The following is a 41,092-nucleotide window of genomic DNA, read 5'->3' on the forward strand; positions in this document are numbered from 1 at the left end:
GCGTCTTCACCTTCTTCACCATCCTGACGAACGCCGCCATCGCGATCACCTTCGCCTGGTCCGCGCACCGCGCCACGACCGGCCGCCCGCCGCTGTCCCCGCGCATCACCGGCGCGGTCCTGCTCTGCATCGTGATCACCGGTCTCGTCTACCACCTCGTGCTGGCCAACGAGTCCAGCGGCTTCTCCGAGGCGGAGAACCTCGCCCAGCGCACCGGCGACCTGATCCTCTCCAACCAGCTGCTGCACACCGTGACACCCGTCACAGTCACCCTCGACTGGCTCCTCCTCACCACCCCGGCCCGCTTCCAGTGGCGCTACGCCTACCAGTGGCTCGCCCTCCCCCTCGCGTACGCCGCCTTCGCCCTCCTCCGCGGCCCCCTGATCGACCCCCCGAACCGCTACCCCTACCCCTTCCTCGACGTCGACCTGCACGGCTACCCCGCCGTCCTCCGCAACGCCGCCGTCCTCGCCCTCGCCTTCTCCGCCCTCGCCCTCCTCCTCATCACCCTCGACCGCACCCGCCCCCGCCTCCCCACCCAGGAAAACCGGATTTCGTCTCCGGCTTCCCGTCCGCTAAAGTAAATCTCGTTGCACCGGGGTGTGGCGCAGCTTGGTAGCGCGCTTCGTTCGGGACGAAGAGGCCGTGGGTTCAAATCCCGCCACCCCGACTGGTGACATTGCAGTTCAGGGCCCTGATCATCATTGATGATCAGGGCTCTGACTCGTTTCCGGGGGCGGAAAAGGCCGGGCTCTTCGGTGATCTCTCACCTACAGTCGCTGCGGCGGGGGCAGCGGGATCGGTGCAGGGAGATTCTTGTGGGCAGGGTCGAGACGATCGCGGGAGCCATGGCGGCCGCGGTGGGGCATCTTGGGGTGCAGCGGGATCAGACGCGGTTCCGGGTGGGGCTGGTGGACGGCTGGGGGATTCCCGCCGGGGCCTCGGTGCTGGAAGTCGGGTGCGGGCAGGGGGACATGACCGCGGTGCTCGCGGACGCGGTCGGGCCCGGCGGGCGGGTGGTCGGGGTGGACATCGCGGAGCCTTCGTACGGCAGTCCGGTCACGCTGGGCGAGTCGGCGGCGTTCCTGGCGGCCGGGCCGCTCGGGTCGCGGATCGACATCCGGTTCGGCGTCGATGTCCTCGACGAGGCGGTCTCGTTCCCGGACGACGCGTTCGACCACGTCGTGCTGTCGCACTGCTCCTGGTACTTCGCTTCCCTCGACCAGCTGCTCAGGACGCTGACGCGCGTCCGGCCGTGGGCGCGGCGGCTGTGTTTCTCGGAGTGGGATCTGCGTCCGCGGGGTGTGGAGCAGCTGCCGCATCTGCTCGCCGTGCTCGTGCAGGGCCATGTCGAGGCGGTCGGGGCGCGGGGCGAGGGGAACGTGCGGACGCCGTTCTCGCACGAGGCGCTGCTGCGGATTCTCGCGGAGGCCGGGTGGCGGGTGGCGTCCGAGCAGGACGTGGACACGACGGGTCTGCAGGACGCCGACTGGGAGGTGGACGCCGCGCGGCGGATGGCCGGCTCCGACGAGCGGTTCGCGGATCTGTCGCCGCTGGCGCGGGAGTTCCTCACCAGCCAGCTCGATGTGCTCGGCTCCCTCGCGAAGAGCAAGGGCAACGAGCCGCTGCCGTCGTACGCCCTCACCGCGGATCGCGCCTGACGGGCTCTCGCCCCCCCGGGCTCCGGTGAGGGGTGCTCGGGGGCATGGCCTTCATCTTCCTCATGACGCTGCCGGGTCTGGTGGTCCGCTGACGGTCGCCGCGTTCGTCGATCAGGCGATGCTGCGGGCCAGGCGGGCCGGGCGGGCCGGGATGCTGCCGTGGCGGGGGCCGGACGGCAGGGCCAGGTGGCGTCGACGGGGTTCGAGCTGTTGCACGCGACACTGTCGGCGGGCAAGCAGGAGGAGCTCAAGCAGCGCAGGACGTCGCCGGCGCTGCGCGACGAGGAGGGGGACGGGGCACCGCCCCCGGTCGCGGATCGATCCGGACGGCGGGACGGCCGTCCTCCGGATCCCGCCGGGCTAGGGCTGGGGCAGGTCCGGCGCGCGGGAAGCCCGCAGCGAGTACATCAGTGGCACGCGCGGGGTGCCCGGCGGATGCCGGTAGAAGCCGTCGCCCCTCCCGGAGGATCCCTGCCCGTCGCGTTCGAGCGTCCCGAAGCGCTGGAAGAGCGTCGCGTCATGCTCGTGCAGGAACTCCAGCCGGAGCCCGGTGGCGGCGATCGCGGTGACGACGTCGCCGAGGGTGTGCGCCCACTCCACCGTGCGGTTGTTCACCGTCGGGGCGTCGAAGTCCGCGTAGGTGCCCGGGGCTTCGTCGACCCAGGCGTCGCGAGTGAAGTAGTCGTGGGCGATCCGGGAGCCCGATTCGTCGTCGAGGGCGTCCGTCAGCGGGTGGAACTCGGCGAGGTACAGGAAGCCGCCCGGCGCGACGAGGGACGCGGCGGTCTCGGCCCAGCGGACGATGTCGGGGAGCCGGCACAGGGCGCCGGTGCCGGTGTAGACGATGTCGTAGGAGGAGTCGGGGACGGCCTCGGCCGCGTCGTACACGTCGGCGGCGACGAAGGACGCCCGGTCGGGCGGGAGCCCCAGGTCGGCGGCCAGCTCGCGGGCGGCGTCGACGGCGGGCTCGGAGAAGTCCAGGCCGACGACCCGGGAGGCGCCGCGGAGCGCCCAGGAGAGGGTGTCGAGGCCGAGGCGGCACTGCAGGTGCAGCAGCGACTTCCCGGTGACCGATCCCACCTCCGCCGCCTCGAAGGGGCGGATCACGTCCTGGCCGGCCCGGAAGGTGTCCGGATCGTAGGACTCGCTCGCCGTGTGGATCGGAACGCTTCCCCTACCTCCGGCTGGGGAGACCCCAACGTCCCACCTGGCGCGATCGGTCTCCCGCCGGTCCGCCGGGGTCCTCGTGTACATGGGGAGTGACGATAGTCGGGGTGAAGGCGGCCGGCCATCGGGTTTGATGGAGGCATGAGTGATGTCACGGCTGCCATGCCGGAATGGGAAAAGCGGTTCCGGGCGCCTCGGGTGGGGCTGCCCGAGTGGGCGGAGGACGCGCCGCAGCGCTGCCTCTTCGTGTCGAACGCCACCGGCACGTACGAGCTGTACGCCTGGGACCGGACCACCGGCGAACGCCGCCAGGCCACGGACCGGCCGAACGGGACGACGGAGGGCACGCTGTCCCGCGACGGCGAGTGGGTGTGGTGGTTCTCGGACACCGACGGGGACGAGTTCGGGGTGTGGATGCGCCAGCCGTTCGGCGGCGGCGAGGACGAGCCGGCCACGCCGGGACTCGACGCCTCGTACCCGGCCGGGCTGGCGCTCGGCGCGGACGGCACCGTCGTGATCGGCCGGTCGACGGACGACGAGGGCACGTCCGTCCACGTCGTGCGGCCGGGCGCCGCACCGGTCGAGATCTACCGGCACGCGGAGTCGGCCGGCGTCGGCGACCTGTCGGAGGACGGCACGCTGCTCGTCATCGAGCACACCGAGCACGGCGACGCGATGCACGGCGCGCTGCGCGTGGTGCGGCTCGACGGCTCGACCGTCGCCGAGCTGGACGACTCCCGCGGCGGCACCGAGGAACTCGGTCTCGACTGCCTGGGCTTCGCTCCCGTGGCCGGGGACACCCGGCTGCTCGTCAGGCACCAGCGCGCCGGGCGCTGGCTGCCGATGGTGTGGGACGTGACGACCGGCGAGGAGACCGCGCTGGCGATCGACCTGCCGGGCGATGTCTCCGCCGAGTGGTATCCGGACGGTTCGGCGCTGCTCGTCGTGCACTCGTACCAGGCGCGCAGCGAGATGTTCCGCTACGACCTGGCCGCCGGTGCGCTGCTCCGGCTGGAGACCCCGCAGGGAACGGTGAGCAACGCCACCGCGCGCCCCGACGGGTCCGTGGAGTACCTGTGGTCGTCGGCGCAGCTGCCGCCGGTCGTGCGGTCCACGACGGGCGGGATCGTGCTGGAGGCGCCGGGGCTGAAGGCCCCGGACTCCGTGCCGGTCGAGGACGTGTGGGTGGACGGCCCCGGCGGGCCGGTGCACGCCCTCGTCCAGAAGCCCGAGGGCGACGGGCCCTTCCCGACGGTCTTCGAGGTGCACGGCGGCCCCGCCTGGCACGACTCCGACGCCTTCGCGGCCGGGCCCGCGGCCTGGGTCGACCACGGCTTCGCCGTCGTACGGCTCAACTACCGCGGCTCCACCGGCTACGGGCGCGAGTGGACGGACGCGCTCAAGCACCGCGTCGGGCTGATCGAGCTGGAGGACGTCGCGGCGGTCCGCGAGTGGGCCGTCGGCTCGGGGCTGGCCGATCCGGCGAAGCTGGTGCTCTCCGGCGGCTCGTGGGGCGGCTATCTGACGCTGCTGGGGCTCGGCACCCAGCCCACCGCCTGGACGGCGGGGCTCGCGGCGGTCCCGGTGGCCGACTACGTCGCCTCGTACACCGACGAGATGGAGGCGCTGAAGTCCCTGGACCGCACGCTCTTCGGCGGCTCGCCCGCCGAGGTTCCTGAGCGGTACGAGGCCTCGTCGCCGATCACGTACGTCGAGCGGGTGACCGCGCCGGTGTACCTCTCGGCGGGCATGAACGACCCGCGGTGCCCGATCCGGCAGATCGACAACTATGTCGAGCGGCTGGTGTCGCTGGGGAAGGTGCACGAGGTGTACCGGTACGACGCGGGGCACGGTTCGCTCGTCGTCGAGGAGCGGATCAAGCAGGTCCGCCTGGAGCTGGCCTTCGCGATGAAGCACGCGCTCTGACCGGGTGGGTCCTCAGTCGCCGGGCAGGGCTTCTTCCAGCTTGCCCGGCGCCGCCGCGTTCTCAGCATTCTCAGGGTTCTCAGCGGCCGGGTCCTGGTCCGGGATGAGGCCCAGCGCGGTGTCCTCGCGGAGTTCCGCCTCGCGGCGGACCAGCCGGAACCACATGAAGACCACGAAGCCGGCGAAGACGAACCACTCGCCGGTGTAGCCCAGGTTCTGGAAGGCCTTGAGGTCGAGCCCGGTGTTGCTGGGGGCCGCCGGGGGCACCGGCTCGAGCGGGGCGGTGGCGTCGGTGACCGTGATCCAACCGCTGTAGACCTCGTACGGCAGCACGTTGACGAGCGACGCGGCACTGATCATCCCGAGCTGGCCCTGCGGCAGTCCGCCGGCGGACTGGACGCCCTGGGTGCCGGTGTTCTCGGGGGGCTGCAGGGCGCCGGAGACGGTGATGTCGCCCGCGGGCGCCGCCGGGATGGCGGCGGGCGTCGCGGACGAGGCCTCGCCGGGCAGCCAGCCGCGGACGACGGGCAGCGCCGCGCCGCCCGCCGTACGCAGCGGGGTGAGCACGTAGTAGCCGGTGCGGTCGCCGAGGTCACGGCCGGGGACCAGGAGCTGGTGGCCGGTGTCGTAGCGGCCGGTCGCGGTGACCGTGCGGCCGGTGGTGTCCTGGGTGACCTGCGCCTTGGTGTCCGGGAGGACGGTGGCCAGCGGGACCGGGGCGGCGGACGCGGCGGCCTTCGGGGCCTGCTCGGCCACGTGGTGGCTGTTCATCCGGTCCTCGAAGCGGCTCAGCTGCCAACTGCCCATGAAGACGCAGAACGGCACGGCGAGCACGACGAAGAGGTGGACTCCCAGCCAGCGCGGGGTCAGCAGAAACCGGTACACGCCTCAACGGTACGGGGAGCGGGGCCGGCCGACGCCACCGGGCCCGCGGCCCGGCACTCCGCGGCCCTCCCGCGCCACGCCTCGCCTACTGAGGTGTGAGGGCCGTCGTCTTGTAGATCGTCCCGGCGCACGCGTCGGGGATCGTCGTGTCGGCCACGGCCGGCGCCCCCGCCTCCGGGGTGTGGCTGACCTCGACGCTCGCCGGGCCGGGCGTCGGCGGTACATCGGCCGCTGCCGGGGTGTTGTTCGAGGCACTGGTGCCGTTGTTGCCGCTGCTGGTGCTGCCGCCGGTGGTCGGGGTGGGCGTCGGAGTGGGCGGCGCCGGGCAGCCGTTGGGACCTGCCGCGTCCGGCACCCAGGCGAACCGGACCTCGTACGTGTCGCCCGGCTGGAGGAGCAGCGGGGCGGCCGCCACATCCGGCAGTCCGGTGGCCGGATCGCCCGGCGTGTGGTCCAGCACCTGGATCTTCGACGCGTCGGCGCTGCCCTGGGCGATCACGGTGACGGCGCCGCCGCCCTTGACCGTGCAGCCCTGCGCGGAGACGTTCGCGACCCGGAACCAGCCGTACACGTTGCCCTTGGCGTCCGGGGCACCGGTCTTGCTCGCGCCGCTGCCGAGCTGGGAGCGGTCGCAGGCCGGGGCGGTGCGGCCGGCCGAGCCGGTGGGCGTCGGGGCGACCGTGGCACCGTGCTCGTTCGTGGGTGTGGGGGTCGGCGACGGTGTCACCGACGGGGCGGGCTCGCTGCCGGCGCTGGTCCCGGTGTCGGCCGGACCGCCCGAGTCGTCCTGGCTGCTCTCCCCCGTGCCACCGGTGTCCTGCCGCGGCTCGTTGGGGCTGGAGGCGCCGGCCGCGGTGGTGTCCTGCTGGTCCGCGGTGTTCGCGACATGCAGCAGGGCCGGCACGGCGGTACACGCCAGCAGGAACGCGGCGGCGGCGCCGGCCACGGCCTGGCGGCGGCGCGTCCGGCGGGCCGGTACGGCGTGCCGCAGGTGGTCGAGCGCGTCGGGTGCGGGCTTGAGGCCCTTCACCGCGTCCTGCATCAGCCGGCGCAGCGCCAGCTCGTCGAAGCTCGCCCCTGCACCAGGCGGAGTCGCTCCGGACCCGGGCGGAGTCGCCCCGGCCCCAGGCGGAGTCGCCCCGGCCCCAGGCGCAGTTGTCCCGGCCCCAGGCGCAGTTGTCCCGGCCCCGGGCAAGGTCATCCCGCCTTCAGCAGGGCTGGTTCTCGCTCCCAAGGGGCTTGATCCCGCCCCCTGAGGGCCGGTTCCGGTGGGCGCTGCGTTGCGCTCGTCGTTCAGTTCTTCGGGAAATTCGCGGTTCTCTGGATCCATGCCACGTGAGTCGTAGGGGGTGGTCATACGGTCGCCTCCATCGCGATGCGAAGCGCCGCGAGGCCACGGGAACCGTATGCCTTCACCGAGCCCAGGGAAATTCCGAGCGTTTCGGCGACCTGTGCCTCGGTCATGTCGGCAAAGTAGCGCAGCACGAGGACTTCGCGCTGACGGCGCTGGAGGGACCGCATGGCGGTCTTGAGCTGGTCGCGCTCCAGGATCTCGTAGGCGCCCTCTTCCGCACTCGCCATGTCGGGCATGGGCTTGGAGAGGAGCTTGAGGCCCAGGATGCGCCGCCGGAGCGCCGACCGGGAGAGATTGACCACCGTCTGCCGCAGGTAGGCGAGGGTCTTCTCGGGGTCACGGACGCGGCTGCGCGCGGAGTGGACGCGGATGAAGGCCTCCTGGACGACGTCCTCGCAGGAGGCCGTGTCGTCCAGCAGCAGCGCGGCGAGGCCGAGCAGCGACCGGTAGTGGGCACTGTAGGTCTCGGTCAGGTGGTCGACCGTGGTGCCGACGGTCATCGTGGCGTCAGCACCCAGCTCGGACGGCACGCGCACGATCGGCCAGGGCGCTATCACGGGCATCCCGCCGGGAGTGCGTGCCCTGCCGGACGTACGGCCGGGCGTACGCGGGCGCGGCACGCGTGTCGGAGCGCCGCCCCGCCCAAGTGCCGTCTCGATACCCAGTGCCTCTGCCACGACTGTTGGACACGCGTCCCCCCGTCAGGGTTGTACGCGCAAGGCGTCGCCTTTGATGTGGCGCCGAATATCCCCATGCGTACCAACCTCTTCCCCAATGCGCCCATTTGCCCAGGCACGAACTGTGCCTGCCCAATACCCCCCGGCACGCAGCACATTAGGGCAGTGCGCTGACACAAAGACGCTCCCCGTCTACTGCCGGTTGCAGCGGTCAGGGAGCGAATTGTCCATTGGTGCGCGACCCACTTCAAGTGGTCCAGACCAAGGAGTGGATCACATCATGCGTGCGAAGCGACGAACTCGGCCGCCACGACTTCGGCAATTTGTGCAGTGTTCAGGGCGGCGCCCTTGCGCAGGTTGTCCCCGCACACGAAGAGTTCGAGCGCGTTCGGATCGTCCATGGAGCGGCGTACCCGGCCGACCCAGGTCGGGTCGGTGCCCACCACATCGGCAGGGGTCGGGAACTCGCCCTCGGCGGGATTGTCGGTCACGACGACCCCGGGAGCGCTCCGCAGGATCTCGTGCGCCTTCTCCACGGTCACCTCGTTCTCGAACCGCGCGTGCACCGACAGCGAGTGCGTCGTGATGACCGGCACCCGTACGCAGGTCGCGGTGACCCGCAGCTCCGGCAGGCCCAGGATCTTCCGTGACTCGTCCCGGACCTTGAGCTCCTCCGAGGACCAGCCGTCCTCCCGCAGCGAGCCGGCCCACGGCACCACGTTGAGCGCGAGCGGCGCCGGGAAGGGACCGAAGTCGCCGACCGTGCGCCGTACATCGCCCGGCTGGGTACCAAGGTGGGTGCCGGCGACCTTGGACAGCTGGTCGCGGAGGGTGTCCACGCCGGACTGGCCCGCGCCGGAAGCCGCCTGGTACGAGGAGATGATCAGCTCGCTGAGCCCGAACTCGGCGTGCAGCGCGCCGATCGCCACGATCATCGACAGCGTCGTGCAGTTGGGGTTGGCGATGATGCCGCGCGGGCGCATCCGCACCGCGTGCGCGTTCACCTCCGGCACCACCAGCGGGACATCGGGGTCCATCCGGAAGGCTCCGGAGTTGTCCACGACGACCGCGCCCTTGGCGGCGGCGACCGACGCCCACTGCGCGGACACCTCGTCCGGGACGTCGAACATCGCGACGTCGACGCCCTCGAACGCCTCCTCGCTGAGCACGACGACCTCGGTCTCCACACCGCGCACCACGAGGCGGCGGCCGGCCGACCGCGCGGACGCGACCAGCCGGATCTCGCCCCACACGTCCTGCCGGGTGGAGAGCAGCTCCAGCATCACCGTGCCGACCGCGCCCGTCGCACCGACGACGGCCAGGGTCGGCTTACGGTTCATCGGCCCGTACCGCCGTAGACGACAGCTTCATCACTTTCACTGTCGAGGCCGAACGCGGAGTGCACCGCCTGGACGGCCGGCTTCACGTCGTCGGCCCGGGTGACCACCGAGATGCGGATCTCCGACGTCGAGATCAGCTCGATGTTGACGCCGGCGTTCGACAGCGCCTCGAAGAAGGTCGCCGTGACGCCCGGGTTGGTCTTCATCCCCGCGCCGACCAGCGAGATCTTGCCGATCTGGTCGTCGTAGCGCAGCGAGTCGTACCCGATGCGGTCCTGCGACCTGGTGAGCGCGTCCATCGCCTTGCGGCCCTCGGTCTTGGGGAGGGTGAAGGAGATGTCGGTGAGGCCGGTGGCCGCCGCCGACACGTTCTGGACGACCATGTCGATGTTGACCTCGGCGTCCGCGATGGCACGGAAGATCGTCGCCGCCTCGCCCGGCTTGTCCGGCACCCCGACGACCGTGATCTTGGCCTCGGACGTGTCGTGCGAAACCCCGGAGATGATCGCCTGCTCCATCGGCTTGCCTCCTAGCGGTGCTTCGTTGCTCACCCAGGTCCCCGGCAGGCCGGAGAAGGACGAGCGGACGTGGATCGGAATGTTGTAACGACGGGCGTACTCGACACAGCGGTGCAGCAGCACCTTCGAACCGGAGCTGGCCAGTTCCAGCATGTCCTCGAAGGAGATCCAGTCCATCTTCTGGGCGCGCTTGACGACCCGCGGGTCGGCGGTGAAGACCCCGTCGACGTCCGTGTAGATCTCGCACACCTCGGCGGCGAGCGCGGCGGCCAGCGCCACCGCGGTCGTGTCGGAACCGCCGCGGCCCAGCGTGGTGATGTCCTTCTTGTCCTGGGACACGCCCTGGAAACCGGCCACGATCGCGATGTTGCCCTCGTCGAGCGCGGTCCGGATACGGCCCGGCGTCACGTCGATGATCCGTGCCTTGTTGTGGACGGAGTCGGTGATGACCCCGGCCTGGCTGCCGGTGAACGACTGCGCCTCATGACCGAGGTTCTTGATCGCCATCGCCAGCAGCGCCATGGAGATCCGCTCTCCGGCGGTCAGCAGCATGTCGAACTCCCGGCCGGCGGGAATCGGCGACACCTGCTCGGCGAGATCGATCAGCTCGTCCGTCGTATCGCCCATCGCCGACACCACGACAACGACCTGATGGCCGTTCTTCTTGGTGTCCACGATTCGCCGGGCGACGCGCTTGATGCCTTCAGCATCGGCGACGGAGGAGCCTCCGTACTTCTGCACGACAAGGCCCACGTGCGCTCCTCGGGAAGGTCTGGTACTGCGGTCGGCTCAGTCTAACGAGCGGGCCGGGGCGGCCTCCGCGATACCGGATATTGAGACAGGTGGCCCACTCGGTGGGCCACCTGCCCAGGACGGAACGGAATAACCCCAGATCAGGCGCTGGATGCGTGACCGGAGGAAGATCGTCCGGATATCCGACGGTGGGGGTAGCGGGTGCGCGGCTACGGCGTGTCAGCGAGTGACGGGTTGACCGGTTCAGCCGGTGGTGGGCCAGGGTTCGACGGGTGACGGGCCCGGGATCAGCCGGCGGCGGACCCGGGATCAGCCGGCGGCGGGCTGGGCGCGGACGCCCAGCGGGGTGCCGAGCTCGGCCGCCATGACCTTGCCGGCCTCCTCGGCCAGCCGCTCCTCGTCGTCCGCCGAATCGTCCGTGTCCAGGCCGTCCAGCTCGTCCAGCGGGCTGTCCAGCCGGACGTGAGCGACCAGGGACTGCAGCGCGCGCAGCGAGGCGCTGGCCGTCGGTCCCCAGTTCGACAGGTACGAGAACTGCCACCACCACAGCGCCTCGCTCACGCGGCCGGCGCGGAAGTGCGCGAGGCCGTGCGTGAGATCGGTCACCACGTCGGCCATATCGTCCGAAATCCGGCAGGCGACGGGCGTACTGCGCGGTACGTACGGGTCGAAGACCTCCGAGTAGACGTCGATCGGCTCCAGCAGCGCCGCGAGGTGCTGGCGCAGCTCGTCCGCGTCCGGCTCGGGGCCGATGTCCGGCTCGTAGCGCTCGTCCGGAACGATGTCCTCGTGCGCGCCGAGCCGGCCGCCGGCCAGCAGCAGCTGGGAGACCTCCAGCAGCAGGTACGGGACAGCGCTGTCCGGATCGTCGCCCTTGGCGACCTCGCGGACCGAGAGGATGAAACTCTCGATCTGATCGCAGATCTGGACGGCGAAGTCGTCGGGCTCCTGGACGTTCGGATCGCCGAGGTCGCGTTCCGGAGAGCCCGGTGCGCCCTTCGAGTCCTGTGTGGTTACCGCGGTGTCAGACATCGAGCAGTCGTCTCCCTTCGAAGGCACGACCCAGCGTGACCTCGTCGGCATACTCCAGGTCTCCCCCCACGGGCAGACCACTGGCCAGTCGCGTCACCTTCAGCCCCATGGGTTTCACCATGCGGGCCAGGTACGTAGCGGTCGCTTCACCTTCAAGGTTGGGATCCGTCGCCAGAATCAGCTCGGTGACGGTGCCGTCCGCGAGCCGCGTCAGCAGCTCCCGGATCCGTAGATCGTCCGGACCGACGCCCTCGATGGGGCTGATCGCGCCGCCCAGTACGTGGTACCTGCCGCGGAACTCACGGGTGCGCTCGACCGCGACGACATCCTTGGGCTCCTCGACCACGCAGATCACCGCGAGATCGCGGCGCGGGTCACGGCAGACCCTGCACTGGTCGTCCTGCGCGACGTTCCCGCAGATGTTGCAGAACCGCACTTTGGCCTTGACCTCGGCCAGTACGTGCGCGAGGCGCCGCACATCGGCCGGATCCGCCTGCAGGATGTGGAAGGCGATCCGCTGCGCGCTCTTGGGACCCACGCCGGGCAGCCTGCCCAGTTCGTCGATGAGGTCCTGAACCACGCCTTCGTACACGGGGCGCCTTCTTTACGCTAGAACGGCAGGCCGGGCATGCCGCCCAGCCCCTGGGCGAGCGGACCGAGCTTCTGCTGCTGAAGCTCCTGCGCGGTCGCGTTCGCGTTGTGCACGGCGGCGACGACCAGATCGGCCAGCGTCTCCGTGTCCTCAGGATCGACCGCCTTGGGGTCGATGACCAGCCCCCGGAGCTCACCGGCACCGGTCACCGTGGCTGTCACGAGACCGCCGCCCGCAGAACCCTCGACCTCGGCCTCGGCCAGCTCCTGCTGGGCAGCGGCAAGGTCCTGCTGCATCTTCTGGGCCTGCTGGAGCAGCTGCTGCATATTGGGCTGACCACCGGGGATCACGGGTTCACTCCTGCCTCACGACAACGTTGCGCGGTAGGGCGAGCCTACGTGCTCGGACGGCCCTGCGCCCTACGCCGTACGGAGGATCGGACGACGTGACGCGGAACATCGGGCGACATCAGTCGTTCGGGATCTCCTCGATCACCGTGGCACCCATTTCGCGCACGAAAAGCTCGTATCCGGACAGCGGGGACTCGACCAGATCCACGTCGTCGTCCTCCGGAATGTCGTCCTCCAGGGGCGGCGGCGTCTCGTCCGACATCAGTGGCGGCGGCGCGCCCCCGGGCCGTCCGGCGGCCGTCTGAGGCGCGGCATGGGCCGCCTGGGCGGGCCCGCCCTGCGGGGCGGAGGGCCCGGACGAGGCGGAGTGTGCGGACTGTGCGGACGGGGCGGAGGATGCCGATGGGGCGTATGAGGCGGACGGTGCGGGTGGGGCGGCCGGGCCGGACGGACGGGACCCGCCGCCGCTTCCACCGCTGCCTCCGCCGCCGAAACCGCCACCCGGGCCACCGGAGCCGCCGGGACCTCCGGAGCCGCCGCCGGCCGTTCCCCCGCCGCCCGACGGGTCCACGATGGCCTCGATCCGCCACTCCACCCCGAGGGCGTCGCTGATCGCCTGCTTGAGCACCTCTTCGCTGCCGCTGTTGGCGAAGCTGTTGCGCGCTCCGGGGTTGTCGAATCCGAGCTGCAGCGTCTGCCCGTCGAAGCCCGCCACCTGCGCGTTGTTCAGCAGGAGCATCCACGTCAGCCTGCGGCGGTTCTTCACCGCCTCCAGAATGTCCGGCCACATCTGCCGTACGCGCGTCGAGTCCCCGGCGAACCCGGACGCCGCCGGGGCGGCGGGGCCGGCGGGCGGCGGTGTCTGGGCGGCCAGGGCGGGGGCCGCCGGAGCGGCGGGTGCGGCCTGGGCGGCCGTCGGCCAGGCGCCGGGACGAGCGGCCTCGGGCGGTGCGGCGGCAGGGGCCGCCGAAGCGGCCGCTGGAGTGGCCACTGGAGCACCGGCAGTATCCGGACCGGTCGTGGTCGGCCAGGCGCCGGGGCGCTGCCGGGCGCCGCCGTCCGAGGGAGCCGGAACCGCGGCGGGAGCGGGGCCGGCAGCGGGTTCGTGCTGCTCGGGGGCGGGTGCGCGGGTCGGGGCGGGGGCCTGCTGCGCGGCCGGAGCCGGGCGTCCGCCGCCCACGGCCGCACGGACCGAGGCCGCGCCGCCGGGGCCGCCGGGGCCGCCAGGACCTCCTGGGCCGCCGGGGCTGTGGTCGGCGTGCGCGGGCTGATAGGCGAAGTCCGGGACCTGCGGGGCACCGGGGGCGAAGCCCCGCCGCTCCAGCTTGTCCAGCCGGGCCTGTACGGAGCGCTCGTCGTCGTACGCCGCGGGCAGCAGCACCCGGGCGCAGATCAGCTCCAGCTGGAGCCGCGGCGACGTGGCGCCGCGCATCTCGGTCAGACCGGTGTTGACCAGGTCCGCCGCACGGCTCAGCTCGGCGGCGCCGAAGACGGACGTCTGGGCCCGCATCCGCTCGATGACATCGCTCGGGGCGTCGATCAGCCCCTTGTCCACCGCGTCCGGAACCGCCGCGATGATCACGAGGTCGCGCAGCCGCTCCAGCAGGTCCGCCACGAAGCGCCGCGGATCGTGCCCGCCCTCGATGACGCGGTCGACCATCTCGAAGACCGCCGCCCCGTCACCCGAGGCGAACGCGTCCACCACCTCGTCGAGCAGCGCCGCGTCCGTATAACCGAGCAGCGCCGTCGCCATGGCGTACGTCACACCGTCGGCACCGGCGCCCGCCAGCAGTTGGTCCATCACCGACATCGAGTCCCGCACCGAACCCGCGCCGGACCGCACCACCAGCGGATACACGCCGTCCTCGACCGGGATGTCCTCCCGGGCGCAGACCTCCGCGAGGTAGTCGCGCAGCGTGCCCGGCGGCACCAGGCGGAAGGGGTAGTGGTGGGTACGCGACCGGATCGTGCCGATGACCTTCTCGGGCTCGGTGGTCGCGAAGATGAACTTGAGATGCTCCGGGGGCTCCTCGACCACCTTCAGCAGGGCGTTGAAGCCCTGCGGGGTGACCATGTGCGCCTCGTCGATGATGTAGATCTTGTACCGGCTGCCCGCCGGCCCGAAGAACGCCTTCTCCCGAAGATCACGCGCATCGTCCACACCACCGTGCGACGCCGCGTCGATCTCGATCACATCGATGGACCCCGGCCCGTTCCGCGCCAGGTCCTGACACGACTGGCACTCCCCGCACGGCGTCGGCGTCGGCCCCTGAACACAGTTCAGACACCGCGCCAGGATGCGCGCGCTCGTCGTCTTCCCGCAGCCTCGGGGCCCACTGAACAGGTACGCGTGATTGACCCGGTTGTTGCGCAGCGCCTGCTGCAACGGGTCGGTTACGTGCTCCTGCCCGATGACCTCGGCGAAGGACTCGGGACGATAGCGGCGGTACAGAGCGAGGGACACGCCTACGACGATATCGGGGCCCACCGACATCCGACGTCCCCCGGACCTCCCCCGACCGCCCCCGGGAACGCAAAGACCCCCCACGCACCCGCCAGAGCCCACCTACCCTTGCTGCCTTCCGGCCCTGGGGGAGTTCAGCGAGATAGCGCCACGTGAGGGGCTGCGCACAGCGTACCCGATCGGATCACCCACTTACGAGTTCGCGAGCACCCCTCCGCGTCTTGTAGTGTTCGTCGCGGAGGATTCGCCTAGTGGCCTAGGGCGCACGCTTGGAAAGCGTGTTGGGGGCAACCCCTCACGAGTTCGAATCTCGTATCCTCCGCACTTGCCTGAACAGGCAAAACGAGAAGCCGAGCCGCGACCGCGGCTCGGCTTCTTGGCGTGCACCGGTTGCACTCCTGGTTGCTCTTACCAGCTCCCAATCGGGACATTTCGGTGAACGGTCGGCTCGCTCGCGGCGCAATTTGGAGGTGGCCGACAAGCCGCCAACGCCCGTCAGCGGTGAACCTGCCCTCATGCGGCACCGAGGATCCCGGTGATACGCCATCCTTGAACCGGTCCCGGGGGCTTCGGCCCCGTCACGAATTTCCCTGGTCTGGCGAGGTGTCCCCGCATGAAGTCCCGATCAACGCTGGCGACATGGCTGGGCAGCCTCGACGGCTCTCATCTGGTTCGCGTGCTCGGGACGCGGCAGGACGCCGTTTCCCCTCCGGAGCCGTGCTCGGTGGGGGAGTTGGCGGACCGGCTGCAGCGCCCGGGATCGGTGGCACTGGCTCTGCCGCGACTCGCGCTGCCGCACTTCCAGGTGGCCGAGGCGCTGGCAGCGCTGGGGGTGCCCGCATCGCGCGATGCTCTGGCGGAGCTGCTGGGAGCGGCGGACGACGAAGCCGCTCGCCAGCTGGACGACGTGCTGGAGGTGTTGGCCGATCATGCTCTGGTCTGGCCGGACGGCGCGGGGCAGCTCCGCATGGCCGGACCGCTGCGGCAGGCATGGGACGCACCCCTGGGGCTTGATGCTCCGCTGAAGGAACTGCTGGCGGGCACGACGTCCCAGGAGCTGCGCGGCATGCTGGCGGCACTGGGCGTCAAGCCACCGGGCACCAGGCCGCAGCGACTGGCCGCGCTAATGGAGCACCACAGCGACCCGGAACGGATTGTCTCGGTGGTCGCGAAGGCCCCCGCGGCGGCGCGGAAGCTGCTCGAACGCCAGGCGGCGGCCGGGCCGGGGCAGCCCTCGCAATTCGTCGTGTTCGGCACTCCCGATCCAGGGCTTGAACCGGGCGAGCGATGGGCATCGGACCGGGGGCTCCTGATCCAGGACCGTCACCGCTACGGTCCGGCCCGTATGCCCGCCGAGGTGGCGCTCGCGCTGAGGGGGCCCGGCCGGCACGCCCCGTTCGAACCCGTTCCGCCCTACGCGCCGCTGACGCCTGTCACCCCGCAGGAGGTGGACCGCGAGGCGTCGGCCGCGGCTGCGGCGTTCACTTCCCGTGCTGTCTCGGTCCTGTCGGTCTGCTCGGCGACTGCGCCGGCCCGGCTGAAGTCCGGCGGGATCGGTGCGCGTGAACTGGCCCGGATCGGCAAGGCCGCCCAGGCCGACGACGCCGTCGTGCGCCTTACTCTCGAAACTGCGTACGCTGCCGGGCTCCTGGACCGGAACGGCGATCGCGTGGCTCCCACCGAGGCGTACGACGCCTGGGCGGAACAGGAACCCCCGGAGCAGTTCGCCGTACTGCTTCAGGCGTGGCGGAACCTGCCGCTCACCCCCACCCAGGCGCGCGACGAGGACAACAAGGCGCTTCCCGCTCTCGCCGGAGCACCGCCCTGCAACGGCTGCGTGCAGGCCCGCCACGGGCTGTTGGCCGCAGCCGCACAGCTCCCGGCAGGGCAGGGCGCGAGGGTCACGGCGGATTTGGGACCCCTGATCGCCTGGCAACGCCCGCTCGCCGACTCGTCGCCCCAGGACGGAACGCCGTTCGCCGCCGTGATCCGTGAGGCCGAGCTCCTCGGCGTACTCGCTCGCGGCGTCGTGTCCGTCCTCGGCATCCACCTGCGGACGGACGACACGGAGGGGCTGAGCGCCGAGTGCCGGCGTTTGCTGCCCGCGGCCACCGCAGTGGCCCGGATCGGCGCCGACCTCACCGCCGTCGTCACCGGCACACCGTCCGCGCGGCTTGCCTCGCTCCTGGACTCCGTCGCCGAGCGGGAGGCCAGCGGCACGGCATCAGTGTGGCGGTTCAGCGCCGGCAGCGTCCGCCGAGCCCTGGACGCCGGCCGTATCCCCGACGACATCGCGGCCGACCTGGCCGCCATCGCCGCCGGGCCCCTGCCACAGCCCTTGTCCTACCTCATCGCCGACACCGCACGCAGCCACGGCCGCGTGCGCGTCGCCCCCGCCGTCTGCGTCATCCACGGCGAGGAGCCCGCGCTCCTGGCCGAACTCGCCGCCCACCGCAAGCTCTCCAGGCTCGGCCTGCGGCAGCTCGCCCCGACGGTGCTGCTCAGCCGCAGCCCGGTCGAAGCGACCCTCACCGCCCTCCGTGCCGAGGGCTACGCCCCCGTCGCCGAGACGGCCGAGGGAACCGTACGCATCGAGAAAGCCCGGCCTCAGCGGGCCGCCACTCCCATCCCGGCCCCCCGCAGAACAGGTGGTAGGGCGGCCCTCCGGAGCGCGGCCAATCGCGCGGCGAAGGCCCCGGCACCTGTCGACCTGAACGCCGTGGCCGCCCAGCTGCTCACCGCCCCACCGACCGCCCCGGCCCCCGACCCATTCGGCAGCGGAGTGCCCTACGGCACGGACACCGAAGAAATCGTCTCCGGGTATGCGAAGCAGCTGTCGTACAGCGATGTCCGCCAGCTCGCCCATGCCCTCGACGCCGGTACGGCCATCACGGTCGAATACGTCGCCGCCTCAGGAAGCCGCACCGTACGCACCCTCAGCCGCCTCGCTCTCGACCCGCCCTTTCTCGACGCCTGGTGCCATCTGAGGGACGACGAGCGAGTCTTCACCCTCTCCCGGATCCACGGCGTCATGCCCGCGTAGACCGCGCATACGTCCGCGTACAGCACATCTCGCCATGGGCGAGATACCCCATAGGCGGCGTTACGCGCATCGAGCCGAACGAAGCCGGTCTGGCCGTCGCGCTCACCGATCCGACCGGGAGCACCGAGCGCTACGACCGGGACGCGTTCGGCCGGGTCGTCGGAACGCGCGACCCGATGGGCGGCCTCACCCGCCTGGGCTGGACAGTGGAGGGCCTGCCGGCGTGGTCGGTGGCGTCCGACGGTGCCCGGGAGACCTGGACCTACGACGCGGACGGCAATCCCGCGGAATACCGCGATCCGGCGGGTACGGTCACGAGCACCGTCACCGCCGGCTTCGGCCTGCCGGCTTCGCGCACCGATCCCGACGGCACGGTTCACTACACGTACGACCGGGCGACGCGGCTCGTCGCCGTCTCGAATCCGGCGGGAGCGACGTGGTCGTACACGTACGACGCGGCCGGCCGACTGATCCGTGAGGTCGACTTCAACGGACGTGCGGTCGAGTACCGCTACGACGCGGCGGGGCAGTTGGTCGAACGGGTCAACGGCGCGGGCCAGAGCGTGCGTTACACCAGGGACGCCCTGGGCCGGGTGGTCGAGAGCCGTACCGACGCGGCGACCGCGTCCTTCGCCTACGATGCCGCGAACCGCCTGCTGCGCGCGAGCAACCCGGACGCGGAACTGACATACCTCCGAGACGCCGCGGGCCGGATCCTCACCGAGACCCTGAACGGCAGCGCGATCAGCAACACTTACGACCGGTTGGGCCGTCGCACCAGGCGGAGCACACCGGCCGCACTGGGGACTGGCGGTTGTTCGAGAAATTCAGCAACCTGGCGGTGGACACCCACCCGAGGGACTCGCCGCCGTCATCATCCCCGTGATCGCCGACGGAACGGCGCCGGCCAACTACGAGGACCTCGTCGAGATCCTCGGCGAGGTCGCCAGCGACGACGCGGACCCGAATGCCGTACCCGCCCTGCATGCCCTGCTGACGGCTCGCCTGCCGACCGAGACTCCTCCGTACGCCCTCTCTCTCAAGACCCTCCAGGCGCTCGGTGCGATCGGTGGCCGGCGCGCCGAGGAGATCCTGCGTGCCGTCGCCATCGGCGACCACCTCAAGGTGCTGAAGTGGGAGGCGGCCGTCGAGTTGGGCATCGAGGACGACCTCGGCTTTGACGAGGACGAGATGACGAGCTGACGGGCCGTGGTTTCGGCGCAATCGGACTCGCCGGCTTCGGCGTCGGCTGTTGTGTGTGGCGTCAGTACCGCAAGGCGCTGAGGACTTCGGCGGTGACCGTACCGGTCAGGGTCCGGTTGCTCCGGGCGGTGGCGTCGGCGGTGGCGCCCGCGGCGACCTCGGGAACGTTGAGGGCACTCACGTCGACCACGGTGCCTGACTGGTTCTTGAAATTGACCAGGACGGTGTAGCGCCTGGACTTTGCGTCGTGGTTGGTGACCTTCACCGGGACGTCCGTCCGGCCGTCGGATCCGGTCGTCAGGGGGCCGAGAGTGACGTCTGCCTTCGCGTCCAGGCCGCCCTTGACGTTGTCCAGCGCGGACGACGCGGCCGCTTGGGCGGAGGCGGCCGCGGATGCCGCCGCGCTGCTGGCGGCGGAGGCGGCGGACGACGCCCCCGACCTGACCGCGGAGGCTGCCGAGGACGCCGGGGCGCTGGCAGGGCTGTCCGACGAGCAGCCGGTCAGTCCGGCCCAACCGAGCATGACGGCCAGCGCGGCAGCGGCGCATCAGTTGATCTGACGTTTCATGGCTTCTCCCGGCTCGACGGCATTCTCCCGTCCAGCGTCGGCCAGCCCGGCCCTCCGTACGAGCAGGGCACGCGCGGCACCCGGGTGACGTCGGGGGCCGGAGGACCGGTACGGAGACTCGCGTAGCCATCGGTCGGTCAAGATCTCTTGAAGACCGTTTCGCTGATTCCGCCGATGTCATGCCCTGCCGCCGGAACGACGACGCGACGCGATGCGATGCGCGCGGTGCGCCGAGAGGTCGATGGCACAGGAGCCGATGAGAGACCGAGAAGACGTCGGCCCGGCCGGGGGCGCTCGCGCGCGGATGGTGCGGAGCCGGGTCGGCGAGGCCTGGGACTTGGCGTTGTCGGCCGAGGAGTTCGCGGCGATCAAGGGCGTCGTGGTCGGGGAGGTCTGCAAGGAGGTGCGCGGCATCGTGCTTTCGCGGCGCCAGGTGGGCCTGGACGAGTGGATCGACGCCCTGGCCCAGGCGCTGGCCGACGCCGCGGCCTCGAACGCCCGCGCCCGCGAGGCCATCGAGCGCTTCCTGTCCGGACCGGCCGGAGCGGCCGGACCGGCCGGACCGGGGTGAACGAGCAAACCTCAGGTGGCGGCTTCGGCCCTCCTGAGGTGCTCCACCGCGGCTTCATCGGTGCCCTCGGAACTTCCGCCGAGTCGGTGGACCACCACCCAGCGGCCCGTCTCAGGGAACGCTCCGGCGAAGACGGAGGCGTCGCGGGTGGCGCCGTTGTGCCACTTCAGCGGGCCGGCCGACTGCCAGGACAGTGCGGGCGGGCCCAACGTCCGGTCCAGGAGCAGGCCGGTGAGCAGGTCGGCCGTGGCGCGGGGGGTGGCCCACAGTCCTCCCGCGGGCAGGATCGCTCCGGTCATCGTCCACGGCGCGCGTTCCCTCCCGAACCACCCGGTGGCGCACAGCCGCCGGTCGGCGGGCGGCCGGGCCGTCACCTCGTCCACGCCGAGCGGGTCGAGCACGTGCTCCCCCACGAGCTCTTCGTAGGGCCGGCCGGCGGCGGCGACCAGCGCCGCACCGAGGACGGCGTAGCCGAAGTTGGAGTACTCCTCCGTCTGCCCGGCGGGCCTGACGGTGAGCGAGTCGAGACGGCTCAGGAGTGCCGACAGCGCATCCTCGTCGAAGGGCGCGTAAGGGTCTCTGCGCGACAGGCCGGGCGGCAGCCGGGGCAGACCCGAGGTGTGCTCGGCCAGGTGCCGCAGGGTGATTCCGGTGCCCGCCGGCACCCGGTCGAGCCGGCGCTCCACGGGATCGTCCAGGTCGAGCAGTCCCGCGGCGGTCATGCGCGCGAGCACGGTTCCGGTCAGGACCTTGGTGAACGAACCGATCTCCACGAACCGGTCCGGGTCGTGCCCGCCGTCGGCGAAGGGCGGAGCGCTGCTGCTCAACACGCAGGTGGGTATGGGGCGCACGATCGTTGAGATCCCTTTCCTGAGGGTGGTGGGAGCCGGCACGAAGCTCAGGATCTCGCACCTTCATCGACGAAGGCCCGCACCGCACAACGCGGTCCGGGCCCTCGTCGATCCGTCGATGCGTCAACCGGCGAATCCGTCAGGAGCGGCTCCTGGCCTCCGCCTGCTGCTGCAGGAGGCCCGCGATCCGGGCCACGTCGTTGCCGATGTCGAGGACTCCGTTGATGTCCGGGGCGGAGCCGCCGGTCATGGCGATGTAGAAGGTGTTCAGCTGTCCGTGGCCCGCGGAGAGGTAGCCGCCGAGGGTCCATGCGCCGACGGTGGCCCGCTGGTTGACGGCGTCGTAGCCGGCGAAGGTGCCGGGCTTGCCCCATACCTTGCCCTTGCCCGGGCAGGTGGGAGAGCCCTCGCAGACGGAGGTCAGTGAGCCGTCCACCCCGAGGATCGGCAGCGCCTCACGGAAGCGCTTCGCCTCCTCGGTCCCCTGCCAGTAGTGCAGGATCTCGTCCTCCACGCGCGGGGTGACCCGGTCATTGGGGTTGCCGCCGCGGCCGTCGAGCATCTGTACCTGGGTCGGGTCGATGCCGGCCTGGCGCAGGAAGCTGTTGATCACGGGGAAGCCGTCCGCGCACGCGTGGCTGCCCGTCGAGACGGCCATCAGGCAGATCGTGAGGTTCGCCCCGAGGTTGTGGCTGACCTTGAAGATCAGCTTCGTGTACTCGGCGAAGATCGGCGAGACGTACGCGGCGACGCGCTGCGTACCGTCGTAGGAACGCGGCAGCAGGCCGGACGGGTTCGGTCCGGTCGGCCGGGCGGTGACCGTGACGCCGGCCCGGGCGAGCGCCTCGATCAGTGCCGTGCGCCCGAACGCCGCCGGGTCCTGGACGGGGGAGATCCGCAGCTCCGGCTTCGCGCCGGCCGCGATCGTTCCCGACAGGCTGATGCGGGTGCCGTCCGGCGAGGCGTTGACCACGATGTTCGTCGTGCCGCCCGCCTCGACCGTCTTCACGGTCGACGTCACCTGGTAGGGCGCGACCTGGGGCCGCCAGCTGAGCTGCGCGGGGCGGCCGGGGGTCGTCGCGGTGGTCAGCAGGTCGATGACGTTGTCGTTGATGATGAGCGGGGTCGGGAGCGGGTCCAGCTGCGGGGCGGAGGCGGTGCTGAAGATCCGGGAGTCGATGGCGACGTCGCCCTGGATCTTGGTGAGGCCCGACCGGCGGACCTGATGGGCGATCATGTCCAGCCCCGCGAGCGGGTTCTCGGGCGTGAGCGTGGCGCCCGGAACATCGTTCGCGTACGTGTGGTCGATCGGGGTGTAGGCGACGGAGCCGTCCGGCTTCGTCCGGCCGCCCATGGTGAGGTCGCCCTGCGCGACCAGCGCCAGCGACCCGTTCAGGACGCTGCCGGCCCGGCGGCCGAGGGCCTGCACGGGAGTGGTGAACCGGTGCTCGCCGCCCAGCGCGTGCCAGGCACTCGACACGCTGACCAGCTTGCCCGTCGAACCGGGGATGAAGAACTGGTCCGGGTACTGCGAGTGGACGACGCGTCCGGTCGAGCCCTCGACCTCGAGCAGGCCCCACTGGGCGTGCTCATAGGCGGGCTTCTCCATGATCGCCCTGATCTCCGGGCCGAGGTCGTCGTGGTGCCCGGGTACCGGACCCGCCGCACCGAGCGTCGCGACCGTGGCCATCACCGTGGTGACGATGCCGGCCCAGGTACGCCGGCCTCGCGGAATCGATCTCATGAACCCTCCAGTGCAGGGCCGGCGCACCAGCCAGTTCTGACGGTTGATCAGTTGAGCAGCACCGGGAGGCATACCGTGCGGAGGTCGGTCGTCGAACGTTCCAGCGAGCTGTTCACCCGCTTGCGCGGTGCTATTACCAGCGCGGTGTTCTTACTGGTACGGCTGTTCGTGGTCGGTCGGACAGCCCCTAGGCGTCGAACGCGGTGAGCAGCAGCGCCACGTCGTCCGCGCGGTGCGTCGACAGGCGGGCGTCGGCCAGCAGCCGGTCGGCGAGGTCCTCCAGCGAGCTCTCGTCGGCGTGCGCGAGCGAGACCCGCAGCCGGTCGATGCCCTCGTCGATCGGGATCCCCGGCTCCTCGACCAGCCCGTCGGTGTACAGGGCGAGCACCGAGCCCGGCGGCGGCACCAGTTCACTGATCGGGTACTCCGCCAGCGGATCGACGCCGAGCAGGGCGCCGCCCGCGAACTCCAGCACGTCGGTGTGGCCGTCGGCGTGCCGCAGCAGCGGGGGGAGGTGGCCGGCGCGCGCGATACGGGCCCGGCTCGCGGTCCTGTCCAGCTGGATCAGACAGCAGCTGGCGAGCAGGCCTGGGTCGAGCTCGGACAGCAGCCGGTTGGTGCGGACCAGCACTTCGTTCGGCTCGCAGCCACTGGTGGCGAAGGCCCGCACCGCGCTGCGGAGTTGGCCCATGGTAGCGGCGGCGGCCACGCTGTGACCCTCGACGTCGCCGATGACCAGGCAGAGTCCCTGCGCGGTGACGATCGCGTCGTACCAGTCCCCGCCGATCTCCATGCTCTGTGTCCCCGGCAGATAGCGGGCGGCGATGGCGACACCGGGCACCTCGGGCAGTCGGTGCGGCAGCAACGCGTTCTGGAGGCCGCGGGCGAGGGCGAACTCGGTGTCGTACAGCCGGGCGCGCTCCAGCGCCTGGGCGATCAGACCGCCGAGCGCGGTCAGCACGCCGCGTTCCTCGGACGTGAACGGGTGGGGCTCGTCGAAACCCAGGATGCAGCTGCCGACGGGGTGCCCGGAGGCGATCAGCGGGAGGAAGGCCCAGGCGCACATCTCGTCCAGCGGTATCCCGGGGTAGGCGCCGGACAGCTCGTCGACGGACGCGAAGAAGATCGGCGCACCGGTGCTCAGCGTCTCCACCCCGGGCAGCCGGGCCCCCATCGGCGTGCCCTCGAAACGGTCCAGGAACGCCTCGGGGTAACCCTCCTGGTGGGCGAGGTTCAGCCGGTTCCCCGCGACGACGTAGATCGCCAGTTCCTGGCCGCCGAAGGCCGGCAGTATCTGCTCCGCGACGGCCGTGCACACCTCACGGACCGTGACGGCCTGGGTCAGCGTGCTGGCCAGTTCCAGCAGGCGGTAGATGGCCCCGACGCCGGCGCGCCGTGCGGGGGTCGACGGCCCGAACGCCGAGGCCGGGGTCTCCGCGTCCTCGGTCGGCTGCGGCGCCGGACCGTCGTGCTCGGGGGGCCCGCTCGCCGGGACGACGGTGCCGGTGACCCCGTGCGCGTCGGGGTAGAAGGCGAAGGCCAGCCACCGGTCGGGCGGGCGGCAGGCGAGATACGCGGTGGACTGGCGGGAGATCATCGCGGCTCGGTGGCTGTCCTCGTACGCGGGGTCGGAGAGCCAGCTGAGGCAGTCCCACAGCTGCCGCCCGAGCATTTCCTCGCGATGGGCCCCCAGCAGCAGCTCGGCGCCGAGGTTGGCGTAGGTGATCCGGCCGTCCGGGTCGAGCGAGAGGATGCCCTGCCGCAACCGCTCGACGGCCTCGGCGGCGGCGACGCCGGTCCCGGTGTCGAGGACGGTGCCGACCAGATGATCAGCGTCCTGACCAGCAGCTGTCCCGGAGGTCCTGCCCCGTACCTCGATGGTCCGCGACCGGTTCGGCCCGGCCGTCACCCGCAGTCGCGTGGCGAGCACCCGGCCGTCCAGCAGCGCGCTGCGGGCGGCGGAACAGAATCCCGGCAGGTCCTCCGGGTGGATCCGGGCGGCCAGGGTCTCGGCCCGGCCGTCGAACTGGTCGGAGGCCCAGTCGAAGATCGCGCACAGCTCGTCGTCGGCGGCGACGGTGCCGGTGGTGAGGTCCCAGTCGAACAACCCCAGGCGGATCGCCGTGCCCGACGCGGTGGGCAGCTCGATCACCGCCGTGTCGCCCCCGCCCTCCACCCGGTCCCCCCGGGCGGTCAGTTCCGCCAGCAGGGCCCCCAGCCGGTTGGCCGCGGACCGCAGGTGCCGGCGGGCGCCAGGCGGCAGCCCGACGGACGAGGGCGTCCACAGCCCGCACAGCACCCCGAAGCTCTCCTGACCTGCGACGATCGGCGCGCAGACGGAGGCGAACGAGTACGGCAGGCCCACCAGCAGCTGCGGGAAGCGCCGCAGCGTCTCCTCCGTCCCCGACAGGCACACACTGCGGCCGGTGCGATAGGCCATCGGGGCGGGCAGCGGGCTGCGCACGGAGATCCGGCGGAACGACCCCAGCGCCGACACGGGGACGCCGGCGACGGTGCTCAGCACGAGCGAGCGCCGGTCACGGGAGCGCAGGTACACCATGCCGCAGTAGGCGTCGGTGTCCCTGAGCACCTTGCGCACGGCAGCGGCGAGCAGCTCGTCCCGCTCCTCGGTCTCCACGGGCGGGAGGGCAGGGGCAGCGCCGCCCACAGTGGCCTGTGATGTCGGTGCGGTCGGTGCGGTCTGCGGGGCCTGTGGTGGGTCGGGCCCGCGCCGAAAACGGCGGACACCATCGGGACCGATCCCGGTGCGCGTCGCCTCGGTACTGCCGGTCACTTGCGTCCCTCGCGGGTCCGCCGGCACACCCTGGCGCATCTCTTCTCTGTACGCCCGCCCTCCAGGGGTGTCAAGGCGAACCAGGAGTGGCGGGGCCATCTTCCGTCACCGAGCGTTACCGAATCCTGGCCCCGACCGATGAGCGGTCGGGGCGGAAGACATCGCCCGTCACAGGGCCCTGAGGCGGGCAGTCGGCCGTGTACCGCCGACGCCGGCGACGCGCTCCTCATGCGTCAGGGTTCGGTGCCACGTGCTTCGTGGGGATGCGCTGTTCGGACCAGATGATCTTTCCGGCGCTGGTGTAGCGGGTGCCCCAGTGTTCGCCCAGTTGGGCGACGAGGAACAAACCGCGGCCGCCTTCGTCCGTGGTGGCCGCGTAGCGGAGGTGGGGGGAGGTGCTGCTGGTGTCGGTGACCTCGCAGATCAGGCTGCGGTCCAGCAGCAGGCGGACGGTGATCGGGCCTGCGGCGTGGCGGATGGCGTTGGTGATCAGCTCACTGAGGATCAGCTCCGTGGTGAAGGCCAGTTCGTCCAGTCCCCACTGCTCCAACTGCCGCTCGGCGGCGGCCCGTACGGCGGAGACGGCGGAGGGTTCCGACGGTACGGACCAGCGGGCGATCCGGTCCTCCGGCAGCGCGCGGGCCCGGGCGACGAGGAGGGCGACGTCGTCCTTCGGTTCCGCGGGGAGCAGGGCGTCGAGCACCGCGTCGCAGGTCTGCTCCGGGTCGCGGTCGGCGCCCGCCAGGGCGGTGCGGAGGAGGTCGAGCCCGACGTCGATGTCCCGGCTGCGGTCCTCGACCAGGCCGTCCGTGTAGAGGACCAGCTTGCTGCCCTCGGGCAGTTCGTGTTCCACCGCTTCGAAGGGCAGGCCGCCCAGGCCCAGCGGCGGGCCGGCCGGCACGTCGAGGTACTCCACCGATCCGTCGGGATGGACGAGCGCGGGCGGGAGATGGCCGGCGCGGGCCAGCTCGCAGCGCCGCGAGACCGGGTCGTAGATCGCGTACAGACAGGTCGCGCCGGCGGCGGGGGTGCCGGTGCCCGGGGCCACGTCGTCCTTGTCCATCCGGCTCACGAGGTCGTCGAGGTGCGCCAGCAGATCGTCGGGCGGCAGGTCCAGCATCGAGAAGTTGTGCACCGCCGTCCGCAGCCGGCCCATGGTGGCGGCGGCGTGCATGCCGTGCCCGACGATGTCCCCGACGACCAACGCGACGCGGGCGCCCGGCAGCGGGATGACGTCGAACCAGTCGCCGCCGACTCCCGCCCGCGCGGGCAGATAGCGGGTGGCGACGTCGAGAGCGTCCTGCTCGGGCAGTCCGTGCGGCAGCAGGCTCTGCTGGAGGGTGACGGCCATCGCCTGGTTGCCGGTGACGGCCGAGTCGATCTGCTCCTGGGTCGTGTACTTCGTGTCGAAGAACCCGGTGTTGCGGCCGACGCGCAGCACCGCCACCCGGTCCGTGACCGCACGGACCTCCTCCATCTCATGGCTGACCAGGAGCACCCCGAGCCGCTGGTCCCGCAACCGCTGGACCAGTGCGAGGACCACGGCGGCCTGTTGGGGGCCCAGCGCGGCGGTGGGCTCGTCCAGGATGACGAGTTCCGGCTCCCCGAGCAGCGCCCGCGCAATGGCGACGCCCTGCCGCTGCGCGGCGGAGAGCGAGGCGACCGGGACACGCAGGCTCGGGATCCGGACGGACAGCACGTTGAGCAGCGCACGGGAGCGCTTCTCCATCTCGACCTCGTCGAGCCTGCCGAACCGGCGGACTTCGCGGCCGAGGAAGAGATTGGCGACGGTGTCGAGGTTGTCGCAGAGCGACAGGTCCTGGTGGACGGCGACGATGCCCAGCTTCTGCGCGTCGAGCGGCGTCCGGAGGTCGACCGGCCGGCCCTTCCACTCGATCACCCCGCTGTCCGGCGGGGACACCCCTGCGATGACCTTGACCAGGGTGGACTTACCCGCCCCGTTGGCGCCGACCAGACCGATCGCCTCGCCCTCGCCGATCTCGAGGTCGACCCCGCTCAGAGCTTGTACGGCGCCGAACCGTTTGGAGATTCCGCGCACGGCCAGCAGGGGGGTGTCTCGCACCAAAACTGCCTCCTACCCCGGGCCGGCCGGACTCGGGGACAAATATGCCCGGCGGACTCCGTCAGTGCACCGCGACGCCCTCGGGCGTTCGGATTCGCGATCGTAGAGGACATCGGCACGGATCGTCCCCATCTGGATGATCCTGAGGCCGAACAGATGAAAGCCCCGACCGGGAATCCGGTCGGGGCCCTCTATGAGCAACGGCTGCGGCCGTTGCTACAGGTACGGCTCAGTGAAGTTGACGATGGCTCACCTCTTGGTGGTCGGCACCGACGAAGGGGTTCCGGCGAGTCGGCACGTGTTCGTCAGCCGGCCCAGCGGCCGGAGGTGAAGGCCACCGCGAGGACGGTCATCAGCGGGGCGGACAGGCAGACGTAGGCGGTACGGATCCAGGGGTGGTGGAGGGCCCAGCGGGCGAGACCGGTCCACAGGGGCCACCACAGGAGGGTGGCGCGGGGGATGGACATGTACCAGTACGAGGTGCCGAGTGCCCAGAGGGTGAGGGCGATGTAGGCGGCCTCCGGCCACCGGCGGCGTTGCAGGAGGCGGGCGAGGAGGAGCAGGCCGACCACCATGGCGACGAGTTCGGCCCGGAACATGAAGGCGTAGCCGGTGGTCTGGGCGTGGGAGAAGGCCGAGTCCCAGGTGTTCTGCCAGGCCTCCCTCGGGGTGTGGAACTGCCGGAACCAGCCGCGTTCCTGGGCGTGCTTCCAGGCCATCCAGTCGCCGGTCCTGGCGTGCAGGTACCAGGTGTAGGCGAAGGCGGGCAACGCGGGAAGGGCCAGCCAGGGGAGTGCGCGCAGGCGGTCGCGGAGGCCGGTGGCGGTCAGGAATTCGACGGCCAGGGCGGCCGCGAGGAACAGTCCGCTGATCCGGACGGTGGTGGCGCAGCAGGCCAGGACCGCCGCCAGCGGCCAGCGGCCCTTCTTCGCGGCCAGCCAGGCGGGCAGGGCGAGGGCCAGGAAGAGGGCTTCGGTGTAGCCGACGGCCAGGAACACCGCGCAGGGCGACAGCAGGAGGAAGAACACCGCGTGCTCCCCCGGGTCGCCTTCGCCGGTTTCCGTGTTCTTCGCGGCGAGGTGGAGGCGGGCTATTCGGGCGAGGGCCAGGACCGCGACAGCCCCGGCGACGAGCGAGATCAGCAGGCCCGCCACCGTCCAGCTGGGCACGACGGTGTGCACGGCGCGGAGCAGCAGGGGAAGGCCGGGGAAGAACGCCTCGCGGTTGTCGGGAGGGGCGGAGGCGGACCCGTCGGGGCTGCCGAAGTAGCCGTACTGGGCGATGCGGACGAAGTACGACCAGTCCCACTGCTCCCACCGCGAGAGCAGCGGTGGTGCATCCTTTGCCCGGCCGTCCCCGGTGAACAGCCAGCCGGTGCAGTAGGCGGTGATCCAGATCCCGGCCCGGGTGAGCAGATAGAGCGCGAGCACCTTCCGGTCATTGGCGCTGACCGAGGCGAGCAGCCGGTGTACGGCCGAACGCGCCGGTGCCAGTGCCGGTGGACGGTGCTCACGTGGGCGGCCGCTCTGGCCCCGCCTGGGGGAGGGCAGCAGCTGGTGCGGCCCCGCTTCGGCCTCGGCCTCCCGCGTCCGCGGGGCTGGTACGACGGACATGTTCGGCTCCGGACGGTGAGGTGGGAGGGCGGGGGCGGGCGTTTTTGGGCATGCGGGATCGCCCGGCGGCGCGACCGGTTCGTTCAGGAGGTGGTGCGGGAGGTGGCGGAGATCAGCCGGGCGGAGATCAGCCGGGCGGCGAGGTGGTCCGCAGCGTCGACTGCGTCGTGCTGCCCGGCGGCGGGACCGAGGTGGCCGTACCGGCGGGCGGCCCGCCCGGCCCGTAGGTCGCCATGCCGTGGGAGTCCGTGCCGTGTGTCGTCCCGGTCGCGGTCGGCGAGTCGCTGGGCTGCCCGGACCTCGACTGCGTCGGCAGCGGTTGTGGCGGGGTCGGTGATGCACCGTCCGGGTACGAAACGGAGGGCGATGTCGCGGGAGCGACCGTTCCGCCGCCGAACGGCAGGACGGCTGCCGCCGCGATGCCCGTACCGCCGACCATCAGGCAGGCGGCGAGCGCGTACGCGGCCGTCCGGCGGCGCCGGACCCGGTCGCCGCGCGCCATGATCACGGCGACGGGGACGGGGGCCGCCGCGGTCTGCCCGGCAGCGGCGGCGTTCTTGAGCGCGCTCGTCAGCGCGTCCTCCGGCGCATTCGGACCGTGCGGGTCGTGCCGGTCACGGGGGTCGTGGGGGTCGTGGAGCTCAGGCACCGGGAGCCTCCTCGGCGTGCGAATCGTGCGAACGATGCGAAGCGTTCGGATCGCCAGGACCGCCCGGATCACCGGAACCGCCGGAACCGCCCCGGCCGCCCGGATCGGCCGGATCCGTCAGGCGGTCGGCGAGCGCCGCCCGGCCCCGGTGCAGATGCGTCTTGACGGTGCCGCTGGAGACTCCGGTCTCGGCCGCGATCTGGTCCACGGACAGATCGCAGACGTAGTGCAGGACCACCGTGCGCCGCTGCCGCGGCGACAGTTCGCGCAGCGCCGACACCAGGGCCACCGGCTCGGGACCTGGTCCCTCGACGGACGGCGTGCCGCCGTGCCGCTGCCAGGCGTCGTCGGAGCGCCGGCGGCCGCGCCACCGGCTCACCGCGAGCCGCCAGGCGACCGTACGGATCCAGGCCTCCGGAGCCCCGTTGCGGTCCAGCTGCCGCCGCCGGCTCCAGCCGCGGACGAAGGCCTCCTGTACGACGTCCTGCGCCTCGTGCAGGTCGCCGAGCATCACATAGAGCTGACCCGTGAGGCGTCCCACCGCATGCGCGTAGAACTCCTCGAACTCCTCGACGGTCAACACTCACTCCAGATTCTCCGCGGACTCACCAGGCATACGCCTGGGCCCCCGCGTCCGGTTGACAGTGAACGCCGAAAAGTTTTTCCGGGGAGCCAAAGTTCTTCCGGGGAGCCAGGAAGGGCGGGATGCAGCGGACTCCTGGGGCCCCGACTGGGGCGCCGGCTGGGGCGCCGGCACCCGTCCGACCGGAGCCCCGATGATGTCAGCGCTTGCGCGTGCCGAAGAGCGAGCGGCTGATCTCGCGGCCGATCTGGGTGCCCAGCGAGCGCGTCAGTGATGTGAAGACGCCGCTGCCGACGACCTGCTCCACGACGCTCTTCTCCCCCTCGGCCGCTTTCCCCGCGGCTTTCCCGCCCGCCTTTCCAGCGGTCTTCGCGGGCGCCTCGGCGGCTTGCCGGCCGGCCGCCGGGGCCATGGCGGCGTCGGCGGCCGCGTTCAGCTTCTCGTAGGCCGATTCGCGGTCGACGGCCTGCGCGTAGCGGGCGTAGAGCGGCGACGACTTGACGGCCGTGTCCATCGTGGCCGCTTCGATGGGTCCCATCAGGGACTGCGGGGCCCGCAGCCGGGTGGCGGCGACCGGGGTCGGCGCGCCCTTCTCGCTGAGGACGGTGACGACGGCCTCGCCGGTGCCCAGCGCGGTCAGCAGCTCGCCCAGGTCGTAGGCGGAGTTGGGGAACGTCGAGACGGTCGCCTTCAGGGCCTTGGCGTCCTCGGGGGTGAAGGCGCGCAGGGCGTGCTGGACGCGGTTGCCGAGCTGGGCGAGGACGTCGGAGGGCACGTCCTTCGGGGTCTGGGTGACGAAGAAGATGCCGACGCCCTTGGAGCGGATCAGCCGCACCGTCCGGGTGATGGCGTCGAGGAACGCCTTCGACGCGCCGTTGAAGAGCAGATGGGCCTCGTCGAAGAAGAAGACCAGCTTGGGCCGGTCGATGTCGCCGACCTCCGGGAGGTCCTGGAAGAGGTCCGCGAGCAGCCACATCAGGAAGGTGGAGAAGAGCTGCGGCTGGTCCTGGACGGCGGGCAGTTCCAGTACCGACACCATCCCGCGCCCGTCCGGCGCGGTCCGCAGCAGTTCGCTGGTGTCGAACTCGGGCTCGCCGAAGAACGGCTCGGCGCCCTGCGCCTCGAACGCCGTCAGGGTCCGCATGAGGACGCCGGCGGTGGCGGACGAGATGCCGCCGATGTTCTTGAGCTCGCCCTTACCGACGTCGGAGGTGAGGAAGGCGATGACGGCCCGCAGGTCCTTGAGGTCGATCAGCTCCAGGCCCTTGGTGTCGGCGTAGTGGAAGATCAGGCCGAGCGACTGCTCCTGCGTCTGGTTCAGCCCGAGCACCTTCGACATCAGGATCGGGCCGAAGCCGGTGACCGTCGCCCGCAGCGGGATACCGGCGCCGATGCCGCCGAGCGCGTAGAACTCGGCGGGGAAGCCGGACGCCGCCCAGCTCTGGCCGACCTCGGCGGTGCGCTGCGCGACCTTGTCGTTCGGCTGACCGGGGGCGGAGATCCCGGAGACATCGCCCTTGACGTCGGCGAGGAACACCGGCACCCCGTTGGCCGACAGCTGTTCGGCGATCAGCTGCAGCGTCTTGGTCTTGCCGGTGCCGGTGGCGCCCGCGACGAGGCCGTGCCGGTTGAGCATGCCGAGCGGGATGCGGATCTGGGCGTCGGCGTGGCAGGTGCCGTCCCACAGCAGCGCGCCCAGGTCGAGCGCCGGCCCGGTGAAGGTGTAGCCGGCCAGGATCGTCGCGGCGGGGCCCGGCAGATCCGCCGCGGGGCCGGGCCGGTCGGTGGAACGGACGGCGGACGCCCCAGCGGACGGGACGGATGGCGCATCGGGAGACATACCGGACGGCGCATCGGCGGACTGCGCGGGGGACGCGCCGACAGGCGAATCCGCGGGCGGATCGGCCGGAAGTGCCGCCTGGGCTTGCGGATCGGTCATGGCAGGCTCCCGCTAGGTCCGGCTATCGACGTAAATACCACCTTTGCACTCCTCCGCCACTGCTGCGCCCGCACGGGCTCGCCCGGTAGGCTTTCCGTGTGATCTTCAAGCGCATCGGAAACGGGCGGCCGTACCCCGACCACGGCCGGGTCAGCACGCGAGAGTGGGCGGATGTCGCTCCACGTCCGGTACGCCTCGACCAGCTGGTCACCACCAAGGGCCAGCTCGACCTGGAAACCCTGCTCGCCGAGGACTCGACGTTCTACGGCGACCTCTTCGCGCATGTCGTGAAGTGGCACGGTGACCTGTATCTCGAGGACGGTCTGCACCGGGCGGTCCGGGCGGCGCTCCAGCAGCGCCAGGTTCTGCATGCCCGCGTCCTGGAGATGGACTGACCGAGGCGGCCGTACGGACCCGCCTGCGGACCCGCCCTGTGGGGGCGGCTGTTCGGAGGCGGGTGTTCGCCCTTTCGGGTTCGGCTGTCCGCCATTCATTGATCATTTAGTACGCTCCGGCGATGAGCGCACTACGCTGCGCCCATGAGCATGCTCACCCCTTCCGGCATGGGCGGGAAGTACCGGATCACCGGAAACCAGTACCCGAGAATGGGCCGGCCGCGAAGGCGCGGCCGTACCGCCCTGGCCATCGTCGCCTCGGTGGTGGTACTCGGCCTGATCGGCTGGGGCACGCTACAACTCATCGACGTCTTCACCGGCGGCAAGGACAAGGGCCCCGCCCAGGCCCACGCGGCCCCGGCGAGCTGCAAGCCGACGGCCGCCGCCACGCCGAAGCCGACCGGCAAGCCCGCCCCGCTGCCCCCGCCGGCCTCGATCGGGGTCACGGTCTTCAACGCGACGGCGAAGGGCGGGCTGGCCAAGACCACGGCCGATGAGCTGGCCAAGCGCGGCTTCCGCGTCATCAAGTTCAGCAACGCGCCGGTCGAGTACGACAAGAAGGTCACGGTGCCGGCGCTGATCGTGGCCGGCCCCGCCGGTGCGCAGGCGGCGAAGGTCGTCGGCACGCAGGTCGCGGGCTCCACGGTGAAGATCGACCCGAAGCGGGCGGGCCCGGGCGTGGACCTGCTGATCGGGACGCCCTACACGAAGCTGGCCGACCCGAAGGACGCCGCGAAGGCCCTGGCCGTCGCGGCCAACCCGACCCCGGCGCCCTCGCCCAGCTGCTAAAGGCCGCAAGGGCACGACAGCCGCCCGGAAGACCGAGAACCCCGAGAACGCCGAGAAGCCCCGGACCACCAGGTCCGGGGCTTCTCGCATCCGACGTCCAGTTCGTGTCGCGGCCCTGCGGCGGCTATCCGGCGGTGCCGTAGAGCCGGTCGGCTATCCGGCGGTGCCGTAGAGCCGGTCCCCCGCGTCGCCCAGGCCGGGGACGATGTAGCTGTTCTCGTTGAGCCCCTCGTCGACCGAGGCGGTGACGACGGTGACCGGCTTGCCCGCCAGCTCCCGCTCCATGACCTCGATGCCCTCGGGCGCCGCGAGCAGCACGATCGCGGTGACGTCGTCCGCGCCGCGCTCGATGAGCAGGTTGATGGCGGCGACCAGCGTGCCGCCGGTGGCCAGCATCGGGTCGAGGACGTACACCTGGCGGCCGGAGAGGTCCTGCGGCATCCGGGTGGCGTAGGTCTTCGCCTCCAGGGTCTCCTCGTCACGGATCATGCCGAGGAAACCGACCTCGGCGGTCGGCAGCAGCCGGACCATGCCGTCCAGCATGCCCAGGCCGGCCCGCAGGATCGGGACGACGAGCGGACGCGGGTAGGAGAGCCGTACGCCGGTGGTCGGGGCGACCGGGGTCCGGATGTCGACCTGCTCGGTACGCACGTCGCGGGTCGCCTCGTAGGCGAGCAGGGTGACGAGTTCATCGGCCAGCCGACGGAAGGTCGGCGAGTCGGTGCGCTCGTCGCGCAGGGTGGTGAGCTTGTGCGCGACCAACGGGTGGTCGACTACGTGGATCCGCATGCACCCGACATTAACCGAGTCCCAGGGGTCCCCGCCGCCGCTCGCTCTCTCCACCGATGCTCTGCCGACTCTCCGCCGAACACGCATCAAACCGCACGGTAGAGGGAAACTGTGCACATACGCCCGGAGCGCCCCCGGGTGCCCCGACCCCCCACGGGTGGTGCCACATGCCGGAGCGGAGCGAGAACGGTGACAAGCCGGAAGAGCCCGGTCAGCCGAAAGCGCGGAACAAGCAGACCAAACGCAAGACCCAGGAAGAACGCGACGCGGAGCGCCGCAGACGCCGGGTGATGTTCCTGCGCGAGCTGAACGAGGCCAAGGAGCTGCGCGAGCGCGTACAACCGCGCAGGGCGCGCGCGGCACGCATGCGGCAGGCCATGCGAATGCGGACGTTCCGCTGGTGACCGGCCGGACCTCCGGAACGTCCGGAAACGGTGCGGGGGCGGGCCGGAAGCCGCCTCCTGAGGGTGTTCCGCAGCCCGACGTGATGAAGACCTGGCACGTCGGAGTGCGGAAGACCCTTCGCAAAGCCCAGCTTTCTGCCACGATGCCGAGTGGGTGGGGTGCTCCCCGCCCGGTCCGGACGGCCTGAGACCTGTGGGAGAGTCACGGTGTACTTCGCCGCACTGCTCGCGCGCAACGAGAACGGTTGGCAAGCGAGCGAACCTGATCTCGACGATGTGGAAACCCTCGGCGACCTGAGCGACCTGGCCCGTGCGGCCATCGCCGAGGAGGAAACGGTTCTGGTCTTCATCGAGCAGGAGGACGCCTGGTTCGGTGTCATCCGCGTCGATGGTGAAGAGGACCCCAGGATCTATGTGTCCGATGCCGCCGCGGCAGCCCGTAGTTCGTACGGAGAGATCCTGCTCACCGACGAACTGCTCGGCCGGGACCCCGAGGACCCCCTCGACGTCCTGGTCGACCTCGACGGTACCGAGGACGGCGACGACGACGATGCCGACGAGGACGTGGTCCCCGGCCCCACCGAGGACCATGTGCCGGCCGGCCCGCTCGGCGAGGCCGGCCTGCTGTCCGATCTCGGTATGAGCGACAAGGAGCTGCTGGACCTCAGCGGTGACGGCGCGCTCACCGGAGAGGCGCTCGGTGAGATCGCCGAGGCGATCGGCTGTGCCGACGTTCTGGAGGCGGTCCGCTGAGCACCGCACCACCCCCGCCCGGTCCTCCCCGCGATCCGCTGCGCGACCCGTGGACCGGGCCGATGCGCCATGCCCTGGAAGAGGCCGGGCTCGCCCCGCGCACCGGCGATGTGCCGGTGGGCGCGGTCGTACTCGGCCCGGACGGCGTGGTCATCGGCAGGGGCCGCAACGAACGCGAGGCGACCGGTGACCCGACCGCCCACGCCGAGGTGCTCGCGATCCGCGACGCCGCTCAGGCGGTCGGAGAGTGGCGGCTGACCGGCTGCACGCTCGTCGTCACGCTGGAGCCCTGCACCATGTGCGCGGGCGCGATCGTCCTCTCCCGGCTCGACCGGGTCGTGTACGGGGCACTGGACGAGAAGGGCGGCGCCGTGGGCTCCCTGTGGGACGTCGTCCGCGACCGCCGGCTCAATCACCGCCCCGAAGTCATCCAGGGAGTGCTCGCCGAAGAGTGCTCCGCCCTCCTCACCCGGTTCTTCCGCTCGGGCGATTTCGGAGCACGGCCCCACGTGGGCTAAGCTCTCTCTCGGTAGCGTGTCCGAGCGGCCTAAGGAGCACGCCTCGAAAGCGTGTGTGGGGGCAACTTCACCGTGGGTTCAAATCCCACCGCTACCGCTCTTGAGCAGTACCGAGCAGTACCCAGTAGTAACGACGAAAGCCCCGGCTCGTGCGAGCCGGGGCTTTCGTCGTTCCCGGCTTCTGACGGCGCGTCCGGGCGGGCCGCCGGATGTGGGCAGGAGGAAGGGGACCTTCGTGCTAAAGCGCCGGTTGAACCGCTGGCGGGGCCGCTGAATAGGCCGTTCGATGGATAGACTCCACCAATCGCACGCTGGGGACAGCCGGTGGGGGCTGCCACTGCTGCCGGGGAGGGCAAGGGGCATGGCGCAGGCGAAAAAAGTCACCATGTACGTACTCGTGGTCTTCGTGCTCTACACGATCATCACGCAGCCAGCGCGCGCCGCCGATCTTGTGCAGGTAGGGTTCGAGGGCATTTCGAACGCCGCAAGAGGCATCGGAGAGTTCATGCACGAGCTGGTCAACTGATCGGCGCGCTGCCGGTGAGGAGTCCCGCGTGATCCGCCATCTGGTCCTGTTCAAGCTCAATGACGGTGTCGGCCGTGACGAGTCCCGGGTCGCCGCCGGAGCGAAGGCGTTCGAGGAGCTCGGCGGGCTGATCCCCGAGCTGACCTCGTGGGAGTGCGGCTGGAACATCACCGACCGGCCGATCGCTTACGACTTCGCGATCAACTCCTCGGTCGCGGACGCCGCCGATCTGAAGACCTATCTGGAGCACCCCGCACACCAGGCGGCGGCGGGCCAGTGGCGTGAATTCGCGACCTGGGTGATCGTCGACTACCCCTTCTGACGGTGCCTGGCCGCCGGTCCGCCCGGTAGCCGCCGCCACCCGTCCCGGCCCGTCCCACGGCCGGTCACACGGCCTGTCGCTCAGCCCCCCGCCCACCGGGCGGGGGGCTTTGTCGTGTCCCGCCAAGGTCAACTCACCGCCCAACACGGCGTTATTAGGTGCTTGCGTACAGTGCACATGAATTGTGATGCTATGACCGCTTTTGCCGGATGAGTGGACCGATGAGGGGTGGTGTGTCCGTGTCGGCCCGAACGGCGTCAACAACTTTCGCCCGCAGTAGGACGAGTACGCCCAATACCAATGCCCTGGAAGCGCGTGCGCTGACGACCGTGCTGTTCGAGGAGATCTCCGGGCTCGAACCCGGAACACCCGAACACGCACGCGTACGCGCCGCGCTGATCGAGGTCAATCTGCCCCTCGTCCGCTACGCGGCAGCCCGCTTCCGCAGCCGGAACGAGCCCATGGAGGACGTCGTCCAGGTCGGCACCATCGGGCTGATCAACGCGATCGACCGGTTCGACCCGGAGCGCGGGGTGCAGTTCCCGACCTTCGCCATGCCCACCGTGGTGGGGGAGATCAAACGTTACTTCAGGGACAACGTGCGGACCGTTCACGTACCCCGCCGGCTCCATGAGCTGTGGGTCCAGGTGAGCGGGGCGATCGAGGACCTGACGGTGCTGCACGGCCGGTCGCCGACGACCGGAGAGATCGCCGAGCGGCTCAAGCTGGCCGAGGAGGAGGTGCTGGCCTGCCTGGAGGCGGGGCGGGCGTACCACGCCACCTCACTGGAGGCCGCACAGGAGGGCGACGGCGCTCCGGGGCTGCTGGACCGGCTCGGGTACGAGGATCCGGCGCTGGTCGGGGTCGAGCACCGCGACCTCGTCCGGCATCTGCTCGTACAGCTGCCCGAACGGGAGCGGCGGATCCTCATGCTGCGGTACTTCGGCAATCTGACGCAGTCCCAGATCAGTGCCGAGCTGGGCGTCTCGCAGATGCACGTGTCCCGGCTGCTGTCCCGCAGCTTCGCCCGGCTGAGGTCCGCAAACCAGCTCGAAGCGTAACTCTTGGGGAGGAACGGTCCTGCAGAAATATGTCGACTTGGCGCTACAGCGTGTTGCCGACATGTGACATTCTGCAGGAACCGCGTTTGTCGCGACCCGGCCTCCGGTATTCAGGTGGAGGAACAAACCGTCGCTCGCGACACCCGTCCGCGACCTCAAGGGGGTGGCATGTCCGTTCAGGTGGGCAGTCCTCAGGTGCGCCGTACCAGCGCACCAATCGATGCACGCACCGGCGAAGCCATCGACACCCGCACACTGTCCCGTTCGCTGTTCCTGCGCCTTGCGGAACTGGAACAGGACAGCCCGGAACGAACCTATGTGCGTGACACGCTCATCGAGCTGAACCTGCCACTTGTTCGGTATGCGGCAGCCCGCTTCCGCAGCCGCAACGAGCCGATGGAAGACATCGTCCAAGTGGGCACGATCGGCCTGATCAAGGCAATCGACCGCTTCGACTGCAACCGCGGCGTGGAGTTCCCGACGTTCGCGATGCCCACCATTGTCGGCGAGGTGAAGCGGTTCTTCCGCGATACGTCGTGGTCAGTGCGGGTGCCGCGGCGGCTGCAGGAACTGCGGCTGGCGCTCACCAAGGCGAGCGACGAACTCGCGCAGAAGCTGGACCGGTCGCCGACGGTGGCCGAACTGGCGGTCTGCCTGGGCGTGTCCGAGGAGGACGTCGTCGACGGCCTCGCGGTCGGCAACGCCTACACCGCCAGCTCGCTCGACTCGCCGCCGCCGGAGGACGACAGCGGTGAGGGCACCCTCGCGGACCGCCTCGGCTACGAGGACACCGCGCTGGAGGGCGTGGAGTACCGCGAGTCGCTCAAGCCGCTGCTCGCCCAACTCCCGCCGCGTGAGCGCCAGATCATCATGCTGCGGTTCTTCGCGAACATGACGCAGTCGCAGATCGGCGAGGAGGTCGGCATCTCCCAGATGCACGTCTCCCGGCTGCTCACCCGCACGCTCGCCCAGCTCCGGGACGGCCTGACAGCGGAATAGACCGGCCCGCTGGTTCGCTGACGTTCCGTCAGTAGACTGGCGCGATGGTCGCGATAGCACGGATGTCTGGCCGCCGGGGCGCGGCACTCGCCGTCCCGGCGGTTGGCGTGGCCCTGCTGCTGGCGATGACGACGGCCGGCTGCGGAGCGGCGGGCGACGACGGGTACGTGGCGGTCGGCGGGGTCGGTCCCTCGCAGGGCGGCGCGACGGGGGACGTACCGCCGGTCGGTCCGGTCGTGATGGTGCCGCTGGACGGCCCGGCACCGCCGGGACCCGGCAGTGGCACACCGTCCGCACCGGGCTCGACCCCAGGATCCGGATCAGGCCCCAGCGCTCCCGGATCGGCTCCCGGTTCGACGGGGGGCCAGGGGACGACCCCTGGAACCACGCCCGGGGGCTCCGGCACGCCGGGGAACGGTTCACCGGGGACGTCGCAGCCGGGAGGCGGCGGCTCGACGGCACCCGCACCACCCGGCACGACCCCACCGCACACGCCACCACCGGGCACGACGCCGCCGGCATCGCCCGCGCGGCTGACCGTGAGCACGCCGAAGCGCGCTCCGGCCGCGGACCGGTGGTGCGAGAAGGTGACGGTCACCTTCACCAATTCCGGCGGCAGAGCGGCGACTTCAGGCAGCGTCACCTTCGGCACCCACATCATCGGCGGCCTCGGCATCGACTGGGCGACGATCGAGACCACGAAGCCGGTGCCGGTGCCCCTGGCGGGCGGCGCCTCCAAGGTGCAGACCTGGGAGATCTGCGTGGATGCCTGGCGGGTTCCGCTGGGCATGCACATCGAGACCCGGGACGTCACCCTTACGTGAGCGACGCGGTCCGGTCCCGTGCCGTCGGGCGGTGCCGTCAGCGCATCGCGAGCGCGACGACTCCGGCGATCACCAGGACGGCGACGACGATGCCGATGATCAGGCCCGTGCGCTTGCCGGACCCGGTCTGGGCCTGCTGCTGCTGGAGTTGCTGCGGCTCCTCGACGAAGGCGCGGAACATCTGGGTGTCGCCGGCGGGGTCGTAGTTGTTCTCAGGGTTCGACATGCTGCCCGACCCTAGCGAACAAGCGGAATCCCGGGCACCCCCGGGTGCGCCTGGGAGACCGACGCCACGTCCCCGTCACGTCCGCCGGAACCTCCCCCTGTCACCTCCCCGCAGGAATACCGCCGGCTCCCGGCCGGTTGTAGGTGCCCATGGCACGCATCGGAACATCTGATCTGGACGTCTTCCCGCTCGCCCTGGGCGGCAACGTGTTCGGCTGGACGGCCGACGAGGCGCAGAGCTTCGCCGTACTGGACGCGTACGCGGCGGCCGGCGGCAACTTCGTCGACACCGCCGACGGCTACTCGGCGTGGGTCCCGGGCAACTCGGGCGGTGAGTCGGAGACCCTCATCGGGAAGTGGCTGGCCTCCCGCGGCAACCGGGACGCGATCGTGGTCGCCACCAAGGTCAGCAGCCACCCGGACTTCAAGGGACTGCGGGCCGACAACATCCGGGCCGCCGCCGAGGCGTCGCTGCGCCGGCTCGGCACGGACCACATCGACCTCTACTACACGCACTTCGACGACCCGCAGATCCCCGTCGAGGAGATCCTCGGCGCCCTGGACGAGCTGGTGCGCGAGGGCAAGGTGCGGCAGATCGCCGCGTCCAACATCTCCGCGGAGCGGCTGGCGGAGTCGCTGGCCTTCTCCGAGCGGGAGGGGCTGGCCTCGTACGTCGCCCTGCAGCAGCTCTACAACCTGGTGGAGCGCACGGACTACGAGGGGGCGATGGCCGAGGTGGTCGCCTCGCACGGCCTGTCGTCGGTCCCCTATTACGCGCTGGCCTCCGGCTTCCTGACCGGCAAGTACCGGACCGGCACCGTGGTGGACAGCCCGCGGGCGGGCGGCGCGGGGAAGTACCTGGCGACCGGCCGCGGACAGCGGGTGCTGGTGGCGCTGGACGAGGTCGCGCAGGCGCATGACGCCGAGGTCGCGACCGTGGCGCTGGCCTGGCTGGCGGCGCAGCCGACCGTCGCGGCGCCGATCGCGAGCGCGCGCACCGTGGAGCAGCTGCCAGCGCTGCTGGCGGTGGCGGATCTGAAGCTGACGGCCGAGGAGCTGGACCGGCTGACGGCAGGGCTGATGCGTTCTCAGCAGATGATCTTGAGTAGTGCGGTGGCGTGGTCGGG

The 41,092-nt window shown here is 71.2% G+C and carries 38 protein-coding genes, 3 tRNA genes, 1 other RNA gene and 1 pseudogene (1 of these 43 running past the window's edge); 21 read left to right on the top strand and 22 right to left on the bottom strand.

From position 1 onward, the window contains the following. The 3 genes from C6N31_RS30000 to C6N31_RS30010 all read left to right on the top strand — a co-directional run. On the top strand, positions 1–584 hold the 3' portion of the coding sequence (locus tag C6N31_RS30000) for a Pr6Pr family membrane protein (protein ID WP_198358600.1). The gene continues 109 nt to the left of window position 1, outside the view; only the last 584 of its 693 coding nucleotides appear in the window; its start codon lies off the left edge, out of view; it ends in the stop codon at positions 582–584. A gap of 12 nt (positions 585–596) precedes the next feature. Then, a tRNA-Pro gene (locus C6N31_RS30005) sits at positions 597–670 on the top strand. Positions 671–818: 148 nt separating this feature from the next. Further along, entirely contained in the window at positions 819–1,661 is an 843-nt protein-coding gene (locus C6N31_RS30010) for a class I SAM-dependent methyltransferase (protein ID WP_381584409.1), read from the top strand. A 360-nt stretch (positions 1,662–2,021) separates the two neighbouring features. Here the strand turns inward: C6N31_RS30010 and C6N31_RS30015 are convergent, their stop codons facing one another. Then, positions 2,022–2,915 carry a class I SAM-dependent methyltransferase gene (locus C6N31_RS30015; protein ID WP_138358716.1) on the bottom strand — a complete coding sequence of 298 codons (894 nt, stop codon included), beginning with the start codon at positions 2,913–2,915 and terminating at the stop codon, positions 2,022–2,024. Between the two features lie 54 nt (positions 2,916–2,969). Between C6N31_RS30015 and C6N31_RS30020 the strand changes: the two genes are divergently transcribed. Next, a complete protein-coding gene (locus tag C6N31_RS30020; RefSeq protein WP_198358601.1) occupies positions 2,970–4,754 on the top strand; it encodes a S9 family peptidase in 1,785 nt (594 codons plus the stop codon). A 12-nt stretch (positions 4,755–4,766) separates the two neighbouring features. Here C6N31_RS30020 and C6N31_RS30025 read toward each other — a convergent pair whose 3' ends face one another. The 10 genes from C6N31_RS30025 to ffs form a co-directional block, all read right to left on the bottom strand. Further along, positions 4,767–5,639 (bottom strand): SURF1 family protein, encoded by an 873-nt coding sequence (locus C6N31_RS30025; RefSeq protein ID WP_138358720.1) that lies wholly within the window; start codon positions 5,637–5,639, stop codon positions 4,767–4,769. Positions 5,640–5,724: 85 nt separating this feature from the next. Then, entirely contained in the window at positions 5,725–6,681 is a 957-nt protein-coding gene (locus C6N31_RS30030; protein ID WP_198358602.1) for a hypothetical protein, read from the bottom strand. Positions 6,682–6,992: 311 nt separating this feature from the next. Continuing rightward, positions 6,993–7,670 carry a SigE family RNA polymerase sigma factor gene (locus C6N31_RS30035; protein ID WP_198358603.1) on the bottom strand — a complete coding sequence of 226 codons (678 nt, stop codon included), beginning with the start codon at positions 7,668–7,670 and terminating at the stop codon, positions 6,993–6,995. 278 nt (positions 7,671–7,948) lie between these two features. Then, positions 7,949–9,010, bottom strand: a complete 1,062-nt coding sequence (locus tag C6N31_RS30040; protein ID WP_138359459.1) for an aspartate-semialdehyde dehydrogenase — start codon at positions 9,008–9,010, stop codon at positions 7,949–7,951. Continuing rightward, a complete protein-coding gene (locus tag C6N31_RS30045; protein ID WP_138359457.1) occupies positions 9,007–10,281 on the bottom strand; it encodes an aspartate kinase in 1,275 nt (424 codons plus the stop codon). Before C6N31_RS30045 ends, C6N31_RS30040 begins: the two co-directional genes overlap by 4 nt. Before the next feature lie 309 nt (positions 10,282–10,590). Next, entirely contained in the window at positions 10,591–11,313 is a 723-nt protein-coding gene (locus C6N31_RS30050) for a DUF5063 domain-containing protein (RefSeq protein WP_232485823.1), read from the bottom strand. Then, positions 11,306–11,905, bottom strand: coding sequence for a recombination mediator RecR (recR, locus tag C6N31_RS30055; RefSeq protein WP_138359453.1), 600 nt, complete (start codon positions 11,903–11,905; stop codon positions 11,306–11,308). The genes C6N31_RS30050 and recR overlap by 8 nt, the downstream gene beginning before the upstream one ends. A gap of 17 nt (positions 11,906–11,922) precedes the next feature. Further along, positions 11,923–12,255 (bottom strand): YbaB/EbfC family nucleoid-associated protein, encoded by a 333-nt coding sequence (locus C6N31_RS30060; RefSeq protein ID WP_138359451.1) that lies wholly within the window; start codon positions 12,253–12,255, stop codon positions 11,923–11,925. 118 nt (positions 12,256–12,373) lie between these two features. After that, complete coding sequence (locus tag C6N31_RS30065; protein ID WP_269284747.1) at positions 12,374–14,719, bottom strand: DNA polymerase III subunit gamma and tau; 2,346 nt, start codon at positions 14,717–14,719, stop codon at positions 12,374–12,376. Between the two features lie 68 nt (positions 14,720–14,787). Next, positions 14,788–14,884, bottom strand: an RNA gene (gene ffs / locus C6N31_RS30070) — signal recognition particle sRNA small type. Positions 14,885–14,956: 72 nt separating this feature from the next. Here ffs and C6N31_RS30075 point away from each other — a divergent pair. The 4 genes and pseudogenes from C6N31_RS30075 to C6N31_RS44305 all read left to right on the top strand — a co-directional run bounded on the left by C6N31_RS30075 (position 14,957) and on the right by C6N31_RS44305 (position 18,965). After that, positions 14,957–15,041 (top strand) — tRNA-Ser (locus tag C6N31_RS30075). A gap of 291 nt (positions 15,042–15,332) precedes the next feature. Further along, a complete protein-coding gene (locus tag C6N31_RS30080) occupies positions 15,333–17,762 on the top strand; it encodes a helicase-associated domain-containing protein (RefSeq protein WP_198358605.1) in 2,430 nt (809 codons plus the stop codon). A gap of 176 nt (positions 17,763–17,938) precedes the next feature. Beyond that, a pseudogene (locus tag C6N31_RS47170) lies at positions 17,939–18,514 on the top strand (type IV secretion protein Rhs); the annotation flags it as partial. Positions 18,515–18,644: 130 nt separating this feature from the next. After that, positions 18,645–18,965 (top strand): hypothetical protein, encoded by a 321-nt coding sequence (locus C6N31_RS44305; RefSeq protein WP_232485824.1) that lies wholly within the window; start codon positions 18,645–18,647, stop codon positions 18,963–18,965. A gap of 61 nt (positions 18,966–19,026) precedes the next feature. On the opposite strand, the gene C6N31_RS30090 is transcribed toward C6N31_RS44305, so the two are convergent. After that, positions 19,027–19,488 carry a hypothetical protein gene (locus C6N31_RS30090; protein ID WP_198358607.1) on the bottom strand — a complete coding sequence of 154 codons (462 nt, stop codon included), beginning with the start codon at positions 19,486–19,488 and terminating at the stop codon, positions 19,027–19,029. A 301-nt stretch (positions 19,489–19,789) separates the two neighbouring features. Between C6N31_RS30090 and C6N31_RS30095 the strand changes: the two genes are divergently transcribed. Next, positions 19,790–20,104 (top strand): hypothetical protein, encoded by a 315-nt coding sequence (locus C6N31_RS30095; protein WP_198358608.1) that lies wholly within the window; start codon positions 19,790–19,792, stop codon positions 20,102–20,104. Between the two features lie 11 nt (positions 20,105–20,115). Here the strand turns inward: C6N31_RS30095 and C6N31_RS30100 are convergent, their stop codons facing one another. From C6N31_RS30100 to C6N31_RS30135, 8 genes are all read right to left on the bottom strand, one after another. Then, positions 20,116–20,934, bottom strand: coding sequence for a serine hydrolase domain-containing protein (locus tag C6N31_RS30100; RefSeq protein ID WP_307811559.1), 819 nt, complete (start codon positions 20,932–20,934; stop codon positions 20,116–20,118). 160 nt (positions 20,935–21,094) lie between these two features. Continuing rightward, complete coding sequence (gene dacB, locus C6N31_RS30105) at positions 21,095–22,699, bottom strand: D-alanyl-D-alanine carboxypeptidase/D-alanyl-D-alanine endopeptidase (protein ID WP_198358609.1); 1,605 nt, start codon at positions 22,697–22,699, stop codon at positions 21,095–21,097. A 187-nt stretch (positions 22,700–22,886) separates the two neighbouring features. After that, complete coding sequence (locus C6N31_RS30110; protein WP_244809262.1) at positions 22,887–25,337, bottom strand: SpoIIE family protein phosphatase; 2,451 nt, start codon at positions 25,335–25,337, stop codon at positions 22,887–22,889. A 382-nt stretch (positions 25,338–25,719) separates the two neighbouring features. Then, positions 25,720–27,576 (bottom strand): SpoIIE family protein phosphatase, encoded by a 1,857-nt coding sequence (locus tag C6N31_RS46995; protein ID WP_187144935.1) that lies wholly within the window; start codon positions 27,574–27,576, stop codon positions 25,720–25,722. A gap of 305 nt (positions 27,577–27,881) precedes the next feature. Further along, complete coding sequence (locus tag C6N31_RS30120; protein ID WP_138356231.1) at positions 27,882–29,189, bottom strand: mannosyltransferase family protein; 1,308 nt, start codon at positions 29,187–29,189, stop codon at positions 27,882–27,884. A 127-nt stretch (positions 29,190–29,316) separates the two neighbouring features. Next, complete coding sequence (locus C6N31_RS30125) at positions 29,317–29,838, bottom strand: hypothetical protein (RefSeq protein ID WP_138356232.1); 522 nt, start codon at positions 29,836–29,838, stop codon at positions 29,317–29,319. After that, complete coding sequence (locus C6N31_RS30130; RefSeq protein WP_198358610.1) at positions 29,831–30,418, bottom strand: SigE family RNA polymerase sigma factor; 588 nt, start codon at positions 30,416–30,418, stop codon at positions 29,831–29,833. Before C6N31_RS30130 ends, C6N31_RS30125 begins: the two co-directional genes overlap by 8 nt. Before the next feature lie 202 nt (positions 30,419–30,620). Then, a complete protein-coding gene (locus C6N31_RS30135) occupies positions 30,621–32,261 on the bottom strand; it encodes a helicase HerA-like domain-containing protein (RefSeq protein ID WP_138356290.1) in 1,641 nt (546 codons plus the stop codon). Between the two features lie 197 nt (positions 32,262–32,458). Between C6N31_RS30135 and C6N31_RS30140 the strand changes: the two genes are divergently transcribed. Further along, a complete protein-coding gene (locus C6N31_RS30140) occupies positions 32,459–32,755 on the top strand; it encodes a type II toxin-antitoxin system VapB family antitoxin (RefSeq protein ID WP_138356234.1) in 297 nt (98 codons plus the stop codon). A gap of 144 nt (positions 32,756–32,899) precedes the next feature. Beyond that, entirely contained in the window at positions 32,900–33,544 is a 645-nt protein-coding gene (locus C6N31_RS30145; RefSeq protein WP_138356235.1) for a LytR C-terminal domain-containing protein, read from the top strand. A gap of 153 nt (positions 33,545–33,697) precedes the next feature. On the opposite strand, the gene upp is transcribed toward C6N31_RS30145, so the two are convergent. Continuing rightward, positions 33,698–34,333, bottom strand: coding sequence for a uracil phosphoribosyltransferase (upp, locus tag C6N31_RS30150; protein WP_138356236.1), 636 nt, complete (start codon positions 34,331–34,333; stop codon positions 33,698–33,700). Between the two features lie 167 nt (positions 34,334–34,500). Here upp and C6N31_RS30155 point away from each other — a divergent pair, with 167 nt between their 5' ends. The 9 genes from C6N31_RS30155 (at position 34,501) to C6N31_RS45270 (ending at position 39,740) form a co-directional block, all read left to right on the top strand. Next, positions 34,501–34,737, top strand: coding sequence for a hypothetical protein (locus tag C6N31_RS30155; RefSeq protein WP_138356237.1), 237 nt, complete (start codon positions 34,501–34,503; stop codon positions 34,735–34,737). A 207-nt stretch (positions 34,738–34,944) separates the two neighbouring features. After that, the gene (locus C6N31_RS30160) at positions 34,945–35,490 is read left to right on the top strand and encodes a tRNA adenosine deaminase-associated protein (RefSeq protein ID WP_138356238.1); all 546 of its coding nucleotides are present in this window, start codon (positions 34,945–34,947) and stop codon (positions 35,488–35,490) included. Positions 35,491–35,552: 62 nt separating this feature from the next. Beyond that, positions 35,553–36,008, top strand: a complete 456-nt coding sequence (gene tadA / locus C6N31_RS30165) for a tRNA adenosine(34) deaminase TadA (protein WP_138356239.1) — start codon at positions 35,553–35,555, stop codon at positions 36,006–36,008. A gap of 10 nt (positions 36,009–36,018) precedes the next feature. Continuing rightward, positions 36,019–36,105 (top strand) — tRNA-Ser (locus C6N31_RS30170). A gap of 264 nt (positions 36,106–36,369) precedes the next feature. After that, entirely contained in the window at positions 36,370–36,534 is a 165-nt protein-coding gene (locus C6N31_RS30175) for a hypothetical protein (protein WP_187144938.1), read from the top strand. 28 nt (positions 36,535–36,562) lie between these two features. After that, positions 36,563–36,856, top strand: coding sequence for a Dabb family protein (locus tag C6N31_RS30180; RefSeq protein WP_198358611.1), 294 nt, complete (start codon positions 36,563–36,565; stop codon positions 36,854–36,856). 233 nt (positions 36,857–37,089) lie between these two features. After that, entirely contained in the window at positions 37,090–37,917 is an 828-nt protein-coding gene (locus tag C6N31_RS30185; protein ID WP_138356275.1) for an RNA polymerase sigma factor SigF, read from the top strand. A 168-nt stretch (positions 37,918–38,085) separates the two neighbouring features. Beyond that, complete coding sequence (locus C6N31_RS30190) at positions 38,086–38,916, top strand: RNA polymerase sigma factor SigF (protein WP_138356276.1); 831 nt, start codon at positions 38,086–38,088, stop codon at positions 38,914–38,916. Between the two features lie 44 nt (positions 38,917–38,960). Next, on the top strand, positions 38,961–39,740 hold the full coding sequence (locus tag C6N31_RS45270; RefSeq protein WP_269287614.1) for a hypothetical protein: 780 nt from the start codon (positions 38,961–38,963) through the stop codon (positions 39,738–39,740). A gap of 37 nt (positions 39,741–39,777) precedes the next feature. On the opposite strand, the gene C6N31_RS30200 is transcribed toward C6N31_RS45270, so the two are convergent. Continuing rightward, positions 39,778–39,966: a hypothetical protein gene (locus tag C6N31_RS30200; RefSeq protein WP_138356277.1), complete on the bottom strand. Its 189-nt coding sequence runs from the start codon at positions 39,964–39,966 to the stop codon at positions 39,778–39,780. Between the two features lie 149 nt (positions 39,967–40,115). On the opposite strand from C6N31_RS30200, the gene C6N31_RS30205 reads away from it, so the two are divergent. Then, positions 40,116–41,092, top strand: a 977-nt coding sequence (locus C6N31_RS30205) for an aldo/keto reductase (RefSeq protein ID WP_198358612.1), incomplete at its 3' end; no start/stop codon positions are given.

It is taken from the genome of Streptomyces fildesensis (genome assembly GCF_016107395.1).
Lineage (GTDB): Bacteria > Actinomycetota > Actinomycetes > Streptomycetales > Streptomycetaceae > Actinacidiphila > Actinacidiphila fildesensis.

Excerpts from the sequence above, each read along its gene's own strand:
- C6N31_RS30030 (WP_198358602.1), bottom strand. The coding sequence starts at position 6,681 with ATGCAGGACGCGGTGAAGGGCCTCAAGCCCGCACCCGACGCGCTCGAC.
- C6N31_RS30175 (WP_187144938.1), top strand. The coding sequence starts at position 36,370 with ATGGCGCAGGCGAAAAAAGTCACCATGTACGTACTCGTGGTCTTCGTG.
- C6N31_RS30200 (WP_138356277.1), bottom strand. The coding sequence starts at position 39,966 with ATGTCGAACCCTGAGAACAACTACGACCCCGCCGGCGACACCCAGATG.
- C6N31_RS45270 (WP_269287614.1), top strand. The coding sequence starts at position 38,961 with ATGGTCGCGATAGCACGGATGTCTGGCCGCCGGGGCGCGGCACTCGCC.
- C6N31_RS30015 (WP_138358716.1), bottom strand. The coding sequence starts at position 2,915 with ATGTACACGAGGACCCCGGCGGACCGGCGGGAGACCGATCGCGCCAGG.
- dacB (WP_198358609.1), bottom strand. The coding sequence starts at position 22,699 with ATGAGATCGATTCCGCGAGGCCGGCGTACCTGGGCCGGCATCGTCACC.
- C6N31_RS30040 (WP_138359459.1), bottom strand. The coding sequence starts at position 9,010 with ATGAACCGTAAGCCGACCCTGGCCGTCGTCGGTGCGACGGGCGCGGTC.
- C6N31_RS30135 (WP_138356290.1), bottom strand. The coding sequence starts at position 32,261 with ATGTCTCCCGATGCGCCATCCGTCCCGTCCGCTGGGGCGTCCGCCGTC.
- C6N31_RS30095 (WP_198358608.1), top strand. The coding sequence starts at position 19,790 with ATGAGAGACCGAGAAGACGTCGGCCCGGCCGGGGGCGCTCGCGCGCGG.
- tadA (WP_138356239.1), top strand. The coding sequence starts at position 35,553 with ATGCGCCATGCCCTGGAAGAGGCCGGGCTCGCCCCGCGCACCGGCGAT.
- C6N31_RS30020 (WP_198358601.1), top strand. The coding sequence starts at position 2,970 with ATGAGTGATGTCACGGCTGCCATGCCGGAATGGGAAAAGCGGTTCCGG.
- C6N31_RS30050 (WP_232485823.1), bottom strand. The coding sequence starts at position 11,313 with ATGTCTGACACCGCGGTAACCACACAGGACTCGAAGGGCGCACCGGGC.
- C6N31_RS30090 (WP_198358607.1), bottom strand. The coding sequence starts at position 19,488 with ATGCTCGGTTGGGCCGGACTGACCGGCTGCTCGTCGGACAGCCCTGCC.
- upp (WP_138356236.1), bottom strand. The coding sequence starts at position 34,333 with ATGCGGATCCACGTAGTCGACCACCCGTTGGTCGCGCACAAGCTCACC.
- C6N31_RS30190 (WP_138356276.1), top strand. The coding sequence starts at position 38,086 with ATGTCCGTTCAGGTGGGCAGTCCTCAGGTGCGCCGTACCAGCGCACCA.
- C6N31_RS30155 (WP_138356237.1), top strand. The coding sequence starts at position 34,501 with ATGCCGGAGCGGAGCGAGAACGGTGACAAGCCGGAAGAGCCCGGTCAG.
- C6N31_RS30145 (WP_138356235.1), top strand. The coding sequence starts at position 32,900 with ATGAGCATGCTCACCCCTTCCGGCATGGGCGGGAAGTACCGGATCACC.
- C6N31_RS30080 (WP_198358605.1), top strand. The coding sequence starts at position 15,333 with ATGAAGTCCCGATCAACGCTGGCGACATGGCTGGGCAGCCTCGACGGC.
- C6N31_RS30120 (WP_138356231.1), bottom strand. The coding sequence starts at position 29,189 with ATGTCCGTCGTACCAGCCCCGCGGACGCGGGAGGCCGAGGCCGAAGCG.